At 34.5% G+C, this 57,671-nt stretch carries 62 protein-coding genes (2 of these 62 only partly in view); 31 read left to right on the forward strand and 31 right to left on the reverse strand.

Going from position 1 to position 57,671, the window contains the following annotated elements:
- Nucleotides 1-7 carry the 5' portion of a heme oxygenase gene (locus BW983_RS05730; RefSeq protein ID WP_076550592.1) on the reverse strand. It extends 263 nt beyond the left edge of the window, so only the first 7 of its 270 coding nucleotides appear in the window; the start codon lies at nucleotides 5-7; its stop codon lies off the left edge, out of view.
- A 611-nt stretch (nucleotides 8-618) separates the two neighbouring features.
- Between BW983_RS05730 and BW983_RS05735 the strand changes: the two genes are divergently transcribed.
- Both BW983_RS05735 and BW983_RS05740 read left to right on the forward strand, forming a co-directional pair.
- A complete protein-coding gene (locus tag BW983_RS05735; RefSeq protein WP_076550593.1) occupies nucleotides 619-1,224 on the forward strand; it encodes a hypothetical protein in 606 nt (201 codons plus the stop codon).
- Nucleotides 1,225-1,272: 48 nt separating this feature from the next.
- On the forward strand, nucleotides 1,273-1,536 hold the full coding sequence (locus tag BW983_RS05740) for a heme oxygenase (protein ID WP_076550595.1): 264 nt from the start codon (nucleotides 1,273-1,275) through the stop codon (nucleotides 1,534-1,536).
- A gap of 43 nt (nucleotides 1,537-1,579) precedes the next feature.
- Here the strand turns inward: BW983_RS05740 and BW983_RS05745 are convergent, their stop codons facing one another.
- The 3 genes from BW983_RS05745 to BW983_RS05755 form a co-directional block, all read right to left on the reverse strand.
- The gene (locus BW983_RS05745) at nucleotides 1,580-2,071 is read right to left on the reverse strand and encodes a MaoC family dehydratase (RefSeq protein ID WP_076550871.1); all 492 of its coding nucleotides are present in this window, start codon (nucleotides 2,069-2,071) and stop codon (nucleotides 1,580-1,582) included.
- A gap of 228 nt (nucleotides 2,072-2,299) precedes the next feature.
- A complete protein-coding gene (locus tag BW983_RS05750; RefSeq protein WP_065394328.1) occupies nucleotides 2,300-2,494 on the reverse strand; it encodes a cold-shock protein in 195 nt (64 codons plus the stop codon).
- Nucleotides 2,495-2,756: 262 nt separating this feature from the next.
- The gene (locus BW983_RS05755; RefSeq protein ID WP_228408967.1) at nucleotides 2,757-3,641 is read right to left on the reverse strand and encodes a DEAD/DEAH box helicase; all 885 of its coding nucleotides are present in this window, start codon (nucleotides 3,639-3,641) and stop codon (nucleotides 2,757-2,759) included.
- A 339-nt stretch (nucleotides 3,642-3,980) separates the two neighbouring features.
- On the opposite strand from BW983_RS05755, the gene BW983_RS05760 reads away from it, so the two are divergent.
- Nucleotides 3,981-4,928 (forward strand): beta-1,6-N-acetylglucosaminyltransferase, encoded by a 948-nt coding sequence (locus BW983_RS05760; protein ID WP_076550597.1) that lies wholly within the window; start codon nucleotides 3,981-3,983, stop codon nucleotides 4,926-4,928.
- Between the two features lie 427 nt (nucleotides 4,929-5,355).
- On the opposite strand, the gene BW983_RS05765 is transcribed toward BW983_RS05760, so the two are convergent.
- The 3 genes from BW983_RS05765 to BW983_RS05775 form a co-directional block, all read right to left on the reverse strand.
- The gene (locus tag BW983_RS05765; RefSeq protein ID WP_076550598.1) at nucleotides 5,356-5,850 is read right to left on the reverse strand and encodes a CinA family protein; all 495 of its coding nucleotides are present in this window, start codon (nucleotides 5,848-5,850) and stop codon (nucleotides 5,356-5,358) included.
- Between the two features lie 53 nt (nucleotides 5,851-5,903).
- Entirely contained in the window at nucleotides 5,904-6,173 is a 270-nt protein-coding gene (locus BW983_RS05770) for a hypothetical protein (RefSeq protein ID WP_052187039.1), read from the reverse strand.
- Between the two features lie 508 nt (nucleotides 6,174-6,681).
- Nucleotides 6,682-7,242 (reverse strand): helix-turn-helix domain-containing protein, encoded by a 561-nt coding sequence (locus BW983_RS05775; RefSeq protein WP_076550600.1) that lies wholly within the window; start codon nucleotides 7,240-7,242, stop codon nucleotides 6,682-6,684.
- A 166-nt stretch (nucleotides 7,243-7,408) separates the two neighbouring features.
- On the opposite strand from BW983_RS05775, the gene BW983_RS24480 reads away from it, so the two are divergent.
- From BW983_RS24480 to BW983_RS05785, 3 genes are read left to right on the forward strand one after another with little or no spacing between them, the layout of a single operon-like run.
- On the forward strand, nucleotides 7,409-7,540 hold the full coding sequence (locus BW983_RS24480) for a hypothetical protein (protein ID WP_262484585.1): 132 nt from the start codon (nucleotides 7,409-7,411) through the stop codon (nucleotides 7,538-7,540).
- Nucleotides 7,541-8,569, forward strand: a complete 1,029-nt coding sequence (locus BW983_RS05780) for a glycoside hydrolase family 130 protein (RefSeq protein ID WP_076550602.1) — start codon at nucleotides 7,541-7,543, stop codon at nucleotides 8,567-8,569.
- Nucleotides 8,570-8,613: 44 nt separating this feature from the next.
- Nucleotides 8,614-10,881, forward strand: a complete 2,268-nt coding sequence (locus BW983_RS05785; RefSeq protein WP_084184327.1) for a glycosyltransferase — start codon at nucleotides 8,614-8,616, stop codon at nucleotides 10,879-10,881.
- A gap of 1,833 nt (nucleotides 10,882-12,714) precedes the next feature.
- Here BW983_RS05785 and BW983_RS05790 read toward each other — a convergent pair.
- The gene (locus BW983_RS05790; protein ID WP_076550604.1) at nucleotides 12,715-13,812 is read right to left on the reverse strand and encodes a calcium:cation antiporter; all 1,098 of its coding nucleotides are present in this window, start codon (nucleotides 13,810-13,812) and stop codon (nucleotides 12,715-12,717) included.
- Between the two features lie 467 nt (nucleotides 13,813-14,279).
- On the opposite strand from BW983_RS05790, the gene BW983_RS05795 reads away from it, so the two are divergent.
- The 5 genes from BW983_RS05795 to BW983_RS05815 all read left to right on the forward strand — a co-directional run bounded on the left by BW983_RS05795 (nucleotide 14,280) and on the right by BW983_RS05815 (nucleotide 16,312).
- Complete coding sequence (locus BW983_RS05795; RefSeq protein WP_047430084.1) at nucleotides 14,280-14,498, forward strand: hypothetical protein; 219 nt, start codon at nucleotides 14,280-14,282, stop codon at nucleotides 14,496-14,498.
- Between the two features lie 140 nt (nucleotides 14,499-14,638).
- Nucleotides 14,639-14,977: a cupin domain-containing protein gene (locus BW983_RS05800; RefSeq protein WP_076550874.1), complete on the forward strand. Its 339-nt coding sequence runs from the start codon at nucleotides 14,639-14,641 to the stop codon at nucleotides 14,975-14,977.
- Nucleotides 14,970-15,200, forward strand: a complete 231-nt coding sequence (locus BW983_RS05805; protein ID WP_076550606.1) for a hypothetical protein — start codon at nucleotides 14,970-14,972, stop codon at nucleotides 15,198-15,200. Before BW983_RS05800 ends, BW983_RS05805 begins: the two co-directional genes overlap by 8 nt.
- A gap of 7 nt (nucleotides 15,201-15,207) precedes the next feature.
- Entirely contained in the window at nucleotides 15,208-16,005 is a 798-nt protein-coding gene (locus BW983_RS05810) for a hypothetical protein (protein WP_139329231.1), read from the forward strand.
- Nucleotides 16,006-16,048: 43 nt separating this feature from the next.
- Nucleotides 16,049-16,312: a hypothetical protein gene (locus tag BW983_RS05815; RefSeq protein WP_047430076.1), complete on the forward strand. Its 264-nt coding sequence runs from the start codon at nucleotides 16,049-16,051 to the stop codon at nucleotides 16,310-16,312.
- Between the two features lie 565 nt (nucleotides 16,313-16,877).
- Here the strand turns inward: BW983_RS05815 and BW983_RS05820 are convergent.
- From BW983_RS05820 to ribA, 10 genes are all read right to left on the reverse strand, one after another.
- Nucleotides 16,878-18,023, reverse strand: a complete 1,146-nt coding sequence (locus BW983_RS05820; RefSeq protein WP_076550610.1) for an NADH-dependent flavin oxidoreductase — start codon at nucleotides 18,021-18,023, stop codon at nucleotides 16,878-16,880.
- 28 nt (nucleotides 18,024-18,051) lie between these two features.
- Nucleotides 18,052-18,795, reverse strand: coding sequence for an SDR family oxidoreductase (locus BW983_RS05825; RefSeq protein WP_076350787.1), 744 nt, complete (start codon nucleotides 18,793-18,795; stop codon nucleotides 18,052-18,054).
- A gap of 40 nt (nucleotides 18,796-18,835) precedes the next feature.
- Nucleotides 18,836-19,114, reverse strand: coding sequence for a putative quinol monooxygenase (locus tag BW983_RS05830; RefSeq protein WP_076550612.1), 279 nt, complete (start codon nucleotides 19,112-19,114; stop codon nucleotides 18,836-18,838).
- Between the two features lie 18 nt (nucleotides 19,115-19,132).
- On the reverse strand, nucleotides 19,133-20,203 hold the full coding sequence (locus BW983_RS05835) for an NADH:flavin oxidoreductase/NADH oxidase (protein WP_076550876.1): 1,071 nt from the start codon (nucleotides 20,201-20,203) through the stop codon (nucleotides 19,133-19,135).
- Nucleotides 20,204-20,281: 78 nt separating this feature from the next.
- Complete coding sequence (locus BW983_RS05840) at nucleotides 20,282-20,668, reverse strand: nuclear transport factor 2 family protein (protein ID WP_076550613.1); 387 nt, start codon at nucleotides 20,666-20,668, stop codon at nucleotides 20,282-20,284.
- A complete protein-coding gene (locus BW983_RS05845) occupies nucleotides 20,668-21,228 on the reverse strand; it encodes a nuclear transport factor 2 family protein (RefSeq protein WP_076550615.1) in 561 nt (186 codons plus the stop codon). Before BW983_RS05845 ends, BW983_RS05840 begins: the two co-directional genes overlap by 1 nt.
- 285 nt (nucleotides 21,229-21,513) lie before the next feature.
- Nucleotides 21,514-22,149 carry an SDR family oxidoreductase gene (locus BW983_RS05850; protein ID WP_076550617.1) on the reverse strand — a complete coding sequence of 212 codons (636 nt, stop codon included), beginning with the start codon at nucleotides 22,147-22,149 and terminating at the stop codon, nucleotides 21,514-21,516.
- A gap of 23 nt (nucleotides 22,150-22,172) precedes the next feature.
- Nucleotides 22,173-23,033, reverse strand: coding sequence for an AraC family transcriptional regulator (locus BW983_RS05855; RefSeq protein ID WP_076350779.1), 861 nt, complete (start codon nucleotides 23,031-23,033; stop codon nucleotides 22,173-22,175).
- 807 nt (nucleotides 23,034-23,840) lie between these two features.
- Complete coding sequence (locus BW983_RS05860; RefSeq protein WP_076550618.1) at nucleotides 23,841-25,274, reverse strand: SDR family oxidoreductase; 1,434 nt, start codon at nucleotides 25,272-25,274, stop codon at nucleotides 23,841-23,843.
- A 53-nt stretch (nucleotides 25,275-25,327) separates the two neighbouring features.
- Complete coding sequence (ribA, locus tag BW983_RS05865; RefSeq protein WP_076550621.1) at nucleotides 25,328-25,918, reverse strand: GTP cyclohydrolase II; 591 nt, start codon at nucleotides 25,916-25,918, stop codon at nucleotides 25,328-25,330.
- Between the two features lie 97 nt (nucleotides 25,919-26,015).
- On the opposite strand from ribA, the gene BW983_RS05870 reads away from it, so the two are divergent.
- From BW983_RS05870 to BW983_RS05905, 8 genes are read left to right on the forward strand one after another with little or no spacing between them, the layout of a single operon-like run.
- Nucleotides 26,016-26,672 (forward strand): hypothetical protein, encoded by a 657-nt coding sequence (locus BW983_RS05870; protein ID WP_076550624.1) that lies wholly within the window; start codon nucleotides 26,016-26,018, stop codon nucleotides 26,670-26,672.
- 3 nt (nucleotides 26,673-26,675) lie between these two features.
- On the forward strand, nucleotides 26,676-27,998 hold the full coding sequence (locus BW983_RS05875) for an ABC1 kinase family protein (RefSeq protein WP_076550626.1): 1,323 nt from the start codon (nucleotides 26,676-26,678) through the stop codon (nucleotides 27,996-27,998).
- The gene (locus BW983_RS05880) at nucleotides 27,999-28,154 is read left to right on the forward strand and encodes a DUF2256 domain-containing protein (RefSeq protein WP_076550629.1); all 156 of its coding nucleotides are present in this window, start codon (nucleotides 27,999-28,001) and stop codon (nucleotides 28,152-28,154) included.
- Entirely contained in the window at nucleotides 28,106-29,407 is a 1,302-nt protein-coding gene (locus BW983_RS05885; RefSeq protein ID WP_076550877.1) for a DASH family cryptochrome, read from the forward strand. Before BW983_RS05880 ends, BW983_RS05885 begins: the two co-directional genes overlap by 49 nt.
- A complete protein-coding gene (locus tag BW983_RS05890) occupies nucleotides 29,395-30,873 on the forward strand; it encodes a cryptochrome/photolyase family protein (protein ID WP_076550631.1) in 1,479 nt (492 codons plus the stop codon). Before BW983_RS05885 ends, BW983_RS05890 begins: the two co-directional genes overlap by 13 nt.
- Nucleotides 30,873-31,154: a TIGR03643 family protein gene (locus BW983_RS05895; RefSeq protein ID WP_076550633.1), complete on the forward strand. Its 282-nt coding sequence runs from the start codon at nucleotides 30,873-30,875 to the stop codon at nucleotides 31,152-31,154. The genes BW983_RS05890 and BW983_RS05895 overlap by 1 nt, the downstream gene beginning before the upstream one ends.
- Nucleotides 31,155-31,166: 12 nt before the next feature.
- A complete protein-coding gene (locus tag BW983_RS05900) occupies nucleotides 31,167-31,865 on the forward strand; it encodes an SDR family NAD(P)-dependent oxidoreductase (RefSeq protein ID WP_076550635.1) in 699 nt (232 codons plus the stop codon).
- Between the two features lie 36 nt (nucleotides 31,866-31,901).
- Complete coding sequence (locus BW983_RS05905) at nucleotides 31,902-32,549, forward strand: MarR family winged helix-turn-helix transcriptional regulator (RefSeq protein ID WP_076550638.1); 648 nt, start codon at nucleotides 31,902-31,904, stop codon at nucleotides 32,547-32,549.
- 250 nt (nucleotides 32,550-32,799) lie between these two features.
- Here BW983_RS05905 and BW983_RS05910 read toward each other — a convergent pair whose 3' ends face one another.
- From BW983_RS05910 to dinB, 5 genes are all read right to left on the reverse strand, one after another.
- A complete protein-coding gene (locus tag BW983_RS05910) occupies nucleotides 32,800-33,279 on the reverse strand; it encodes a hypothetical protein (protein WP_076550641.1) in 480 nt (159 codons plus the stop codon).
- A gap of 152 nt (nucleotides 33,280-33,431) precedes the next feature.
- On the reverse strand, nucleotides 33,432-33,815 hold the full coding sequence (locus tag BW983_RS05915; RefSeq protein ID WP_076550644.1) for a hypothetical protein: 384 nt from the start codon (nucleotides 33,813-33,815) through the stop codon (nucleotides 33,432-33,434).
- Between the two features lie 169 nt (nucleotides 33,816-33,984).
- Nucleotides 33,985-34,593 (reverse strand): alpha-ketoglutarate-dependent dioxygenase AlkB family protein, encoded by a 609-nt coding sequence (locus BW983_RS05920; RefSeq protein ID WP_076550647.1) that lies wholly within the window; start codon nucleotides 34,591-34,593, stop codon nucleotides 33,985-33,987.
- A 21-nt stretch (nucleotides 34,594-34,614) separates the two neighbouring features.
- Complete coding sequence (locus BW983_RS05925; protein ID WP_076550649.1) at nucleotides 34,615-37,668, reverse strand: DNA polymerase III subunit alpha; 3,054 nt, start codon at nucleotides 37,666-37,668, stop codon at nucleotides 34,615-34,617.
- 18 nt (nucleotides 37,669-37,686) lie between these two features.
- Nucleotides 37,687-38,835, reverse strand: a complete 1,149-nt coding sequence (dinB, locus tag BW983_RS05930; protein ID WP_076550652.1) for a DNA polymerase IV — start codon at nucleotides 38,833-38,835, stop codon at nucleotides 37,687-37,689.
- A gap of 61 nt (nucleotides 38,836-38,896) precedes the next feature.
- Between dinB and BW983_RS05935 the strand changes: the two genes are divergently transcribed.
- The 4 genes from BW983_RS05935 (at nucleotide 38,897) to BW983_RS05950 (ending at nucleotide 43,654) form a co-directional block, all read left to right on the forward strand.
- Nucleotides 38,897-39,673: an XRE family transcriptional regulator gene (locus tag BW983_RS05935; RefSeq protein WP_076550655.1), complete on the forward strand. Its 777-nt coding sequence runs from the start codon at nucleotides 38,897-38,899 to the stop codon at nucleotides 39,671-39,673.
- Nucleotides 39,674-39,703: 30 nt separating this feature from the next.
- Entirely contained in the window at nucleotides 39,704-39,916 is a 213-nt protein-coding gene (locus BW983_RS05940; RefSeq protein WP_076550658.1) for a hypothetical protein, read from the forward strand.
- A gap of 268 nt (nucleotides 39,917-40,184) precedes the next feature.
- A complete protein-coding gene (locus tag BW983_RS05945; protein ID WP_076550661.1) occupies nucleotides 40,185-41,567 on the forward strand; it encodes a DUF3945 domain-containing protein in 1,383 nt (460 codons plus the stop codon).
- A gap of 23 nt (nucleotides 41,568-41,590) precedes the next feature.
- Nucleotides 41,591-43,654: a type IA DNA topoisomerase gene (locus tag BW983_RS05950; protein ID WP_076550664.1), complete on the forward strand. Its 2,064-nt coding sequence runs from the start codon at nucleotides 41,591-41,593 to the stop codon at nucleotides 43,652-43,654.
- A gap of 84 nt (nucleotides 43,655-43,738) precedes the next feature.
- Here the strand turns inward: BW983_RS05950 and arsB are convergent, their stop codons facing one another.
- From arsB to mobC, 6 genes are all read right to left on the reverse strand, one after another.
- Entirely contained in the window at nucleotides 43,739-44,767 is a 1,029-nt protein-coding gene (gene arsB / locus BW983_RS05955; RefSeq protein WP_076550666.1) for an ACR3 family arsenite efflux transporter, read from the reverse strand.
- A 9-nt stretch (nucleotides 44,768-44,776) separates the two neighbouring features.
- The gene (locus BW983_RS05960) at nucleotides 44,777-45,268 is read right to left on the reverse strand and encodes a GNAT family N-acetyltransferase (protein WP_076550668.1); all 492 of its coding nucleotides are present in this window, start codon (nucleotides 45,266-45,268) and stop codon (nucleotides 44,777-44,779) included.
- A 1-nt stretch (nucleotide 45,269) separates the two neighbouring features.
- The gene (locus BW983_RS05965; RefSeq protein ID WP_076550879.1) at nucleotides 45,270-45,881 is read right to left on the reverse strand and encodes a low molecular weight phosphatase family protein; all 612 of its coding nucleotides are present in this window, start codon (nucleotides 45,879-45,881) and stop codon (nucleotides 45,270-45,272) included.
- Between the two features lie 14 nt (nucleotides 45,882-45,895).
- A complete protein-coding gene (locus BW983_RS05970) occupies nucleotides 45,896-46,369 on the reverse strand; it encodes a DUF6428 family protein (protein ID WP_076550670.1) in 474 nt (157 codons plus the stop codon).
- Nucleotides 46,370-46,426: 57 nt separating this feature from the next.
- The gene (locus BW983_RS05975; protein WP_076550672.1) at nucleotides 46,427-46,753 is read right to left on the reverse strand and encodes an ArsR/SmtB family transcription factor; all 327 of its coding nucleotides are present in this window, start codon (nucleotides 46,751-46,753) and stop codon (nucleotides 46,427-46,429) included.
- A 64-nt stretch (nucleotides 46,754-46,817) separates the two neighbouring features.
- Nucleotides 46,818-48,806, reverse strand: a complete 1,989-nt coding sequence (mobC, locus tag BW983_RS05980; protein ID WP_076550880.1) for a conjugal transfer protein MobC — start codon at nucleotides 48,804-48,806, stop codon at nucleotides 46,818-46,820.
- Nucleotides 48,807-48,985: 179 nt separating this feature from the next.
- On the opposite strand from mobC, the gene BW983_RS05985 reads away from it, so the two are divergent.
- Nucleotides 48,986-49,993 (forward strand): PDDEXK nuclease domain-containing protein, encoded by a 1,008-nt coding sequence (locus BW983_RS05985; RefSeq protein ID WP_076550674.1) that lies wholly within the window; start codon nucleotides 48,986-48,988, stop codon nucleotides 49,991-49,993.
- 18 nt (nucleotides 49,994-50,011) lie between these two features.
- On the opposite strand, the gene mobB is transcribed toward BW983_RS05985, so the two are convergent.
- Nucleotides 50,012-51,295 (reverse strand): conjugal transfer protein MobB, encoded by a 1,284-nt coding sequence (gene mobB / locus BW983_RS05990; protein ID WP_076550676.1) that lies wholly within the window; start codon nucleotides 51,293-51,295, stop codon nucleotides 50,012-50,014.
- Nucleotides 51,296-51,302: 7 nt separating this feature from the next.
- On the reverse strand, nucleotides 51,303-51,734 hold the full coding sequence (gene mobA, locus BW983_RS05995) for a conjugal transfer protein MobA (RefSeq protein ID WP_076550678.1): 432 nt from the start codon (nucleotides 51,732-51,734) through the stop codon (nucleotides 51,303-51,305).
- A gap of 567 nt (nucleotides 51,735-52,301) precedes the next feature.
- Here mobA and BW983_RS06000 point away from each other — a divergent pair.
- The 7 genes from BW983_RS06000 to BW983_RS06030 form a co-directional block, all read left to right on the forward strand.
- On the forward strand, nucleotides 52,302-53,069 hold the full coding sequence (locus BW983_RS06000; protein ID WP_076550680.1) for a ParA family protein: 768 nt from the start codon (nucleotides 52,302-52,304) through the stop codon (nucleotides 53,067-53,069).
- Nucleotides 53,070-53,079: 10 nt separating this feature from the next.
- Entirely contained in the window at nucleotides 53,080-53,478 is a 399-nt protein-coding gene (locus BW983_RS06005) for a DUF3408 domain-containing protein (RefSeq protein WP_076550682.1), read from the forward strand.
- A 3-nt stretch (nucleotides 53,479-53,481) separates the two neighbouring features.
- Nucleotides 53,482-54,111, forward strand: coding sequence for a hypothetical protein (locus BW983_RS06010; RefSeq protein WP_076550684.1), 630 nt, complete (start codon nucleotides 53,482-53,484; stop codon nucleotides 54,109-54,111).
- 236 nt (nucleotides 54,112-54,347) lie between these two features.
- A complete protein-coding gene (locus tag BW983_RS06015) occupies nucleotides 54,348-54,653 on the forward strand; it encodes a DUF4134 domain-containing protein (RefSeq protein WP_076550686.1) in 306 nt (101 codons plus the stop codon).
- 10 nt (nucleotides 54,654-54,663) lie between these two features.
- The gene (locus BW983_RS06020; RefSeq protein ID WP_076550689.1) at nucleotides 54,664-54,996 is read left to right on the forward strand and encodes a DUF4133 domain-containing protein; all 333 of its coding nucleotides are present in this window, start codon (nucleotides 54,664-54,666) and stop codon (nucleotides 54,994-54,996) included.
- Nucleotides 54,993-57,503 (forward strand): TraG family conjugative transposon ATPase, encoded by a 2,511-nt coding sequence (locus tag BW983_RS06025; protein ID WP_076550691.1) that lies wholly within the window; start codon nucleotides 54,993-54,995, stop codon nucleotides 57,501-57,503. Before BW983_RS06020 ends, BW983_RS06025 begins: the two co-directional genes overlap by 4 nt.
- A 21-nt stretch (nucleotides 57,504-57,524) precedes the next feature.
- A protein-coding gene (locus BW983_RS06030; protein ID WP_076550693.1) for a DUF4141 domain-containing protein crosses the window boundary here: on the forward strand, nucleotides 57,525-57,671 show its 5' end (the start). Its footprint extends 486 nt past the window's final position; 147 of the gene's 633 nt are visible here — the first part of the coding sequence; it begins with the start codon at nucleotides 57,525-57,527; its stop codon lies beyond the right edge, outside the window.

A 57,671-nucleotide genomic window follows, 5' to 3' on the forward strand; every position in this document is an offset into this window, starting at 1 on the left:
TTTTCATGACTTCGGGTGTTGAATTAATAATAAAAACAGTCTGTTTTGCAGGTAAAAAAATGGCTTACACTTTTATATCCGGACAGACTCCTTTTTGTAGACACAGTTGATGAAATTCATTATATATCATCCTATCAACATGTATAAAAAGGACAGAAACCATAGGTTCCTATCCTTAATTAATTAAAACCTTCTGAAAACAGATCTACTATTTTATTGGGGTTTTAATATGCTCATTGTTAAAATTGAGAATCCCTAAGCCTATTAATTTTATCATGGTGTCTATTGGCTTTTTCCAGTCTTTTTACTGCGATGATGTTTTCAAATACCGGAGAACAGCATGTCGAATGATAAAAATTTTCAACTGTTCACTATATCTTCCTATGTAAAATTTTACTATCTATAGTCTATAGTCATATAAGCTTTATGGGTTTGATAAATTCCTGATTACTAATACAAAGATGGCCGTTTCATTCTGTACTAAGCTATATATATCCGGAATAAACTTACATATATCACACATTTTTATAAGTCTTCCAGATTTCCAAGACGTCTTTGTTTCAACTGCTTATAAAATGAGAGGGAAAGTCCCGTGATTTTTTTAAACTGATTAGAGAGATGGGATTCAGTACGTACTGTAGCTTAAGTCAGCATAATTTGTGGCAGTCTGTTTTAGAAGACCTCAGCGACAATATAAAAAATATTAGAATACAATTTGAATTTATACTGGAGAATATTATTAAAAAAAATACAATCAATTCACTCATATTCTGGCAACAAAACAAACTATATACAGATGAAATGGAAGTAAGCCATAAAAAAATCACCCAATTGACCATTCAGGTTTTACCGCAAGAAGAAAGATTATCATGGAAGACCAATATTTACAATTTTTATGAAGAAATTTTTTCTTTACTAATCCCACTTATCGGCATGTGTAGGCTAGAATTGGACTTTATAGTAAAACACTCACCAAAAATCTTGAGCCAATCTGCAATGGATATCATTAAAGATATTCCGAAAAACTACACCTTGCAGGAAGCAAAGGAATACGAACATGAGTACTTAAAAGTATTAACAAACCACAGTCATGAATTCTGCAGAAAAAATAATTTCTGGAACAGTTTATTATATATCCTTTCCGGTGGTATGTACCCATTACCATCAGAGCGTACCTTATCTAAAAAAAGGGTCAACAGAAAAATAAAAGATAAGTTTTCTTAATAAAACCCCAACCTAAATTTTTCATCCTATTAAATAAATATTCTTACAATGAAAACAATACATCTATTCCGGTTTAACAATTCTATATTCCGTAAAATCCCTTTCTTCACAGAAGAACACAGGCTTAAAACCGATGTAATAGAAATTGATTTAATGAATATTGAAATAGTAACCGAATATATTGTAAAAACCCATGATGACTTTATTTTCGACAACACATCAGTAAATGATCTTTTATCAATGTGCAAGAAAGCTCAAAAAACAATTGAACATTACTTTGTTTTGGGAGTGAACGGTTATGATGTTATTTGACATTTAGTAATCAAACCTCATGCAGATAAGGAAATAAATGGAATTAATCCAATGTATCATCATTCCTATTATTTTTTTCAAAAAAATGATAGAGAAAGATAACGTTTCCTGTGTAAGCAGGCTTAATCTGATTTCTTATTAGAAGTTTTGCTTCTACCTCTACTTTTATAGTCCCTCTCAGATTGGTAACTGATTTAACAGTTGCCTGGAGCCTTACATCATTATCTACCAATACAGCTTGACCAAATTTAAAATTCTCAATTCCATAATTGATTTCCATTTTCATGTTTCTTACCTCTGTAATTTGCATCCACAGATGAGGGATTAGCGCTAATAACAAATAGTCATGAGCAATAGTGGATTTAAAGGGGCCGTCATTTTTTGCCCTTTCCTCATTAATATGGATCCACTGATCGTCCGAAGTCGCTTCTGCAAATCTATTGATTTGCTGCTGGTCTATTGTGTACCAGCCAGAAAAACCAACCATTTGTCCTTCCAAAGCTTTATATTCAATAAAATTGTTAATAATAATCATGTTCGTATGTTTCACTATTTAAGCTGATGAGAATTATTTCTTGAAAAACCTCTCACATACTGTGAGAGGCAAATGAACATTATGAAAATAAAAAGTAATTAAACTTACACCAATGCTCTTTCAAACAATATACTCAAACTCCAAAGGTTACTGGACTTTGAATTGTAAAAAAAATATAATACTGAAATTGAAAATAATATCTATTTCAAACACATGATTAGAGATTAATTACGCCAATTTTACATTCACCGCATTTAACCCTTTATCACTCTTTTGTACATCAAAAACGACTTTATCATTTTCACGGATTGCGCTTGTGCTTAATCCTGATGAATGTACAAATATATCCTTACTCCCATCTATAGGAGAAATAAATCCGAAGCCTTTCGCTTCATTGAAAAATTTTACTGTGCCTTGTTGCATTGTAATTATTATTAAAAAAAATTATTTATTATTTTTCTGTAAACGCTACAGATTTTATTTATAAAATGATCTGACCTTTCATCTGCATCACAAAATGAAATAGCAATACCTTTCATTGCTGCCCTTCCGATCCGGTGGACATAAAAATTTCCGGAATATTAGGAAACTCTTAGTTTACTGCATGAGGAAGAGCATGAAGTTCATCCTGTCTTGCCATGTAAGATTTGTATCCATTAATTGCTATGATAAAAATTCCTACCCCTTACAATTCCGGTACAAACTTATTGGCAGCATGTTTAGTACGGCTAAAAATTAGTGAACGCCTTATATTTTCATTTTGTAATAAATCAATTAGTAAACCTGTCTGATCTCTATTTTCCGCAAAATAAACGGGTTCTTTCATAGTTTGTAACGTTGAAGATAAAGAAGTGATAGTAATCTCTATAGGGTTATTCAGAATTGATTCTGCAAATTTCTTCACACTTTTAGGTAATGTAGCAGAAAAAAACAATGTCTGTCTTTTCTGAGGAATTAGTTTTAAAATTTTTTTGACATCATTGACAAACCCCATATTCAATATTCTGTCTGCTTCATCCAAAACAAGTATTTCTATTTTAGAAAGATCAATATGTCTTTTATTGTCCAAATACAGCAATCTGTCAGGGGTAGCCACCAGAATATCTACTCTTTTTCTAAGGGCGGCAAGCTGACCACCTGCTAAAACTCCTCCATAAATAGAAAGCTGTGATAAGGGTAAGTATTTGCTGTAAACATCAAAATTCTCTTCAATCTGCATCGCCCCCTTATGAGTCGGGGTAAGTATTAATGTTCTTATTTCTTTATGTTCAGGAGTATATTTTTTTAACAGCTGCAGGATAGGCATTACAAAAGCTGTCGTCTTACCAGTCCCTGTCTGAGCACATCCTATAATATCTTTCCCTGCAAAAATATGTGGTATAGCCGAATACTGTATTTCAGTTGGTTTGGAATATCCTAATTCTGTAACAGCACGGATAATTGGATTAATTAAATTTAAACTTTTAAAACTCATCATAATTTTCGGATTTCCCGATATTTTGTAGGCAAATTCACTTTCCAGAATTTGAATTGGTGTATGGTAGGATAAGTAAATAACTTCTTTCCTCATTACTTTCACTTGCTCAACTTAATCTAAATCAAATAATTATTATTGATAAGCCAGCAATAACGTATCATTCTAATATGAAAAAATTCATATATCATTTCATATTAGAAACCCGATCGATAATTGGGCGGCTGAAAAAGCAAAGACTGAAATAAAAAATTGTGAGTTTAAACTATTACAGAATAGCAAAGGCAGAAGCCTGTTTTATAAATACTTTGCAAATGTACAATAAAATAACTGGGCTACAGTTGATTTAATTAATTGATTATCAAAAATGTATTCGTAGCTTACGCACATAAACTGAATTGTTTGCCTGTGCGGATGATTTTAAATTTCACTCCCATGCAAACGTCAAATCCTACACCTCAACCTTATTCTCAAACTTTAGATCTACATTCTGCTTTGCAGGTAAGGATTGCGTATTTTATTATGATTCATCATAAACCTGATGCATTTAAAGAAATGTTTCAGAAGATTTATACCAGGGACCAATTTTATCTCATTCATATTGACCGGTATGCAAAAGCAGAATTTACAGAAGAAATACAATTATATTTAATACACTTTCCCAATGTATATATTTTGGAAAGCATGAATATTGTAGCTGGGGGCTTTAGTATGATTCAGGCTGAACTTAATGCAATGGAATATCTTTTGAATGTTAGCAATGACTGGGATTATTTTATCAATCTAAGTGGTGAAGATTCCCCCCTTAAGTCACAAAATATTATACGTAAATTTCTAACTATTAATATTGGAAGAAATTATATTTTTTATTACGATCAGAAGTTTTACAGGCCAGATACACTTCAAAGAATACAAAATCACTTTACGGAGCTTACCCACAAAATCTCTTCATTAATATATAAAAGAGAGTTTATGAAGGACGTTATCCCTTATATTGGTGGAAAATGGTTTATTTTTACAAGAGACACCTGTGTTTTCCTGACCAATAATAAGAGGGTAATGGATTTTGAAGACTATTATTTACATACTCTTTTACCGGCCGAATCTTTTTTCCAGACAGTTCTTCTCAATACAGACTATAATGACATTATTGTGAATGATGACAAAAGAGCTGTCATCGAAAAAACTTTTTTTAATAAAGAGCAATATGTTGATAATTTCATCGAAACTCTAAAATCTTCCAATTATCTTTTTATCAGAAAAGTAAATAATAAAACAAGTAAAAATATTCTAAAATATATAAGTGAAAGTTATCAGCTTCCTTTATTGGAAATTGATGAGATAGAACGAGAACTTAGGAGGAATAGTAGTCAGAATAATTAATTAAAATTATCACAATAGGAATATTTATTTCGGTGAATCTTTCCAAATCCTCCAACAAATATTTCGATATTACTTCGGTCATGGTTACAAAACAAGTACACCCAGCTAAAGATTTATTATTCAAATGCTAGTTGTTTTAATTTTTTAAATTAAATTGAATTGAATTAGAAGTAACTAAAAGAATTCTTTTTATAAAAACAAGCTTTGCAATTCTTGTTTAATTTGGCTCAAACGAACCAAATCATCTATAAAAGTGTTTGAAGATACGCTCGTCAAGGTCACCAAAAGCCAAACGGCGCCAACTGAAGACAGTTGGCGCTATTTTTATTATTATCAATAATTAAATTTGTAATTATTAAAAAAATTATATCTAAATAATTTGGATCAGGTGCAAAAGTTGGGGCTAGGCAAAAAATAAATGACAAGTTTAAATTAATATTTGATTCAATGCACTTTTATAACACCCTAAAATAAATTCGGTATAATACAACTGTGCATCCAGTGCCTGAGTCTTATCATGAAGCTCTATGCGTTTGGAAAGTACAATCTCTCCTTTGTAACTGAATGAACAGAATGAATACACTTTAAATCCCGAATTTCTTACAGATGCAGCATATCCAGTAGAAGCAATTCCCCAATCTGTTCCAAATGATTCAGCGACCTTTACAGCCATTGTATCAGCCATTTTTTTGGTTTCAAAACCATTTTCCTTAACTTCAATTTGATTTATATCTAAAAATTGAACTTTTTCAGGTAATGTAAAAGTCGTTATTCCTCCTTTGTAAAACAGTTTTGCATTAGCCATTTGGGAAAAAGCCAGCTGTATTAATCCCGAGGTTACGCTTTCTGCTATAGAAACCGTTTCATTCATTGTAATGAGTGAAGTACTGATATAATCAAGTAAACTTTGCTGAAATTTCATGGGTCTATTATTTATGTTGATCAAAAAAACTTTTATGCTGCTGAAATCAATATTCAGATAACGTCATAATCATTCATGGTTGTAACAAAATAATGCTCAATCATTTCTCTGGCATTTCTGCACATTGACAAAAGATCTTCTCTGGTCATATCTTCAAAAATAAAATCATCATGAACTTCAATAATGAACTCAGTCACTTTTTCGGTGTTCATCAGATCATAGGCCATTAAATCATTTAAATTATCTAATCTACATTCTTCCTTAAAAAAAGGAAGTTTCCGGGTAATGGAATTCTTAAACTGAAAAAGGTGTATTGTTTTCATGACTTTTGACGTTAAAGTGATAATAAGAAAGTCTGTTTTGTATTTAAACATGTTGTTTACTCATGAATGTTCAAACAGTTTTATGGACTCAGTAGATGAAAATTTTTTATATCTATCAATTCCTATAATATGGATGAAAAGGACAGAAACCATGGGTCTCCATCCTTGATTAATTAAATCCATTCGAAAACAGATCTACTATTTTATCGGGATTTAATATGCTCATTGTCAAAATTGAGAATCCTTAAGCCTACTAATTTTATATGTCGTATATTCGCTTTTTCACATCTTTCTTTATTACTACAATGTTTTCAAATACGGGAGAACGGCCTGTTGTTTGATAAATATTTTCAACTGTTCACTATATTTCCTATCTAAAATTGCACTATTTATAGTGATATAAGCTTTATGGATTTTGTGAATTCCTGATTATTATACTACAAAGATGGCCGTTTAAGTGTTATACTAAGCTATATATATCCGGTATAATTTTACATATATCACACATTTATAAGTCTTCCAGATTTCCAAGACGTCTTTGTTTCAGCTGTTTATAAAATGAAGGGGAAAGTCCTGTAATTTTTTTAAACTGATTGGAGAGGTGGGCCACGCTGCTGTAATTGAGTTTATAAGAGATTTCTGTAAGATTAAGTTCATCATATAACAGCAGTTCTTTTACCTTTTCTACTTTATTAATAATAATAAAATGCTGGAGTGTCATTCCTTTCACTTCTGAAAAGGTATTAGCCAGATAGGTATAATCATAGCCTAATTTTTCACTTACATAGTCTGAGAAATTTTCTTTTGGGAGTTCATCTGAATAATGAATCATTTCTATCACTACATTCTTTATTTTCTCTATCAGGATACTTTTTTTATCATCAAATACTTCAAGTCCTGTTTTAAGTAAATTTTCTTTAAGAATCTGTCTTTGTTCTGAGCTAATATCATCCAATAATTCTACTGTCCCTAAATCAACGACAGCATTTTTAATGCCCAATCTTTCCAGTTCCTGATGGACAACCATTTTGCAGCGCAAACTTACCATATATTTTACATACAACTTCATCTCCCTTACTGTTTACATCTGTCAATTATTTCATTAACAGTCATTTATCCAAAGTTAGTCTATTAAATCGGCAATATCTATGATTTATACAACAAATTAAAAGACAATTGCAAAGCTTTCCTTTTTTAATGATTGAAATTTACAGGTAACAAAAAAATATTTCACAATGTCAAAAGAAAAAGACGGAAAAAAGAAATCAGATAAAACTCCACCCGCAAAATCTGCAAAAGAGAAACGGGAGGATAAAATGAGTAAACGAAGAGAAAGGGAACAAGAAGCCCGAAATACCGGCAACTAAATGGTATCCTTGAAAAAAGATGGAATTATACTCAGAAAAACAACATTAGACTTTGAGAGTGAAGGAGTTCTAAATCCTGCAGTCATTCAGGATAACGGAAAAATACATTTATTATACAGGGCTCTTGCCAGGAATAACTTCTCGAGTATCGGATACTGTATATTATCGGATTATAAGACTCCTGAAATACGGCTCAGCAATCCGGTTATTATCCCTGAATTTGAATACGAAAAACATGGTGTTGAAGATCCAAGAATTGTCAAAATCGATCACTTATTTTACCTTACTTATACCAGTTATGACGGGGTTAATGCATTGGGTGCACTTGCCGTATCTAAGGATCTAATATCATGGCAAAAGCTAGGAATCATTGTGCCAAAAATTCCATACAAAAAGTTTAAGCTTTTAGCAGAATCTCAAGGTGAAATAGGAGAAAAGTACAGACGTTTCAACAAACTCCCGCATACTCATATAAAGGATAAAGAGGTCTTCCTTTGGGATAAAAATGTGATATTTTTTCCAAGAAGAATTAATGGTAAGCTTTATTTTCTACATCGCATAAGGCCTGATATCCAAATTGTAAGGATAGAAAATATTGAAGATCTGAATCCTGATTTCTGGAAAGACTACTTCCTTCATTTTAAAGAACATATTGTATTATCTCCCAAATATGAGCATGAAGTAAGCTATATTGGCGGTGGATGCCCCCCTATAGAAACTGAACATGGATGGCTTTTAATCTACCATGGTGTACATGATACCATTGAAGGATATGTTTACAGCGCATGTGCTGCTTTACTAGACCTTGATACTCCTGAAAAAGAAATTTCAAGACTTCCTTATCCTCTTTTCAAGCCCGATGAAGAATGGGAACAGAAGGGAGAAGTGAACAATGTCTGCTTCCCTACCGGAGCCATCGTAGAAGGACATACACTCCATATTTACTATGGCGCTGCAGACAAAAGAGTAGCTATTGCTTCTTTAAGCATCCCTGAATTACTGAAGGAATTACTACAGTACACATCATAATTGACTATTCTATACAGAATGTCAGGTTTAAAATAAATATCAATATGAATAAAAATATAAAATCAGACGTGGAGGAAAAGACGAAAAGACAACCTTTACAAAGTAATAAAAACACAATTTATCATATACCTGAAATTATCTTTATAAGCACTTTTCCTCCCAAGGTATGCGGTATTGCAACATACTGCCAGGACTTGGTACAATCCCTTAAATTAAAATTCAGAGAATCATTTAGCATCAGTATCTGCCCAATGGAAACTGAGGATGAGCATTATCAATATGAAGATGATCCAGAATATCGCTTAAATACATCCGATGCCGTATCTTATCTGGAGCTGGCTGATAAAATCAATAAGAATAACAATATTCAACTGGTTATGCTCCAGCATGAATTTGGATTTTTCAACGAAACCCCCAACGGATTACTGCTTTTTCTTCAAAATACAGAAAAAGATATCATCATTACTTTTCACACCGTTCTACCAAAACCGGATCGGGAATTAAAAGAAAAGGTAAAAGAAATCAGTAGTTTCGTAAAATCTATTATTGTAATGACCAGTATTTCTGCGGATATACTGAACAATGATTATGATATACCACCTGATAAAATTGAAGTGATACCCCACGGCACCCATTTACTGCCATTTATCGATAAAATTTCACTGAAAGCGAAATACGGATTTAAAGATAAAAAAGTTCTTTCAACCTTTGGTTTACTGGGTTCGGGGAAAAATATTGAAACTACCTTAGAAGCTCTGCCTGAAATCATTTCTAAAAACCCGGATGTAATGTTTCTGATTATTGGAAAAACGCACCCCGGCATCATTAAGTATGAAGGTGAGAAATATCGTGATTTTTTGAAGGATACTGTTAAGAGGCTCCATCTGGAAAATCATACTTATTTTATCAATCAGTACCTGCCTCTAGATAAGTTGTTGGACTATCTTCAGCTTACCAATATCTATCTTTTCACTTCAAAAGACAGAAATCAGGCAGTAAGCGGTACTTTTTCGTATGCCATCAGTTGCGGATGTCCGATTATTTCCACGCCTATTCCTCATGCTTTGGAAGTACTGAATGAAGACCTGGGAATTATTATTGATTTTGAAGCTCCGAAGCAGCTTTCTGTTGCCGTAAATACATTACTAAAAAATGAAACTGTACAGGAAAAATTACGATCAAATAGTCTGGAAAAAATGGCTCCCACAGCCTGGGAAAATTCTTCTATTTCGCACGCCCTATTATTTCAACAATACAGCAAAGATAAAATGACATTACATTATACATTCCCCAACATTAATCTAAGCCATGTCAAAAATATGACAACGGATTTTGGGATGATCCAGTTTTCTAAAATCAACAAACCTGATATCAATTCCGGGTATACTTTGGACGATAATGCCCGGGCTATGATTGTAGCCTGCAGACATTATGAGCTGAGCAGAGATGAATCTGATCTTGATTTAATCTCAACTTATCTGAAACTTATTAAGTTTTGTCAACAACCGGATGGAAGTTTTCTCAATTATATAAATCAGTACAAGGAATTTGTGCAACAGAATTATGAAACCAATCTTGAAGATTCCAATGGAAGAGCTATCTGGGCACTGGGATATCTTCTTTCAATAAAAGCAATCTTACCGCAGCAGTTTTCTGATGAAGCAGAATCAATCATTGAAAAAAGTATTTCATCTATTGAGAATATCCATTCTACCCGGGCAATGGCTTTTATCATCAAGGGATTGCATTATCAAAACTCTGAAAACAATATTCCATTATTGAAAAAACTCGCCAATCGTCTGGTGAAAATGTATCAGCATGAAAAACATAAAGACTGGCATTGGTTTGAAAACTATCTCACTTACGGAAACGGTGTGCTCCCTGAAGCTTTATTGTGTGCGTGGATTACCATCAAGGATGAAATGTATAAACAGGTTGCCGATGAATCATTCAAGTTTTTGCTTTCTAAAATATTTAATAAGGGCGGCATCAAAGTAATCTCCAATAAAGGATGGCTACAGAAAGAAACGGTTAAAAGTCCTGAATCAATTGGCGGGGAACAGCCCATAGATGTTGCTTACACCATACTTGCATTATCTACATTCTACAAGGTTTTTAAGGATGAAAAATATTTGCAGATGATGAGGAGTGCTTTTAGTTGGTTTTTAGGAAAAAATTATTTACATCAGATTATTTATAACCCTGCAACAGGTGGATGTTATGATGGGCTTGAAGAGAAAAATGTCAATCTCAATCAGGGAGCGGAATCAACAGTCACCTATCTCATGGCAAGGCTCTGTTTTACTAAATAATTAGTTTACTTGTTTTTCAACCAGCAGCCAACCCTATGATCAAAACTCTGATATCAGTCATTTATCTGCAACTCTGTAATAAGACCTTAGGTTTATGATCTTTAAGATTTCTTCTTTTTCCAGCTCCAAATTTATACAATTATGGGCATAATCACAGATTTTTTCCCTTTTATAAAAACATCACTCTCTCAGTAAGAAAAAGACTCCGGATACTAACAATGTGTGATAACTGCAATATAAAAAACAAGCTGTAATACATAGGTTATAAAAACACCACCTTGTACTGCAGCAATTAAGTTATATTAAATTCCACGTCATGAACACAAATCATCATAAAGGTGACAAATCTTTCAAATTCCTGAAAACTGGAATTTACAGTCAAAATAAATTTATAACTTTCTTGCAAAGAAAATTAAATATTACCACAGAATTGACGCATTAAAAAGTTATGCTTAAAAAATACCCTAAGAGCGTTAAAAATAAATGTATTATTTCTACTCCATATACGATAATAATAAATATAATCACATGACTTGCAGAATATTAATGTAATTTATTTAGATATACATTTACTGCTCATAATAGTTGTACATTCTCATTAGTACAATTGACTCTCCCCTAAAAAGGAGGGTTTTGTTATATACTCTTCTCCTAAGCATTAGAAAGGTTAATATCTGTAGGATATTAAATCGGACTGTAAAATTTACTATATAGTGTTTCCAGGATATAAGTGTGATTATACCTCTACAGAAATCTACTCATAATAGCGGGGATTTTTTATTTACACAGTTTTCGATTTTGCAAAATGTAATGACTTTTGTATGGGAAATTGTAATTGCTATGCGAAGCCGAAAGTGAAAATTCTAATTTTCATCATCATAGTGCCGTTGACCACTCCTTTAAAGATGTTATCGTTTTAGTAAGAGTAACAAATACTATATAGCTTTCAGAAACCATCAAAACGAAATAAGATAAAGCATCAATATTCCAAACAAATTTGAATTCTAACATTAAGCTATGATCGGAGGAATGATAGAGTATAGTAATGTTATGTTTTCTGAATAGCGTAATTATATATTGTATCTTCACTAAGATATAAATACAATCTTGTCTTAAAAATTCCTAAAAATGTTTTTTCAAAATATAAACACGCTCTATTGTATGTAGCTTTTCTAGCTGATAATCAGTTAGAAAACATTCTATAGCATCTATATTTTCTCCAATTAATTGATCTTCTGATATAATATTCTGACTTTTATCGTGGAAGTAATATTTTTTACTAGTCATATCGATAAATAATTTTTATTTGTAAAATCTTTTTTTCTGTTCAGAGTACTTTTCAAACTTTTAAAGTATTGACTTAACCCAAGTTGTGAACCAATTTCTGTGTTATCTCATTAGTTTTTATTTGAAATTTCAATATTTGGGCAACATCTTTATAATCATATGATTTGTACTCATTACTTGTTGCACAGTCATAAAACAAAATATGGTTTACTGCAATAATTCCTAATAAGTAATAACTTTTAATTTCCAAGATCATGTTTATGGATTTCCATGATTTTATAGGTATAAGTATCTCATCTTTGATTTATATTTTCCATTTATTCTGTTATAATCGAAATTTTAGCTTTCTCTCCGTTTTAATGATTTCCGATAGTGAGAAATTATAAAAAAGGTCGGTTTGGTAAGGAAAAAAATTCTTTTCATGAGCCTTCAAACGTTTTTTTGGATTCATGATGAAATATATTCTATATCAACCATCATATCATATAAACTAAAGATGGCCGTTTCACTATATATCAAGCTATATAATGCATAACTTAAATAGGTTTATGGTACAATTGTAATAAAAAGATAAATTAAAAAAATAGCGATCAATACAATTCCCTGCATGATATTAGTTCTGCCTGTTGCCAGTGAAACAGTAATAATAAAAAGAGCCAGCCCTAAAAGTATTGTTGATTTGATATCTATCCCCAATGTCATTCTTATACCGGTTATTAGAGATATAATGGCAATCGCAGGAATACTTAGTCCGATACTCGCTAAAGCTGAACCAAAAGCCAGATTTAATGAAGTTTGAATCTGATCACTTTTTGCAGCTCTGAATGCAGCCAGACCTTCCGGAAGCAGAACAATACCAGCAATAATGATACCTACAAGAGATTTGGGGGCACCCACAGAAACAACTATATGTTCAACATCCTTTGAAAGAAGTTTTGCCAGCAAAACGACTATTCCCAGGGATAAAATTAACAATATACAATTGATATACAATTGTTTTGTGGAAATTATTTTATTATTGCTTTCTACAGGCAGATTCTCGGATAATTTGTTTTGTGGAGAAATGAAAAAGCTTCGATGTCTAAAAGTTTGGATCATGGTAAATCCAAGATAAAGCCCTAAAGAAATCAAGGCGATAAAAAGAAGTTGGAGGGACGTGTATTCGCCTCCGAGGTGACTTACCGTATAATTGGGCAGAATAAGCACAAAAATAATAACAGAGGTCAGTGTAATCAGTGCCGTACTTACCCCCTGTAAGGTAAAGCTCTGTTCTCTATATCGTAAGGATCCTATCACAATACAGCTTCCAATGATTCCCGTAAGGATTATCATCACTGCAGCAAAAACCGTATCTCTGGCAAGAGTAATGGTTTCTAAACCTTTTGCTCCCATCATAATGGAAATAATAAGCCCTACTTCTATGACCGTAATGGCAAATGCCAAAAGCAAAGTTCCAAATGGTTCCCCCAAACGATGCGCAATAACTTCGGAATGGTACACCGCAGCTAAAACACTTCCTATTAAAAATAAAGTAAGAATCACAGAGTAATACCCTGAAGAAAAAACAGAATTTCCAACATAAGAGAACCATGCCAGGATAGGAATCAAAAATGTCCACATCCTTAAATATTTTTTTATATACATAAAAACATTAATAATTTTTTTACCATTGAATTCTCTTTTGGAGAGAATCAGCAGATTTATATTCTCCTTTTCAAAAACAGTTTTATAAATGATTTAAAGTGGAACAGAGAGGTATGCCGGAAGTATTAAATAATGAAAGGAAAAGAAGTGAATACACTGGTTCTTAGAGTCCAGATTGTCAGCTCAATGCAATTATTCAGCAAGATACAAATAATCAATCACTTATTTGGAATTATTGAGCAGTATTTTAAGTTTGTAATCATTTCTTAGACTTAACCACCTCCATTACTTTATAAGGAGTCATCAAACACTGCTTTTATGATCAACCACATTTCAGATGTTCAAAATAAGCTGGAATTTTGTAAAAGTGTGATATGTGCAACATAAAAGAAACAATCTGTAATACAATAGATTAATAAATACCCAACTTTGTATTGTAGCAATGAAGTTACACTAAAACCTACCTTATGGACACAAACCACAACAAAGGCAACCAATCTTTCAAAATTCCAGGAGACTGGGATGTGCAATCAAAACAATTGAAAGAAAAATTTTCAACATTAACGGACCACGACCTGAAGCTTGAAGAAGGTAAAGAAAAGGAAATGCTGGAAAGAATCGGAAACAGATTAAGAAAAAACCGTGAAGAAGTTCTCAATATTATCAAAGAAATCAATCTTTCATAAATTGTTTTCAAGGACAGTTAAAGCCAATGAAAAGATATATTTATCAAACGCTTTCACTGGAAAAAGGGGTGGAATATTAGACAGTTCTGTCCCTTTTATTTACAATACCATCTGCTCTTTTTATGTTTAAACCCACAGTGATGAATCATAGAGAACTTGAAAAATCGAAAGTATATATTACAAGCCAGATTGTAGATTACATTCCAAATTCTGTAGTCAGTAAAAATATACTTGAAAAACTGACCGGTAATATCAGTGTTTTATCTTTTGATGACAAAGAAGGGTTATCTGAAAAGATATCTCCTTTCGATACTGTTGCACAGATCATTGAAGGTAAAGCTGAAATCATTATAGACGGAGCTTCTTACTTTATGGAAGAAGGTGAATGCATTATCATTCCTGCCCATAAACGTCATTCAATAAAAGGAAATAAACGCTTTAAGATGATATTAACAATAATAAAAAGCGGATATGAATAATCTAAACACTATATCTATTTTAACGAAAAAGATATTTAAAAAAACAGTTGAAATCCAAAAAGAATTTCCTGAACTGTATGAACTTCTAGATGAAACTCCATTATTTTTTTCTGAGAAAGAAAAAAATATTACGATAAAAGATTTAAGACAATATCTTGTTTCCCTTATCATACAACAAAAATCCTTTGAAAAAGGAACTATGAAGAAAAATGATCTACAATAAAATTCTAATGAAAAAGTTAATCAAGCATCCAAAGAGCAAATCGGGTCTCAGAAATAAAAAAAATATTTCAAGAAGAGCCTATTATTCCCAGTTTACCTCTCTGTTCTATCTGCGAAATACCAACATCACCTTAGAAAGAGACGCTAAAGAAATTCTTAGAATGTTAAAAGAATTACAGCAGCTTATTAACAAATCAAGATTGATATTTAGCACATATTGCAGCTTAAGCCAGCATAACCTGTGGCAGTCTGTTTTAGAAGACCTGAGTGAGAACATAAAGAATATTAGAATCCAGTTTGAATATATACTGGGAAATATTATTAAAAAAAATAAAATCAATTCACTCATATTCTGGCAGCAAAACAAACTCTACACAGATGAAATGGAAGTAATCCATAAAAAACTTATTCTGTTGACTATTCAGATTTTACCGGAAGAAGAAAGATTATCTTGGAGGGTAAATATTTATAATTTTTATGATGAAATTTTTTCTTTACTTACTCCACTTATCGGGATGTGCAGGCTTGAATTAGACTTTATAGAAAAATATTCACCTAAAACCTTTAACCAAAATGTTATGGATATTATTAAAGATATTCCAGAAAATTACACATTACAGGAAGCAAAGGAATATGAACACGAATACATAAAAATATTAACTAACTACAGTCATGAATTATGTAGGAAAAATAATTTTTGGGACAGCTTATTATATATCCTTTCAGGCGGCTTGTACCCATTACCATCAGAACGTACCTTAACTAAAAAAAGGATCTACAGAAAAATAAAAGATAAGCTTTCTTGACAAAGCCTCAACCTAAATTTTCCATCCTATTAAATAGTTTATAATGAAAACAATACATCTCTTTCGGTTTAACGATTCTATTTTCCGTAAAATTCCTTTCTTCAAAGAAGAAAATAGGCTGAAAACCGATGTAACAGAAATTGATTTAATGAATATTGAAATAGTAACTGAATATATTGTGAAAACCCATGATGACTTTAGTTTCGACAACACATCAGTAAATGATCTTTTATCGATGTGCAAGAAAGCTCAAAGAATAATTGAACATTACTTTATTTTGGGAGTGAATGGTTATGATGTTATTTGACAATTACTAATCAAACCTTATTCAGATAAGGAATTAAATGGAATTAATCCAATATACCGTCATTACTATTATTTTTTTGGTAGTGTCTCACTAACTGTGTAAGTTAAAAGTTATTCTGGAAAATTTTGAGCCCCTTAGAGCTCAAAAAATTTTACGGAAATAACTTTTTATTATTTTTTAACCATTACATAGTTATGATAGACAAAGAAGACTTATTAAACGATAAGGATTTCTATAGGTCCTTTCCAAATTTCCCACCAAATGTTTTGAGATCTCTTCGTTTATGGGTACAAGAACGAACAACCAAATAAACAGTTATTATTCCAACAGTAATTTCTACAAGTGTTGAAAACTTAATTGCATTAAACAAAAGTCTAATAGAATTTGTATGATAAATTGGGGGGACATAATTCATTTTTAATTTTGCTTAATCTAACCAAATCATCAATAAAAGTGTTTGAAGATACACTCGTTAAGGTCACTAAAAAGCCAAAAGGCGCCAACTTAAGACAGTTGGCGTCATTTTTTATTACTTTGATAACAGAATAAGGCAGATTAATGTTTTTTAAAGTGTTTTAGACTCCAATGGAACCCAACCTTCTAATGCTTCAAATATTGTCATCATTTTCAAGGGAATTTTTTTGTCTTCCACCGTATCAAGTTTAAGGTTTGAAACAATTTTTTCTTCTTCCCCACTTTCAACCAATTCCACCCAATCCGGATTGATAACCAAGGTTCTGCCTATTGCCAACATAGAAACACCATATTCTAAAACCTGATTTGCCATTGCAGGTGTTGTAATACCTCCGGCAACAAGAACAGGAACTCTGTTGTTTACATAATTGTTGAGTACAACTGATATTGGCTCATCTGAAAATTCTGAATCAATTGGTTTTTGATTGACAGCATCCAGCAAAGAGAAATGTAGATAATCAATCTTTTCTTCAATCAACTTATCAATTAAGATGAAAGTATCTTGAAGTCCATAGGTTTGTTGAGGTATCTCTTCAGGCGAGATTCTGTAACCAATTAAGAACGGACGATCAACATATTCTAAAACTACTTTTTTAACTTCTCGAACAATTTCAAGGCTAAGTCTCAAACGATTTTCAAGAGAACCTCCCCATTGGTCATTTCTTTTATTGAAAAAAGGGGATATGAAATTCTGAAGTAAAAACCCGTGAGCTCCGTGAATCTCAACACCATCAAAACCTGCTTCGATCGCTCTTTTGGTAGTTTCTCCAAATGCTTTGATGATTTCCAGAATCTCATTTTCATTCAATTCTTTCGGAAGATTTTCTTTATCAGAAAGCAGTATTGGCCCACTTGAAACAGCACTTGCACTTACCACTTCGCCATTGGGAATCAGACCAGGAATTGCTTTATTTCCTGCGTGAAACATCTGTAGAATTGCGGAAGCTCCACCACTTTGGGCTGCTTTGGCCAGCTTCTTCAGACTTGGAAGAAAAGTATCGTCGTATCCTGCAAATTCATGCGTAAAACCGATGCCGTTTGCTGTAACGTGGGTACATCCTGTAATCACCAATCCTACCCCATTAACTCTTTTATGATAGTATTCGACTTCTTCATTGGAAATGGTAAAATCTTCATTCGATGCCCAAGTGGTCATGGGTGCCATTACCAATCGATTTTTTAAACTAATTCCTTTGTCAAATGCTAAGGGAGAAAATAGCTTATTATATTTATTCATTACTTAAAAATTCTTTTTTTATTAAATATTACCAGTCTTGCAAAGTTGGGCTGATAACAATATCATTCACGTTGACATTATCAGGTTGATCAAATGCAAATAACACAGCATTAGCAATGTCTTCAGGTTCAATAGCCTGCTTGTTCAGCTCTGCCGCGATTTCCGCCCCTTCCTTATTGGTCACTTTATCTGCCCATCCAGTGTTAATCACTCCCGGACTTATCAAGCTTATCTTAATTCCTTTATGAACAGAAACTTCTTTTCTTAAACTTTCTGTAATTGCCCGAACGAAAAATTTAGTCCCGTGATAGATACCTGCACCGACGTCGATATTAATTCCTGCCACAGAGCCCATATTGACAATATGACCGGATTTCTGCTCCAACATTTTAGGAAGAACTGCTGCAATTGCATTCAGATAACCTTTGATATTGGTATCAATCATTGCATTCCACTCATCAATCGCGACGTCCTTCCATTGTGAAAATAACATCAGACCAGCATTGTTAACCAAGTTATCTATCCTTCCAAATTTCTCAATGGCAAAATCAACCATCGTTTTCATTTGCTCAATATCTGTTACATCGGCAACAAAGATCTCAGCTTTACCCCCTCCATCTTGAATCTGTTGTTTAACTTTCCCTATTTTATCATCAGCTCTGGATACCAAAACAATACTGGTTCCGGCTTTGGCTAATTTTAATGCTGTTGCAGCACCAATTCCTGAAGATGCCCCAGTAATAATGGTGACCGACTCTTTTAATTTTTTCATATTTCTAAATTTTATAAACGATTATAAATTCGACTCAGAATTATTTGGATCGATAAATAATCGGTTGCTCTTGTAATTTATCAAATGATGCAAAAAACTCCTTTGAATATGATTGCTCATTATGGAGATCTAAGCCATCTACACTTTCCCATTTTTCATTAAGGATAAAAGTATTTTCTTCATCAATACTCTGGTGGACATCATATTCGATGCAGGCCTCTTCTTTCTTAGATAATTCCGGGAGACTGTATAGAAGGTCTTTTATCTCTTGCACATGCTCAGGCTTTGCCTTTACGACAACGGTTAAATAAATATTCATAAAATTTGTTTTTTGATGTTAAAAGGCAAGCTCGTAAGGTTTCGGAACAGGAACTTCCGAACGAAGCTGTTTTGCAGCGTCTAAAGGAAAATAAGGATTTCGTAAAAGTTCTCGACCTATGAAAATAAGATCAGCATCTCCATTGGTCAAGATCGTTTCGGCTTGATGTGCGCTGGTTATCATACCGACTGTTCCTACTAATAATTGGTTTTTCAACTCACGTTTAATCTTACTTGCAAATGGTAATTGATAACCTGAGCCTACTGTAATTTTAGCATTCGGAACGGTGCCTCCGGAAGAAACATCAACAATGTCAATTCCCTTCCCTGCTAATTTTTTGCTTAACCAAACTGAATCATCAATGTTCCAGCCATCTTCCATCCAGTCTGTAGCCGAAATACGAACAGCAATTGGAAGTTCAGAAGGCCATACTGCTTTTACTTTATCTATGATTTCAAATAAAAATCTTGTTCTGTTTTCAATACTTCCGCCATAGTGATCGGTTCTTTTGTTTGGAATGGGCGATAAAAACTCATTGATCATATAACCGTGCGCACTGTGAATTTCGACCATTTCAAAACCAGCCTTTAACGCTCTCGCAGCAGCATCCGCAAAGGCTTGTTGAAGTTCTTCAATATCTTCCAAAGTCATTTCGCGGGGTGTTTGCATTGTTGGAGAAAATGCAATAGCAGAAGGTGCAATCACTTCCCACCCATTTTCTTCGTCGGGCATTAACGGGCGGCTCTCACGTCCTGAAGTCCACGTACTTCCTTTTCTACCGGCATGCGCCAATTGAATTGCAGGAACAGATCCGGTACTTTTTATAAATGACGTGATCTTGGTAAGCATTTCAATATGTTCGTCTTTCCAGATTCCCAAATCTCCAACACCAATACGTCCGTCAGCTCTAATAGCTGTTGCTTCCAGCATTACTGCACCTGCGCCTCCCATTGCTCTCGACCCATAATGAACCAAGTGCCAATCACTTGTAAAGCCATCTTCGGCCATGTACATACACATTGGAGAAGTGATAATCCTATTTCTAAACGTAACTGATTTAACCGCTAACGGACTGAATAATTTTGACATTTTATTTTTTTTGACAAAAAAGTTCCCACTGGAAGCCATATGAAGCTCCCAGTAAAACTTTTACAGAATGATTTTTAATTATTTATCGTAGAGATGAAAAAGTTTTGCAACAACTTTCCAAGCTCCATCAATTTTGATCAATGAATGGAAATCTGTAAAATTTTCATCGGCAGCATCGTGTTCCATTTCGATACGAACAACTGCTGTAGTGGGTGTTTTGTGTAAAACCGTAAGATTGGTTTTGACATTGGGAGCCGCGCCAAATTTCTCCACATAGGTGTACAGATTATCTATACTTCCTTGCGACAGATCACTTCCTAAATGACCATACATGATCGCATCCTTGTGAAAGGTCTTTTTTAATTCTGCTACGTTTCCTGTTTTTAATCCGTGAACATAGCCTTCCATTGCCGCTAAGACATCTTCATAATCCTGAACGCTGTTGATATTTTTATTTGCTGACATTATTTTATGGTTTGATAAATTTTACTGATAATTTTCCAATCGTTACCGTCTTTTACCAGTGTAAACATATCGGCATATTTGTTGGCTCCAAACTGAGATTCGATTCTCACGATTGCTACATCTCCCTCTGCATCTAAAGTTGTCAGTTTGTAATTTGCTTCCATTGGCTCTACTGCGGAAAATCCGTCAAAAAGCACCTGTATTGGTACACTTTTCAATGCTCCGGCTTCAGACCATGACATAGTTGCAGTCGATGCGAATGCCGGTTTAGCAATATTGCCATCGCCTTTTCTTCCTGCTTCCACATATAAATCTATTGGCTTTAGGATAGCTTCTTTTTGTTCTTGATTGTTTTGCATAACTTCTGTTTTATTATTTTGATTGTTTTTACCTTGACATGAAATTAATAATCCTCCAACGGTAAAGGCTGAGATAATTGCTACCGTTGGTATTGAAGAAAATATCATTTTCGATATTTTTCCGATGTTTTGCCTTAACCCATCTGGATTAGAATTTGCGGAACCAGAATTCATATTTTTTTGTTCTTGAATGTTTTTCATAAATCATCTTGTTTACCCGAATGTTATAATTTTTATAAGCATATATTACTGTCTTGTCAGACAGAATAATTAAGCTCTTTTTCTATAACAAAGGTACGATGACGAAAATGTGACAGCTTTTCTAATTAGCTCAAATATTTTGACTAATTAGTCCTTTTCAGAAGTGAAAAATTGAGAAGTATAATGTTGAAGTTTCTCCATTAATAAGATTCAAAAATTAATGGGAAAAGTGAAGATTAAGTAAGATAGGAAGCCAATATATTCAGTTAATTGAATACAGCCTTTTTATCCAAGTTGATTAAGTGCTTCATCAATCGGTGTATTTCCATCATGCATCAAAATAACCTTACCAATTGTTGAATTATTTTCCAATACTGCGACAAGGGTATCAACAACATTAGCAATAGAATTAGTTCCCGGGCTAGTAACATTGGTCTCTATTTTTCCTGTTCCTTGCTCTTCTTTAAGTCCTCCGGGTTGCAAAATAGTATAATCGAGATCAGTTTGGGTTGTGAGGTAGCGATCAGCGTAATGTTTAGCAATATTATAATCTGTAAGATCACTGAGGAAAGATTCATTCCAGCGTTCGGGTTGCAATGCAAAAACTGAGCTCAGCATAATATAACGTTTAACCCCAGCTTTTTCTGCGGCTTGCATGGTTTTAATTGCTCCATGTAAATCTATCAGTAAAAGATTTTTCCCACGCGATCCAGAAACAAAATAAACCGCATCAGCACCGCTCATACTATCTGCAAGCATATCTACATCGCTGAGCAAATCAATATAAACCTGCTCAATATTATATGCGTTATTTGCTGAATTTGGATTTCTTGAGCCTGCCAAAACCTGATGTTGAGTAGCTAGCTTATTTACTAAAAGAGAACCGACTTTACCATTTGCTCCAATAACCAATACTTTCATACATTTAATTTTAAAATGATTTGTTAACGGGATATGCTTGGTGCCTGTCCATGAAATTCTTTATATATTCTTGAAAAATGAGAGACATTTTCAAATCCTAAGGAATAACAAATATCTGAGACCGACAAAGATGTTGTTTCCAGCATTTCTTTTGCCTTCTCCAATCTCTTTTCTCTGATCCAGGTTGCTGGCGCAACATTGTAGATATTCTGAAAATCTCTCTTAAAACTTGACAAGCTTCTGCCTGAAAGATAAGCCAGTTCAGCAACGGAAACCGGTGAAGCATAATGCTGTTCCACCACGTTACGGATATCGGTTCGTATAGGCTCATGTAATTGTAGGATTTGTAAAAACATATTCCGGTTACATTCCGCAACATCGTATAATAATTCCATAATCTTTAAGCGAAGCTGTCCTGGATGAACCACAGAATGATCAAAAAAATAGGGCTTCATGGAATGGGCAAATGCAACCAAACATTCATTCATTGGATATGGTCGTGTTTTGATCTCACCTTCAGGTTTAGAAACCTTGATCTCTGAAGTTGACAGAAATGATTTCAAAAGATCATCCTTGATGCTAAACATTAAGCTATCGTAGATATTATCATTTTCAGTATTTCCAAATTTATGATACTTTACTGCAGTAGCTTTCTTTAGCAAAATCATATCATTTTTGCCCACTGTATATTCCTGCTTTCCATATGTAAGAACAACCGTTCCCTCAAGAACAATAAGAAGTAAATGCTGTTCCAGATACATAGTACCTCTAACTTCTGTACTATGTATACATTGCTCAATTAAAGTACAACCATCAAGTTCTAAGGTATTCTGAGGTGTATCAAGACCTATCAGAGAAGTCGGGAACTTTATCATTTTTTTCATTTACTTACTTTTTAAATATCTACTTTAATTATTTTATGACTAAATGGTAAGTTACCTAATGAGCATGAATTCTAAGATAATGAATTCTATAAAAGTAGCCACATATTCAAATTTACAGTATACAAATTTATGTATTCTGTAAAAAACGAACTATCCTTTTTAGTTCAAAAAACTTTACTAATTAGTTCAGATCATATGATATATTGTAGAAAGTGAATCACAATATTTCAACTCTTTTCTCATCTAATATTTTGATCACCAACCGATATTTTATCAATCGTTAAGATATAAAACAATTATTCTAGCAAATCAAACTGACTTATAAGACAAAATCTTCCGGAAATGTGTTTGAATAGCATCTTTTTAAGAATATACGTAAAGATAATATTCATATACTGCTTATTTTCAACCACATAACTCTACGATATTTTCTATATCAGTAAAAAAGGAGTTTGGATAGCGCCCTGTCAATTTCACAAACAACCAAACGGCTCAACTTAATCCAAATTGAGCCATTTTTTTTATTCCAAAATAAGCCAGATTAAGATTTTTATTGTTTTAGTGAATCTATTGTAAGAAAATAAGAAATGGCAGTAATATGTGGACAGAAAAAAAATAAAATCCGTTTCATTTAAGTATATCATAACTAAAGAATAGGAACTATACACTTTTCTGCACCAATTAGATGATATTCTTAAAAGTCTTTATTTAATTCGGGATGTTAATTTACCTTCAATAACACTATCATATAGGACTTTGCTAAAAGCTACGTTTCCTGTTCAAAAGATTTTTCATGAATTAAACTCATTAATGGCCAGCAGCCAATTTTATCACCATTCCTTTAAAAATAAATCCGTGAAAAGGCAATACAGAATACCAATATAATCTTCCCCACAATCCTTTTGGTCGGAAAACTGCTTTCTGCCAGAGCTTTCCTTTGTATAATTTGAACATCAGCCACGCCTCTCCAGGCAGTTTCATTTCAGCAATAAGAATCAATTTCCCTTCTTCCCTATCAGCATAAAGTACGCGCCAAAAATCCAGAGCATCTCCTTCGTGAAGCTCTACCGGGTGCGTTCTTCCTCTTCTGAGCCCCGGACCGCCAACCAATACATCCATATAACCCCGGATTTTCCAAAGGTTTTGTCCGTACCATCCATTTTTGCCGCCCAAACCAAAAACACGGTCGAGACATTTTTCACGGTCGTCATATTTTTCACTTCGAACGTCTTTAAAACAGCCAAAATGCGGAACTTCAATAAATTCCTTCAGGGAAGAATCATTTCTGCTGCTTATAAAGCTGTCTTTCCAACTGGAAAGTATTTCGTTGGCCTGAATCTTTGCCATCGTTCTCTCCAAAGCCTGCTCGTAAGAAAATGGTTGAACTCCAGTTATTTTTTTAATCTCTGATAAACTTTCATTGTTACAAACCACCTCAATTTTCATACTTCCAACGAGCGAACTTGCCAGACTGTAAGTGGTTGAAGTGATGAAATATAACCAATACGAAGACAGTTTCGGAGTCATTACCGGCAATGTGATAATAGTTCTTTTCAAACCTCTAATTTTCGCAAAACCCAGCAATATTTCTTTGTAAGTCAAGACATCTTCACAACCGATGTCAAAACTTTTACGGTAAGTTTCTTTTTTGAATAAAGTAAAAATTAGAAAATCCAAAACATTTGCAATTCCTATGGGCTGACATTTCGTATTGAGCCATTTTGGCGTAATCATGATCGGTAATTTTTCAACCAAATCTCTAATGATCTCAAATGATGCGCTTCCAGAACCGATGATGATCCCAGCTCGTAAAACCGTTGTTGGAATTTTAGACTCAATTAAAATCTTTTCTACATTAAATCTTGAATTCAAATGCTTTGATAATTCTTTCTGATTGACTAATCCTGACAGATAGATAATATGTTTGCACTCCGTTTTTTCAATTGCTGAAACAAAATTCTGAGCACAGATTTTCTCGGATTCTTCGTAATCACCATTCGCACTCATAGAATGCATCAGATAATATGCCCCTGAAATATCCTCCGGAATATTCTTCAAAGTTTCCTCTCTCAGGAAATCAACTTCGATGACTTCTATCAAATCATCATTGATCCCGGCAGGTCTGGAAAATCGGCAGACATCTCGGCAGCAGCACACCACTTTGTAGCCTTGCTCTGTAATCACACTCATCATCCTTTTACCAATGTAACCTGTTGCTCCCGTTAATAAAATCTTTTTCATAAGAATTAATTTTGAATCAGTTAAAGAATTTTTCTTTGAATTTTCAATGTAACTTAAAGTTTTTCGAAGAGATGCCCAAAATAATCCTTCTTTGTTGTAAGATACGACGCATTGACTGAATTAGATTCAATTTCCAAAGGAATTCTTTTATTGAGCAAAATCCCGCTGTTGTTGAAAGCTTTCAATTTTTCAGGATTATTGGTCAATAAATTAACTTTAGAAATTTCCAGCATTTTCAGCATCCCGATTGCAACATCAAAACTTCTACCATCTGCTGGCAAACCTAATCTCAAATTTGCTTCTACCGTATCAAAACCTTGTTCCTGAAGAGCATAAGCCTTTAATTTATTGATGATTCCAATATTTCTGCCTTCCTGTCTGAGATAAATAATCATTCCTCCGTTTTCCGACATAAATTTCATTGCCGCATCCAGTTGTTGTCCACATTCACATTTCCTCGAATGGAAAACTTCTCCGGTAATGCACTCCGAATGGAAACGAACATTAACAACTTCATTAAAATCTGTTTTTTCAGCCACCCAAACCAAATGTGGACACCAGTCATTTTCATTTTCAGAAAATGCATAGACGGTAAACATTCCAAAATCGGTCGGTACATTAGATTGAGCCTGTATTGTAAGCATTAGTTATATTTTGAATTATTGTTATAGTACAAATTTATACTTAATTTATTTAATTAGTAAAATTAATTACTAAATTTGTTGATAAATAAAATCAATAATGGAACCAAAAAATATAATTACAGAAGATAAAATATTTGAATTGTACGGTGACTACCTTTTGAATCACGGCGAAAGACCAAAAAACATTTACCGTTTCGCAAAAGACAATGAATTCGAAGAAAAAGACTTTTACGATTACTTCTCAAGCTTTGAACAGATAGAAAAATCAATGTTGGTCAATCTTTTTGATAAATCTGTAGAGTCAGCTTCGGAAATTAACAATTCTGATGAAATTACTTCAAAAGAAAAACTGTTAAATGTCTATTTTATCTTTTTTGAAAATATGACGATGAACCGTTCTTTGTTTCTGATGATCTTGGGAAATGACAAATTACACTTGGCAAAAATTTCAAATCAGCTTAAGGAAACGCATCGACAATTCGTCAAAACTCTTGATTTTAATGATTGGGAAATGATTCAAAAAGCGAAAGATGATTTGAAAAATTTCCACGAAAAAGCTCGTGAAGAAGTGTTGTGGATTCATTTGGTTTCGACCATCGAATTTTGGAAAAAAGATACATCTCCATCATTCGAAAAGACGGATATTTTCATCGAAAAAACAATTGACACAGGATTTGAACTGATGGAAAACGAACCTTTGAGAAAAATAGTTGACCTCGGAAAGTTTTTATTTAAAGAAAAATTAAAAAAATAGCAGATGAAAACACTCAATAAAATACCAACAGGAAAGCTGGAACGAACGAGCAGCTTGCTGAAAGCAGGAGCAAAAGTCGGTGTTAATTACATTAAATATTACGGAAATAAAATCACAAAAAATAAAGATGAGGGCGAAGCGAAAAAAGCTTTGAATGAAAACAACGCAACCGACATTTACGATTCTCTGAAAGAACTGAAAGGCTCAGCCTTGAAAGTTGCCCAAATGTTAAGTATGGAGAAAAACATTCTTCCGCAGGCTTATGTTGAAAAATTTTCTTTGTCGCAATTTTCTGTTCCGCCGCTTTCGGGAGCTTTGGTAAAGAAAACTTTTAGAAAATATTTCGGAAAAAATCCGGAGGATCTATTTGATGAATTCACGAATGAATCAGTTAACGCGGCAAGTATCGGACAGGTTCATAAAGCGAAAAAAGATGGTCAAAATTTTGCTGTAAAAATTCAGTATCCCGGTGTGAGAGAAAGCATTTCAAGTGATTTGAAAATGGTAAAACCTATTGCGATGAAAATGTTTAATATCCAGAAAAAAGGTTCAGAATCTTATTTTCAGGAAGTAGAAAATAAATTGTTTGAGGAAACAGATTATGATCTTGAACTGAAAAGAAGTCAGGAAATTTCTAGAAAATGCAGTCATCTTGCGAATTTGGATTTTCCCAAATATTATCCTGAATTATCTTGCGAAAGAATCATCACAATGGATTGGATGAACGGAAAACATTTCTCGGAATTCACAAAATTGAAAAATTCTCAGGAAGATTTGAACAAAATCGGACAGACACTCTGGGATTTCTATATGTACCAAATGCACGTCCTAAAACAAGTTCACGCAGACCCACATCCAGGCAATTTCCTGGTTTCAGAAGATAAAAAACTGCTCGTGATTGATTTCGGATGTATCAAAGAAATCCCGAATGATTTTTATAAACCCTATTTTGAGTTGGCTCAACTTGAGAATCTGAATAATCCTGAAATTTACAAAGAAAAATTATACGATCTGGAGATTTTGAGTTCTAATGATTCTGCTAAAGAACAGGAATTTTTCACCAAATTATTCTACGAATTACTGGAATTGTTCACAAGACCTTTTAACGCAGAAATTTTTGATTTTTCTGATGAATCGTTTTTTCAGGAAATTGCAGATCTGGGTCAGAAATACGCTAAAATAAGCGATATGAAAGGAATGAATACCAACAGAGGTTCGAAACATTTTATTTATCTGAACCGTACATTTTTTGGTTTGTATAATATGATGCACGATTTGAAAGCCAAAAATGTCGTAATCAATCAGTACAAAAATTTTAACCAATAAATGCCTGCCAACTTACCTTCAAAGATTTGTGAAGTCTGCGGACTGCCCTTCAACTGGCGGAAAAAGTGGAGGAAAAACTGGAACGAAGTAAAATATTGCAGCGAAAAATGCCGGAAAAACAAAAAATCAACCTCCTCTGGTTCGGAAATAATTTAAGAATCAGAGACAATGAATCGCTTTTCAACGTTATGCAAGAACATTTACCTTTTCTTGCAGTGTATATTTTTGACAAAACTTTTTTCCATTCGACACAACTTAGTTTTAAGAAAATTGGAAAATTTCGGGCTCAATTTTTGTTGCAAACTGTTTCGGATTTGGAAAATAATTTAAAAGAAAAGAAGATTCCGTTTCTTAAAAAATTGGGTAAGACCAAAGATGTTTTTAAGCAGATTTCTAAAGGTTTTGAGGTTGAAAAAATATTCTGTCAGAGAGAATGGACAAAGGAAGAAATTGAATTGGAAAATCAAATCAAAACCATTTTTCCTGATGTACAATGGGTAAAATCTTATTCTCAACTTTTGTTTGAACCAGATTTCATAAAAGAACGATTAGATAAAATTCCTTTACTGTTTACTACATTCAGACAAAAAATAGAGGAAGATTTTAAAATCAGAAATGAATTTAATGATGAACATCTGGTTTACAATAAATCCATTTTAAATTTAAAAATAAACAGCGACGATATTACATTAAAGACTTTAGGCTTTGACGATTTTGAAATGCATCAATTTTCTGCTTTTCCATTTTCGGGTGGTGAAACTGAAGGATTGCAACGATTGAATCATTACTTTTTTAAAACTAGAAATCTAGGTTGTTATAAAGAAACAAGAAATGGGTTAATTGATAAAGACTACAGCAGCAAATTTTCTGCGTGGCTTGCCAATGGAAGTCTTTCTGCAGTAACTATTTTCCACGAAATCAAGAAATATGAGGATGAATTTGGAAGTAACGAATCGACGTATTGGCTTATTTTTGAATTGCTTTGGAGAGACTTTTTCAAATTTACTTCAATGCAGTTTCGGGATAAAATATTTCAGCAAAATGGAATTTCAGAACGGAAATACGAATGGAAATATGATCAAAATTTAATTAACCGATGGATCAAGGGCGAGACAGATTCTGATTTTATTAACGCCAATATGCTGGAAATTAAAAACACTGGCTGGATGAGCAACCGCGGACGACAAAATGTAGCTTCTTATTTCTGCAAAATCCTGAAGCAGGATTGGAGAATGGGTGCAGCTTATTTTGAGGAAATGCTCATCGATTACGATGTTCACAGCAATTATGGAAACTGGATGTATCTCGCCGGCGTTGGAAATGACCCGAGAAGCAGAACTTTCAATGTTGAAAAACAGGCTAAGCAGTATGATTCGGATCGAAAATTCAGAAATTTATGGCTAAAGTAGCATCTTCAACGGCGCAATTGATATTTCCGCATCAGCTTTTTAAAGACACGGATCATCTGGATAAAAATCACCCTGTTTTTCTGGTGGAAGAGTTTCTGTTTTTTAAACAATATAAATTTCACAAACAGAAAATTGCCTTTCATAGGGCGAGTATGAAGTTTTATGAGGAATTTTTGACCAAAGAAAAATTCAAGGTGGAATATATTGAAAGTACTTCCCCACTTTCTGATGTTCGAAATTTAGTGAAGCATTTAGAAAAACTAAATTTTGACAAAATTCTCATCACAGATGTTTGTGACAATTGGCTTGAAAAGAGAATTAAGGAAACTATATTGGAATTAGAGATTATTGAAAGTCCTTTGTTTATCAATACTAAGGAAGATTTGAAAGACTATTTTGAAGATAAAAAATCGTATCATCAAACCGATTTTTACAAACAACAGAGAATTTCCCGAAATCTTCTAATGAAAGCCGGAAAACCCATCGGTGGAAAATGGACTTTCGATACAGAAAACCGTAAAAAATATCCAAAGAACAAAAAAGCTCCACCCATTCACTTCCCGGAAAACAGCGCATATTTTGAGGAAGCGAGAATTTATACCGGGAAAAATTTTCATGAAAATTATGGCAATTTAACGTCGTATCAACTCTATCCCGTCACTTTTGAGGAAGCTGAAAATTGGTTGAATCAGTTTCTGGAACTGCGGTTTGCCGATTTTGGGGTTTATGAAGACAGTATCGTAGAGCGTGAACATTTTCTGCATCACAGCGTGCTTTCGCCATTGTTAAACATTGGACTTTTAACTGCAGAAAACGTTTTGAGAGAAGCCATTGAATATGCGAACGAATATAAAATCCCCATCAATTCTCTTGAAGGATTTGTGCGGCAGATTTTGGGCTGGAGAGAATTTGTGAGAGGGATTTACCTTTATGAGGGAACTTATCAGCGAAATAAAAACTATTGGAAACATCAAAATCCGCTTCCGGAATCTTTTTATACAGGAAGGACTGAAATTAAACCGATTGACAGCACAATTTTGAAGGTCCTGGAAACTGGTTATGCACATCACATCGAACGATTAATGATTTTCGCCAACTTTATGAATCTGTTGAAACTTAATCCAGATGACGTTTACCAATGGTTTATGGAAATGTTCATCGATTCTTACGATTGGGTAATGGTTCCTAATGTTTATGGGATGAGCAGCTTTTCTGACGGCGGAAAAATGAGTACAAAACCGTACATCAGCGGAAGCAATTACATCAAAAAGATGAGCGATTACTATGATGACGACTGGACGGAAAAATGGGATGCCCTCTTTTGGAATTTTGTAAATGATAACAAAGAATTTTTCAAAACAAATCCGAGATTGGGAATGATGTTGCGAACTTTGGATAAAATGACGGATGAGAAAAAATCTGAACACTTTAAAATCGCAAGGCACACGATTAAAAATTTAAAATAATGGTGAAAGAATTTAATGTAATACAGGCAGACCGCATCATTGAAATGGCCTGGGAAGACAGAACGCCGTTTGAAGCGATAGCATTTCAGTTTGGAATTTCAGAATCTGGAGTGATTGAATTGATGAGAAGAGAACTGAAACCATCAAGTTTTCGGCTTTGGAGAAAAAGAGTGAATTCTGGAGTAAGCCAGAAGCATCTGATGAAAAGAAATCCTGAAATTGACAGGTTTAAATGTAAAAGACAGCGTACAATAAGTCATAATAAAATTTCGAAACGATAAAAACAGAATAAAATGAAAAACATAGTCATTATCGGTTGCGGGCAGGGAATTGGATTTGCTGCTGCAAAAATATTATCAGAAAATCATTACGTTATTGGTCTTTCAAGAACCGAAAATCCTGAAATTGAAAATTTAAATATTGAATTTCATCCAATAGATATTCTTTCGGGGAATCTGGATGAAATTATATTCCCTGAAGTTATTGACGGTTTGGTTTATGCGCCGGGAAGTATTAATTTAAAACCATTTAACCGTTTTTCGATTGAAGATTTCAGGAATGATTTTGAAATCAATGTTTTGGGTGCTGTGAAAACGATTCAGAAACTGTTGCCTAATTTGAAGAAGTCGGAAACTGCTTCTGTTGTGTTGTTCAGTTCGGTGGCGGCAAAGCTGGGAATGCCTTTTCACTCCTCAATTTCTGCAAGTAAAAGTGCTGTTGAAGGTTTGACGAAAAGTATGGCCGCAGAATTTTCTACTCAGAAAATCAGAGTGAATGCCATCGCTCCCTCTTTAACGGATACTAATTTAGCTTCACCACTTCTTTCAACACCTGAAAAACGGGAAGCTTCAGGAAGAAGACATCCATTGCAAAGAGTCGGAAGAGCCGACGAAATCGCAAGAATGGTTGCGTTTCTACTATCTGATCATTCAGCGTGGATCACAGGGCAGATCATTGGGATTGACGGAGGAATGAGTAACATCAAATTGTAATCATTCCCAAAAACTAATATCTTTACCAAAATTATTATGCAAACCGACTTTTTCATAGACCTGCTCCATCACGTGAAAGAATTTGAACATTCTGACGCCTGCAAATCCAACTCCACCGTTGATGATTTCCGCGTGTGGATGAATGATAAAAAATATGCTGATGAAAGCCCTACCAAGCTTTTTAAAAATGAAAATCATCAGGTTTCATTTACCGAAAATGAAATTTGCAAACAGGTTCTCTTATTAGGACGATATTCTAAATTACTGATCAGAAAAGGGTTGGGAGATTTTCCTGAATTAGCGAATGAAGAATTTACCTACCTGTACCGCTTAAAAGACGAACCTTTTTTAACGAAAATTCTATTGATCGAAAAAAACGGTCACGAGAAACAAACCGGAACTCAAATCATCAAAAGACTTTTGGAAGCGGGATTTTTGGAGGAGAAAAATGATAAAGATGATAAGCGCAGCAAACGATTAAATTTGACTAAAAAAGGCGAAGAAATTTTCCACGACTCGGTTTCTAATGTCAACTTAATCTCAAAAATTTTATCCGGAAAGCTTAATAAAGTTGAGAAGAATGAATTTCTTAGGATTTTGAAAAAACTTAATGAATTTCATTATCATATTTATGTTGATTATAAGAATGCCAACATCAATCAGATATCAGATTTTTTTCAATAAAAACATACATCAAATCTTATTAACGGATTTAGAAATTCCATTTTAATTGACTTAAACGAACCAAATCATCAACAAAAGTGTTTGAAGATACGCTCGTCTTGGTCACTGGTAGCCCAAAAGTATCACTTTAAATTGTCATGTCTAAGCCACAGACCTCGATGAACCATTAGATAGGATTACTGCGTTATCGTTGCCTAATCACCATTATCTTCCACTCCACAGACATCTTTTTAATATCTTATAAAAAAGATTATCTGTTGAGAATAATTTTACGATTATATACTTTTTCACTTCTGGTTTTAATAAATATAACACACACTCCTGCACGTTGATAAGAAGGAATATTAAAAGATTTTGAAATCAGTTTAATACGGTATACTTCTTTTCTTAAGAGATTACTGATGAAAACTTCTGACTTCTCCAAATCCACATTCCCCTCTAAACTGACAATACCTGTGGTAGGATTAGGAGAAACTTTTACTATTATATCCTCTTTAAAATCAGTTTTGGATGTTGCACCCGGGGCTACTGATAGACCACTGAGGTTCCAGTTATAAGAATCATACAACATCTTTATTTCTTCCCATGTCAAGGCTTTATCATATATGATCAATTCATCAATCAGTGCCCGATCCAAGGTAAAAATATTGGAGATATTATTTCCAACCAGATTGATAATAGCCTCAAAAGGATTCAGGTCAAAATAAAAATTAGCTACTCCATTGACCACTACGAATTATAAAAGCGATCCGAATTAATTAATGGAAATAGATAAATTTTATTCTCAATATGAAAAGTACTGATAACGCTCTTCAACATAAGTCAGCTGATATCATTGATGAACATTAACATGATCATAACCATCATATGTCCAAGTAACATTTAAAATCTGACACTTTTTTCTTTTAAAAAGTATAACTCTCTGAATAGTACTTTTTCGGTTAAGTATTCACTTTTTACTAGACTCCAAACACATTCTAAATAATCAAATATATCTGGATCAATTAAAGCAGGTGAGAATACATATAACTCTATTTGATCTCTATTCTCAGAATATTCACTATCAAAAGTAATTTCGTGATTAAATTCTTTCTCTCTCTTTTTTTGGAAAGAGTCGTTGAATTCTATTTTCTTTTCTATGGCTTCATATTGAATGACTCCTAAGGAAGAGATATAGAAGTCTTCTGGATCTTCAACTAATTCGTTCAAAAGATTGGTAAAAAATTCCTTAATAGAAAATTTTTCATTCTCTACTCTATTGTACATGATTATTTTTTTTACCTAAATACAAATTTCACTCAATAAACGCCATGTAAAAGGATTAACATTAGAATTTGACATAATATATTTCTTACTAAGCCATTTTAAAATTTTCATAGACAAAGTAAACCTGAATAGCGACAGAACTTGATGTGTTAAAAATCATGGAATGAATCTACCTTACAATCAAACGAAAAGTAAGATTAATACGCTCCTTCATTGGCACGATGGATTTAGCAATCCTATGTTCCCAATTTTCCTGTAAATCCCCTTTCATAATAAGCAGTGAACCATGTGGAAGTGGTAAACTATATTTACTGGCATGGTGGTCTTTTTTCCTGAAATCAAAATTTCTGGTCTGTCCTAAACTTATGGATGCAATAACAGGCCGCTTACCATAGCGGCTTTCCTTATCCCTGTGCCATGCTATGGAATCATTATGATTTCTGTAAAGATTTAATAAAACTCCATTAAATTGACATCCAAACTCTTTCTCAATCCTTTCCTTTATAGCAAAAAGTTCAGGCGTCCATGGATTTGTCGGCTTCTTCTCTTCTTCAGACCTATCATATTTGGGGTCTCCATACCAAGCTGTCAGCCGTGGAGTCAGAACTGTTTTATCATACATCTTCTGTGTACGCTGCTCCCATGGAGCGGTATTAAGCAGCTTATCTTTTAACTGATCGGCTTCTGCCTTACTTAAAAAATGCTCTCTGTATTCCAAAAGATCTTTCGGAAATTCATAGAACTCTTCTGTATCAAATAAACTCAACTGATTCATCATTCTTTCAATATTCTATAATTATTACTTCATTTTATGCCTTGGCAATCCGATTTCATGAGACTGCGGATAAGGTTTTCTATAGGTCATGCTTACATCTTCTTTGATTTGCCTGTGGATATCATACTGTTTTTCTTTATCATAAGCATACCTTGGATCAGGGATCATGGGCATTTTTGCCATTTTATGAATGGTAACGGTAGGAAAATGAAAATCGACTTCTACAGTCCCCAGAAGCAAATAGCACCCGCCCCCCTGAAAATCATATTGTTTCAGGCTATCCGGAAAATGGGCCGTGTCGAAATAATCTCCGTTCACATCAATCCAGGTTCCGAAATACATGGTCCCTTTCTTTGTAGGAACATGCTTCCTTGAAATCAGGTAAGCCAGCATTTTAACCTGCTGTTTGTGAAACTTCAATAAATCTTTTACAAAAACAGAACCTCTATATGGGGTCTTTAAAAGATCAAAAGGAGTGCATGAAACAGGAAAACCTATGAGTTCAATTTCATCAAAGGCATCTTCAAAGTGTTCCCGTTTTAATTCAGGCAGTTTAAACTCCTGAACGGGTTCTTCAATCAGCATAAGTTCTCTGTTTTCAGGCTTAAAATTGATCAGTAGAACTCTTGCCTCTACAAGCAGTTCATTTTTAGGTTTTCCTGTAAATCGGAATGCTCCTATAAAAATCAGGATCTGTACAGTTTCAATACCAATGGGAACGCGTCTTATAAAGTTCTCCAATGAAGTATATATTCCGTTGGTTTCCCTTTCCTCAACAATACCGTGAGCGATTCTTGTTTCTAACCCTTCAAGAAGCATTAAACCAAGGTAAATATCCGCTCCTTTCAAGGTTGTTTGATACTCACTGCTATTAATACAGGGAACCTGGATATTTCCACCTGACATTTTTGCTTCATGAATATAGACTTCAGTCCGGTAAAATCCGCCCTGGTTATTGATCACGGAAACCATAAACTCCAAAGGATAGTATACCTTTAAATACAGGCTCTGATAACTTTCTACCGCATATGATGCTGAATGGGCCTTGCAAAAAGAATATCCTGCGAAAGATTCAATCTGCCGGTATGCTTCAGCTGTCATTATTTCTGAATGCCCTTTTTCTTTACAGGATGTAAAAAAATTGGTTTTAACTTCCTGAAGCTTTTTAATGGATCTTCCTTTCCCACTCATCGCTCTTCGTAAAATATCACCATCAGCCAGAGATAGTCCTCCAAAATGCTGGGCAATCTTCAGAACATCTTCTTGATACACCATAATGCCATAAGTTTCTTTTAGATGTTCTTCAAATACCGGATGAAAATATTCAAACTGGTCGGGATGATTATGCCTGAAAATATATTCCCGCATCATTCCGCTTTGTGCCACCCCGGGCCGGATGATAGAGGAAGCAGCGACCAGAGTTCTGTAATTATCACATTTCAATCTTCTTAAAAGACCGCGCATGGCGGGAGATTCGATATAGAAACATCCGATAGTTCTTCCTACGGCCAGATATTCATTGGTCTTTTCTTCATCTTTTGACAAAGACGTATCCCGGATATCCACTGCAATTCCTGAGGTTTTCTTAATAAGAGCTACTGTATCATTAATAGTTCCTAAACCTCTTTGGGAAAGAATATCAAACTTTTCCAGCCCAATATCTTCCGCCACATTCATATCAAACTGAACAATCGGAAATCCTTTGGGGGGCATTTCAAGTGCTGTATAATTCGTAATAGGTTCTTCAGAAATCAAAATCCCACACGAATGCATACTTCTCTGATTGGGAAATTTTTCCAAGAGCATTCCATATTTATGTACCCATTGTACCACTTCATTTTGGTCATGCTGTATCATAGGTTTTTTGGCAAGCTCATCCAACTCTTCCTTAGGCAGTCCAAACACTTTTCCCACTTCCCGGAAAATTGACTTGTATTTAAATTCCACATTGGTTCCGCAGAAAGCAACATGTTCTTTGCCATATCTGTCAAAAATATATTCCAATATAGCATCTCTGTTCTGCCAGCTCCAGTCGATATCAAAATCAGGTGGAGATTTTCGGTTAAGATTTAAAAAACGTTCAAAATACAGGTCAAGCTCCAATGGACAGATATCGGTTATTCCCAGACAATAGCTTACAATAGAATTGGCTCCACTCCCTCTTCCTACATGCATAAACCCCATGCTGTTGCTGTAGCGGATAATATCCCAGGTTATTAGAAAATAGGAGCAGAAATTAAGTTCATCAATTACCTTCAGTTCTTTTTCAACCCTTTTTCTGGCCACTTCATGATCGTTTCCATATCTTTTTTCCAATCCTGAATACGCCAATCTCTTAAGTAATTTTACATCATTGGCTTTTGATTTTGTATAAAACTGCTTATTCTTTACCTTTTTAAAGTCAAATTCAAAACGGCATTCTGCTAAAATTTCCTTTGTGTTTTTAAGGATCTGAGGATATCTTTCAAATGCGTCTGCTATAGACTGTTCATTAATAAAATATTCTGATTTTCTGCAAATTTCTCTTTTGGTCAGTTTTGACAATAAGGTATTATGGTCAATGGCTCTGAGAATTTTGTGCAGTTCATATTCTTCTTTCGTTCTGAAGGTAACAGGATGCATTACAACCATTTTGCAAATCAGTTTTTGATATTCAGGTCTTATTAGAAAGTTCAATTCTTCTATTCTGACTCCTATCCACTCATTTTCCTTCAACTCAGCAGGAATATTACTCATAGGATAGATTACCAATACATTTTCAAATCCCGGCGCAACTTCTGAGAGTTCTTTCCCCTCACAGTTATGCTCAGTAATAACAATATTCACTTCACCTATCCCTGAAAACTCTTTAGCAATAGCAATATAAAGGAGTTTACCTTCATTTCGAACCTCAATTCCTGCAATAGGTTTAATACCAACCCTTTCACATTCTTTTTTAAAATCATAAATTCCGGTAATAGTGTTGATATCTGTCAGCACCAGTTCTGTAATATCTAACTCATGAGCCTGTTTCACCAATTCTTCTATGGATAAGGTTCCATAGCGAAGACTGTGAAAAGAATGACAATTTAAAAACATTGTTGAAAGTTTAAAGTTCTATTTTTCAAAATCAAAACCTGAAGCTCTACCCAGGGCTCCCATGCCAAAGCGATTCTTCAGGTAATCCATGGTCTGATATAAATTCATCTGCTGTTCTGTATCTTCAAACAGATTCATCTGATGGTTCCCATGAACAAGCCCTGTAAATCGTAATCCTACGAGGCGAAGCCGCATTCTTCTGGTATATGCTTTATTAAATAATTCCAAAGCCACTCTTGATAGAGTATGATCTGCAGAAGTGTAAGAAACCTTGCATTGTTTGGTTTCCGTATCAAAATTGGCATAACGGATTTTTACAACCACTGTTGAGGTCAGCCATTTTTCCTGTCTTAGCTGATAAGCCAGCTGTTCCGCCATTCCCGATATCAACCTTTTCAGTTCTACCACATCCATCGTATCATTGGTAAAGGTCCTTTCCGTAGAAATGGACTTTCTTTCCGAATAAGGTACTACAGGGTTCTCATCAATACCGTTGGCTTTTTTCCACAGTTCTTTTCCGTTTACACCGATCATTTGCTGTAAAACCAGCACGGGCATTTCAGATAGGGTATGTATGGTACGAATTCCAATTCTTGATAGTAACTGAAACGTTTTGTCCCCCACCATCGGAATCTTTTTAATAGATAGCGGATTTAAAAAAGGTCTGATATCCAAATCTTTGATTTCCAGCCTACCCACCGGTTTTGATTCTCCCGTCCCTATTTTTGAAACGGTCTTATTGGCTGACAAAGCAAAACTTATAGGAAGTCCTGCTTCCTTAGTAACAGCGGATGCAATTTCTTTTGTCCACTGATAACAGCCGAAAAATTTGTCCATTCCTGAAAGATCCAGATAAAATTCATCAATGCTCGCCTTTTCCATTACCGGAACTCTTTCCTGAATAATTTCGGTCACCGTATGAGATAAATTGGAATACAGTTCATGGTCTCCCCGAATGACTTTTGCATCCGGACATAATCTGAGTGCCATTCGAATGGGCATAGCAGATCGCACTCCGAATTTTCTAGCTTCATAGGAGCATGACGCTACTACTCCACGGTCACCACCTCCTATAATAAGAGGAATTCCGTTAAGCTTGGAGTTATTACGCCTCTCACAGGATACAAAGAATGTATCCAGATCCATATGTACAATCGAACGGTTCATGTTACAAAATTAGATACATATTGTATCTTTTTAACTATATTTGCAGATACAATTTGTATCAATGTCAATTTTTTCAGATAATATCAGGTTTTTAAGAACTCAGAAAAAAATTTCCCAGCAGGAACTTGCGGATAAAATTATGCTGAGCAGAGTCCGGTATTCCAAATACGAGGATGGACGTTCAGAAGCTCCTTATGAAATATTGATCAGAATTTCAAAGTATTTCAATTTGAGTATTGATCTGCTCCTCACCGTTGATATCCGAAAGTATCCATTGGAGGATATCTTGAAACTTCCGGATAATAGAATTGTCCTACCTGTTGTTGTGGATCAGTTAGGAAACAACAGCATTGAAATCATCCCACAAAAAGCATCAATGGGCTATTTATCCGGCTACAGTGATCCAGAATATATTGAAGGGCTGCAAAGAATCTCACTTCCTTTTTTAACGAATGGAAAATACCGGGCTTTTCCAGCCCATGGAGATTCCATGCCCCCTTTTAAGGATGGATCTTACATTATCGGCAAATATGTTGAAAATATAGACGATCTGAAACCTGATAAAAGCTACATATTTGTGACCCTCAATGATGGGATTTCTTACAAGAGATTCACTGCCCGGCAAAGTAAATCTATTACTGTAGCGGCAGATAATCCATTCTATGAACCTTATGATATTCCCTTAGAAGAAATTGTTGAAGTCTGGCAGTATGCTTCAGGAATATTTTCGGAGGATTTTGAACCAGAGCATCTTGAAAATTATAATATAAAAGAAATGTTCCTTGAGATTCGAAAAAACATTCAGATACTCGATGAAAAGTTTTCAAAGGCTAATTAAAAAATTGACTCTATACCATCTATTATCAACATGATCATTTCTTATTACGATTTTCAAAACCTGCCCGATCGTCAGGCACAATATAATTTTGTTCTTACTCATGGACGTATCATCTCTGTAAGAGAAGTTAACCAATCAAAATATGTTTTGTATAAAGTTTCAACCTTTTCAGTGGAGCTTATCTATGACACTGCCCGTGATAAAATTATTGGTATGAATCTTTTTGAGAATAATTCTTTCTGAACATCTATTAAAAGCTTCAGCCATGAATAAAAATCCTGTTTTATATAATAAAACAGGATAAAAACACAAATGATGAAAAAAAATGTCTCCAGATAGAGACTTTTTAAAATTACTTATTTTTCGCCTCATTATAACAAAAGTCTGTTGAAAAATTCAAAATTTCCAAAGGAGTAACAGACACTCTACGCCAAATTCCCTCATTTACTGCCATCTTTAGCCAGTCTGATTATACCCTGCTACCTTCGATGTTAAATAAATATTTAGCATCATGGAAGACATTCAAAACACTCAAAATCAAGATCCTTCTTTAATCAACATTCTATTGGTTTTAAATCCCAAAACTAACAAGATTGAAGCTGTAAAAACCGTAGATGAGAACGGAGATCTGAAAACAGTACCTAACACTCAAAAGAATCAGAATCAATTTCTAAAGATTGATAGACAGGGCGATTTATTCTCCAACTTCTTCTCCAATTTTTTGAGTCAACTCAAAGATCCTACTTTGTTCAACTTTTTTAAATCGCCACTCAAAGAATCAGAAAAAATTGGAAAACAGATCCAACATCACCTTACCCATCCCAGTACTGAGGGTGAAGAATTTCTAAATACCTACAAAATATTAACTCCAAAAACCAATACGATGAGTACAAACCCTTTATCAGAAAAAGAATATCAGTATTCCGCTGATCAAATCGACTGGAATATGATGTCAAAATTCGGCTTAACTCAAGAAAAATTAGAAAAAGCAAATGCTTTAGATCCTATGTTAAAAGGATTTAAAACCAATGGACTCGTTCCTGTCACCATCAATCTCGGAACAGCCCTTACAAGAATGGATGCCCGGCTTTCACTGAATACCAATGATGAGGGTGATGTGGTCATCAATATTCATGGAATAAGAAAAGAACCTAATTTCAATTTTAAGTTTCTGGGTCATGAGTTTACCGCAGAAGACAAAAAAAATTTAATGGAAAATGGCAATATGGGACGCGTTGTGGATCTTATCAATCCAAAAAACGATGAAATTATTCCTTCCGTTATCAGCAGAGATCGTCTGACAAATGAACTGGTTGCTTACAAAGTTGAGAATATAAAAATTCCCAATGAAATTAAAGGCATCAAATTAAATGAAGAACAAAAGCAAACGCTGATAGAAGGCCAGGCATTATATCTTGAAGGCATGATCTCTACCAAAGGAGAGCCTTTTAATGCACATGTTCAGTTTAATGCTGATAAAAAATACGTGGAATTTCTATTTGATCATAAAGAGCGCCAGCAACAATCTCATTCGGAAGTCCCAAGAACATTCAGAGGTAAGGACTTAAACGAGGAACAGTATGAGAAATTTAAAGGAGGACAAACCATCTATCTGGATGAACTGCTGGATAAAAAAGGTCAGCCTTATCAGGGCTATATTACCCTTAATCAGGAAACAGGAAAAGTTGATTTCTCCTTTCAAAACCCAAACAAAGTGAGAGAGCAGGCAAAACCTACGGAGGGATACAAAATCCAAACTGCGGTTAATTCAGAAGGTAAAACCAATGAAGTCACTAAGAATGTGAAAGAACCGTTACAGAAAGGACAACAATCCCCTAGGGATAACAGTCAGCAGGATAAACCTCAGTCTCGCACAAAAAGACGAACCATCTAATATAAACTTCAATAATAATCAATATGAAAGTAATATTAGCAGAAAAGCCCAGTGTTGCCAGAGAAATAGCAATGGTTCTAGGAGTAACTGAAAAGAATAATGGATATTTAACAGGTAATGGCTATGCCGTTACCTGGTCTTTTGGTCATTTATTGGCATTGGCGATGCCTGAAGATTACGGCATTTCAAGCTTTAGTCAACAAGCATTACCTATTCTACCCGCCCCTTTCAAATTAACCATCAGAAAAGTAAAAAAAGGTAGACAGTTTATAGTGGATCCGGAAGCATCCAAACAACTGAAAATCATTGAAAGACTATTTGCTGTATGCGACAGTATTATTGTGGCAACAGATGCAGGAAGAGAAGGAGAACTTATCTTTCGGTATATCTATGAATACCTGCATTGCAAAAAACCATTTGAAAGGCTATGGATAAGTTCCTTAACGGAAAAAGCCATTAAAAACGGATTTCAAAATTTAAAACCGGGAGGTCAATATGAGGGATTGTTCCATGCGGGTCAGTGCAGAAGCAGAGCTGACTGGTTACTAGGGATTAATACCACTCAGGCCTTGACTATAGCCGCAGGGAATGGATTATATTCATTGGGAAGAGTTCAGACTCCGACACTGGGTTTAATCTGCAAACGTTATCAGGCACACAAAGACTTCATGAGCCAGAAATACTGGCAGATTGAACTTCGGCATCAAAAGGACTTTATTGAATTCAATAGTCTTGGAACACTAAAATTTACAGAAAGAAAACAAGCTGAAGATGTTGTAAAATCATTAGAAAGAAACCCAACAACAGCAAAAATTACTGCCATAGATATAAAGACGGTAAAAGAGCAGGCTCCTCTCCTATTTGATTTGACAGGATTGCAGAAAGAGGCAAACAAGAGATTAAATTTCAGTGCAGAGGAAACGCTAAATATTACTCAAAGTCTCTATGAGAATAAGTTTATTACCTATCCCCGAACGGGAAGTCAATACATCCCGGAAGATCTGTGGTCAGAAATACCTAATCTTATAAGGATTCTTCAGGAAAAAGAATCTTATAAAAATGCAACAGGTTCACTTCCTTGGGGAAACTTTAATAAAAGAATTGTCAATGATGTGAAAGTTACCGATCATCATGGACTGCTTACTACTGAAAAAATTCCTTCAGCACTAACGGCAAAAGAAAATGCTATTTATGAGTTGATAGCTTTCCGATTATTGGAGGCTGTTTCACAACCTTGCATTAAAGAAATTACAGACATTAATTTACAGGTGCTTCATTTCAATTTTGTAGCTCAAGGATGTAAATTCTTACAAAAGGGTTGGCGTAATATCACCCCTATTTCTTCAAATGATTTTGAGAATGTTCAGGAGTTTCCAGAGTTCAGAGAAGGTGAAGAGCTCAAAATTAAAGAGATTATTATTTTTGAAAAGAAAACCCAAGCTCCCCGTCTTTATACTGAAGGAAGCCTATTGTCTGCAATGGAAAATGCAGGGAAAGATGTTGAAGAAGCAGAACAGCGAAAAATATTAAAAAATATAGGTATTGGTACACCTGCCACACGGGCATCTATTATTGAAACATTGATTCATCGGGATTATATCAAAAGAGAAAATAAATCACTTATCCCAACGGATAAAGGATTAAAAGTATATGATCTGATAAAAGATAAAAAAATAGCCGATGCTTCCTTGACTGCAGATTGGGAATTAAAAATGCAGCGTATAGAAAATAATGAATGTAATGCATCCGAATTTCAAAAGCAAATCGAAAATTACACAACATCTGTCACCAAGGAATTACTGCAGATTCACATTGAACAGCCACATATTCCCAAGATTATATGCCCTAAATGCAAAACGCAGCATTTGGTTATTCATGACCATATTGTTAAGTGTCCTGATATTCGTTGCCGTTGGTTGCAGTTTAGAAATATCTGCGGTATCCAAATCTCATTACAAGATATTGAAAGCCTTGTTAATACAGGTAAAACTTCATTAATACATGGAATGAAGAGCAGATCAGGAAAAGAGTTTGATGGGTATATCGTATTGGATGATAATCACCGGACATCATTTAAATTTTTCTAATAAAACACAGTAAGGATGAGTTACTTATACTAAAGGACAACTTAGGTTGTCCTTTAGTATATTAATAGTTTACTTATTGTTGTGTCAATAATATTTCTTTTGTAGTTTTTGACTTACCTTTACTAATAAGATTAAAACAGGTACTTCTACCAATGGTCCTATTACACCAACAAATGCCTGTTGAGAATGAATTCCAAAAACAGCAATTGCTACGGCAATCGCTAATTCAAAATTATTTCCTGTTGCGGTAAAAGCTATTGAAGCATTTTTGTCATAAGGAATATTAAAGGACTTATTAATAAAAAAACTTACAAAGAACATCAGCACAAAATATACTACTAGCGGCACAGCTACCTTTAAAACATCTAATGGTAATTCCAGTATCTTGTCACCTTTAAGACTGAACATAAGAATAATAGTAAATAAAAGTGCATATAAAGTCAGTGGTGATATTTTAGGAATAAATTTCCTATTGTACCATTCTAATCCTTTTGATTTAATTAAAAAATAACGGCTCAAAAAACCTGCTAGAAAAGGAATTCCTAAATATATCAAAACACTTTCGGTAACCTCTCTCATTGATACAGTTACATTAAAATTAGCCAAACCTAATTTTTCAGGTAAGACGTTGATAAAAAGCCAAACCATTAAACTATAACTCAATACTTGAAATATACTGTTCAAGGCCACTAACAATGCTCCATACTCACGATTACCTTTTGCTAAATCATTCCACACAAGTACCATTGCAATACATCTTGCTAAACCAATAAGAATTAAACCAATCATATAATTAGGTTCTTCTCTCAGGAAAATAATTGCTAACAAGAACATTAAAACCGGACCGATAATCCAATTCAATAATAAAGAAATTCCAATTGCCTTTTTGTCTTGAAAAACTTTAGGTAATAATGAATAATCAACCTTTGCTAAAGGCGGATACATCATAATTATTAAGCCAATTGCCAATGGAATATTTGTAGTTCCTATTGATAACGAATTGGTAACATCAGAAATATTAGGAAAGAAATATCCTAAACCTATTCCTAAAAACATTGCCAAGAATATCCATAAAGTAAGGAATCTATCAAGAAATTTTAATTTTGGTTGCATTTTATTTTTTTAATCTATTCCAACAACTTTACTTCTTCTTTCCATAATCACATTATCTTTCCATACCCCTGCGAGTTTACCTATCTTTTCTCGATAACCGATAATTCTAAATCCAACTATTTTATGCAATGCTATGGTTGCTTCATTTTCCGCAAACATTCCTGATTGCAAAGTCCAAATGCCATTAGTTTCGCTTTCCTTAATGACATTTTCCATTAAAATTTTACCAACTCCTTTTCCTCTGTGATTTTCAGCAATATAAATACTTACTTCTGCTACTCCTTCATATACACAACGGTCACTAACTTTTGATAAAGCAACCCATCCTAATACATCATTATTATCAACAGCTACAAATCTGCTATGTAATAGTTTAATTTCATTCCAAGTTTCCCATGTTGGCACTGTCGTTTCAAACGTAGCAATGCCTGTTTCAATGCCTTGTTTGTATATATTGGCGATATCTTGATAATGATGTTTTGTGATTGAAATTATTTCCATTTTATTTTTTTATTTGTGAAAAGACATAGAACATTTCGGCACCAATCTGCAAGCTTCTTTCATCGTAAACTTTTGTTTGTTCAGACGTATTATCAGAAATTTTAGGGTCTTCAAAAGTTATTGGAATTCGTTTATCTGCGCCTGCAATAAAAGGACAGCCTCCATCCGCCTGGGAACAGGTCATAATTGCAACAAACCCTTTATTAGCATTAAATAAACTATCATATCTTTTAGAAAAACCAATAATTGGATGCTTATCTTCATTATACTTAATAGCATATACAGGATTTTCTGTATCAGAAATTTTATTGATAAAAAGTCCCTGTTCTTGCAAAGTCTCTACAACCTTGGGAAACATTGCAGTTTCTTCTGTCCCACCTGAATAGCAAGTTACATTCGAAATATCATAATAAGCACTCGCAACCTGCGCCCAAACTTGTGACAAATGGCTTCTTCTTGAATTATGAGTGCAAATAAAATTAAGGGTTATTTCTTTTTTCTCCTCCAATCTTTTCTGAATAAAATCAACCAATGGTGCTAAAGTAGCTTTCCTATCTTCGCTGATTTCCTGATTTTTCAGTAACTCTATTGTTTTTAATAGTTTTGGATACATAGCTTTATTTGAATTTAACAACACCCTGAATTTGGAATACAACAAGAAGTTTGATTATTAGAAAGTTCAGATAAGTTTACTCTTTGTTTTTCCGTTGGAATTCCACAAGCATCTTGAGCTAAACACGCTGTTGTTTTATTTTTAAGAACAAAGTTTTTCCCATTAAATTCCAAATCAAATTTTCCTATTGTCGTATTTTGGTACTCAACTTCAATTTCGTCATCTTCAATACCAAGTTTTTCTTCTGATAACTTAATAATATCTAAAAGTTTTGCAGGTTTTAAACGGTGTTCAAAATCAGCAGCATTCCATAATTGAAAGTTTACTACTTTTTCATTTCTAACAGTTCCGCCACAATCGATAAAATGTTTTGTTACAGTTCCTACTTCTGTTACATGGAAATGCTCAGGAACAAATGTTCCATTTTCCAATTGAAATTCAACGTTATCCAATGTTGGTAGGATTTCTTTAATTTCAGACAGTTTCATAAATTTTTATTTATTGGTTAAATGCAATATTGCGATATATTTATTAAAAAAAATGCTTTAACAGCATTTCTGATTTGTAGTCGTCAGAATTATATTTGAAAAATAATTTTTTAACACTTCAAAAGTATTTTCATCAATACAATAGCAAATCGCAGTTCCTTCAATATTACCTTTTATAAGCCCCGCATTCTTTAATTCTTTTAAGTGTTGAGAAACGGTTGCCTGAGCCAATGGTAATTCGTTAACAATATCACCACAAATACAGGTATTTACTTTCAAAAGGTACTCAATAATAGCAATTCTTGCGGGATGCCCCAAGGCTTTCGCTATTACAGCAATTTTATTTTGTTCATCTGTAAAATGATCGGTTTTGGTTGCTCCCATAATTTTAAACAATTAATATATTGCAATATTACGATTAATAAATCAAATACAAAAATAAATTTATTTATATGAGATATTCCAGGTCAGGATCATCCTTTATTCTCTCCAGTTCAACCTCAATAATATTTAATACATCTGACTTGATCTGCTTATAATTGATATTAATCTCTTGTTTCAAAATATCTTTTCCATTATCATCGACAAAAGAGCGTATATGGGGAATAGATTGATATTTTTTTGTCTCTTCCAATACATTCTCATTATCCACTACAATTTCTGCATGAAACATCTTCTGCTCAATTCTTTCATCAAAATTATCAGATACAGCTCCTACAAACATTCCCTGGCTTAATGTTGAAATTTTAGAAGCCGGTATCAGACTATCCAGCTGGGTAGATATAGAAGTGGACGTATCATTTCTGTTAATGGTCATACTTTGCCTTTTCTGCAAGACTTTTCCAAAACGTTCCGAAAGATTTTTAGCTGTGTCTCCCACCACCTGACCACTGAATATATTCCCCACTGTATTCTGAATCACTTTACTTTCTTTATCTCCGTAGTCTCTTGCCAGCTGAGAAAAATCCTGAAAACCCAGACATACTGCTACTTTATTACTTCTAGCAGTTGCAATCAGATTATCCAATCCCCGGAAATAAATCGTGGGTAATTCATCAATAATTACTGAACTTTTGAGTTGCCCTTTTTTATTGATAAGTTTTACGATTCTTGAATTATAGAGACCCAACGCTGCTGAATAAATATTCTGCCGATCCGGGTTATTACCCACACATAATATCTTCGGTTCTTTCGGGTTGTTGATATCCAAAGAAAAATCATCGCCGGTCATCACCCAGTATAGCTGAGGAGATATCATTCGTGACAAAGGAATCTTAGCTGAAGCGATTTGCCCCTGAAGCTGGTCCTGTGCACCACCTTGCCATGCATCCATGAAAGGAGAAAGATAATTCTCAAGATCAGAATAAGAAGTTAGAATCGTGAAAACCTCAGAGTATTTTTTATTGAGCAGTTCAATGGCATGAGGAAAAGTACAGTATTTACCATTTTCATATATTTTCAGGAACCAGATAATAGCAGCTAAAAGAATAATGGGAGATTCCACGAAGAAGTCCCCTTGCTTTTGAATCCAGGTTCTGTTTAAATTGAGCATGATGGTATAGGCAGCTTCATAGGCATCTGAAATATCCGTCATAAAATCAGGATTTAAAGGATTGCACCGATGGCTTCTTCGGGGATCATCAAAATTGATAACATAAAATTTCGGTTTTACTTTGTATTTATCCTGATGTTTTAAGACATGATTATAAGCAATCGTGGAAAGATCATCAAACTTAAAGTCATAGATATACATGGAGAAACCCTTCTCGATATGTTGCTTAATATAATTATTGACAATAGCATATGACTTTCCTGATCCTGGAGTTCCAAGTACAATGGTTGCTCTGAATGGATTGACAATGTTAATCCAACCTTGATTCCATTTGCCTTTATAATAGAATTTAGTGGGAAGATTGACAGAGTATTCATTTTCCATCAACTGTGTTTCCTGCATAAAACTTTCATTCTCATTATTGAATACATCATCCATCAGATTATGCTTTAACAAGCGGCTCATCCATACCCCTGCCATCATGAGGAGTATATATCCTACCGACATTGAAAGCATATATAAAAGAATGCCTGCCCCATTCCATCTCAGCAAAATAGTATTGAAAAAAAACAGTACAATGCCGGCTGCCAGAAACCCCATAATCCGAGACCAGGTTATCTTCTCGTCTTTTACTCCTTTTGTTCCCAGGCAACTTAAAGAGAGTAATACAATGGTAAAAACTTTTGTATAGAGATTGTTAGAGAACAAGCCTGCCGTTCTTTGGAAATTCAGCAGTATTCTGTTAATGATATCCAGTGTCCATCCTTTTTCATTAAAAAAGGGATAACAATACCAGTAATAGTGCATCAGTACCATTAAAATACTGACAGCACGCATAAATGCCATAATTTTAGCTAAGCCTCTTAGATCATCTTCCCCTTGCATATCATTTATTTTTAGAGTTAGGATGATGAATTTATCGGGTAACAGAAGTCTGCTTTCTACACTGGCAGTGTCAGGCATTATAAGGAAGCATTTGGCACAGGACTGAAACTTATTTTCTCATGGATCATAGCAGTTGTTGACCAAGGAATTTTTTACATTTGTTCTATAACAAAAGATCAATGAAACCTGTACAATCAACATACACTGAATTACTGGATAGCATAGGGTCCGCTATTGAGGTTGCAAGACAAAATGCGGTTAAGGCAGTTAATACTGAGCTGGTTAAAGCCAACTGGGAAATTGGCAGGCATATCGTGGAATATGAGCAGCACGGTGAGGAACGTGCAGAATATGGAAGTAACTTACTGGCAACACTTTCCAAAGACCTTAGGCAGCGTTACGGTAAAGGATTTGGCAGGCGTAATATTTTAGATATGCGCAGATTTTATCTGACTTATCAAAAATGGCAGGCAGTGCCTGCCAAATTAAGCTGGACTCACCTGGTTACTTTGCTCGGTATTTCTGATAATACAGCAAGGAAGTTTTATGAAAAACAGGCCGTACTTGAAAACTGGGGCTATCGCGAACTGGAAAGGCAGATCAACTCTTCCCTTTTTGAAAGACTGGCATTGAGCAAAGACAAAAAAGGCGTACTACAACTGGCAGAGAAAGGTCATATCGTAACCGATTCCACAGAGGCTATAAAAGATCCTTATATACTGGACTTTCTAAAATTACCTCAAAGTCAACAAGTTACAAAGAAGGCACTGGAGCAGAAGATTATTGACAACCTGCAGATGTTTCTTCTAGAACTGGGAAAAGGCTTTACATTTGTAGGAAGACAGTATAAGATATCACTTCGCAACAGGCATTTTTATATTGATCTCGTATTCTATCATCGTATCTTAAAGTGTTTTATATTGATCGATTTAAAAATAAAACAGGTCGAGCACAATGATATAGGACAAATGAATTTATATCTAAACTATTTTAAGTCTGAAGAAAATGTAGTGGATGATAATGAACCTATAGGAATTATCCTTTCTGCAGAAAAAGATGAAGTATTGGTGGAATATGCAACAGGTGATATTTCTAATAAAATATTTGTTTCCAAATATCAGTTGTATTTACCTGACAAAAAAGAATTACAGCAAAAAGTACAGGCAATTATGCAAAAAGAAGGTTAGGTGCAAGAGACCATCAGACTATCTTTTTCTTCTTTTTTTCCGCTTCCGCATTTGCTCTGAAAAAACCTGTTCTTCATAGTCTTCTCCCTGCACCGTTGGCAGCAATCCGGGAAATGAGTCCATTGATTCAATATCATGTATATTATCATTGTTATCATTTAAAAATTCAAATAGAGGATGTAGCTGACTGGGTAAAAATTGATTTGTTGGAGGCGATTTAGGTTCTGCTTGCTTTGTATCAGAAGTTTTTTTCAAATGCTCGTGATCCTTCCACAAATCATTAAAAACAGCAGCCGAATATTGTTTTCCCAAATTTGAACCATTCCATACTGTTTTGGAATTATGATCGATAAATGTAATCCCATACATACGTCCAGCTTCATTTCTGCGGATTACTGTATTGATACCTATGGAATTTAAGTTTTCAACAAAATATTTTTCATTTTGTCCTCCTTTCAATGCATTATCAACCATAACTTTTAGCTCGGATTTAGCTGATTGAAGAACAGATTCTTTGTTTTTTAAAAAGTGTGATTCCACTGCTGCCAGCTGTGCTTCTCTTCCAATCCTTGAAGCTTTTAATGGGTTTCCAGTTTTATGTTTTTTTGTATCCAATGCAAAATACACCAACCCCCGCTGTGGCTTTCCATGCAATTCACCTTCAATTTTTTCAACCGCTATATTGAATATTGAAAGCAGAGCACTGTACTCTCCAAATGTTTTAAAGGAATATACATCAGCTATATTCCGGATGACGGAGCCGATCTGATGTTTAATATTTCCTATCTGATAATCAACTGGTTTGAAAACCAGGTTGCTTTTCACATTCTGGCTTTCTGCAGCTCGCCATAAATTATAGGTATTTTCGAGTTGTCTGCACATATTCATCGACCGCCTTTTCTCAAATCGATCTGATATTTTCTTGCCATTTTCATCAACACATACAGACACAATATGAATATGGGTACGGTCGATATCAGTGTGTTTAAAAACCATGTAAGGCTGTTCACCGTACCCCATTCCATTCATATACTCTTCTGCCATCTTCACAAAGTCCTTATCACTGACCTTATCATTCGGATCTGGATTAAGCGATATATGTAAAGTATGTTTTTCCGTCTTTTGATTGGCAGTCAGATAAGGATCGAAAGATCTCATGAGTTGGGGTATAGTATATTTCCCATCTGTGGATTCCACCATTTTATTCATCAACAAAATTTGTCCTTGTCTCTTTTCCACCTTATGATGATTATAGGCTAAGGCACCATATAAATTACTGCTTCTGCCAATTTTTGCAATCATTGAACCATCATTTTTCTATATTCCCGTTAGTAAATTCATTAGCCAATTCGATAATTTTCCGGCATAACACTGAAAGTTCAGCAGTGTGTCTCTCCAGCTTATACAAAAATGCAGCAGCTTTTTTCTCGGTAAAATGGGTGTATAATAATTTAACTACCTGATTGTAATTCACACCAACTGCTCTAAACTGGGAGTAGAAGGAAGTGAGCCTCATATAGAAATCAACTGTTCCTTTATCTATTTTTACTGTTTTTATTTCTTTTGAAAACAATACTGACGTTATAAATTTAGCTTTATTGTCCATCCCGGAGACTTCAAACAGAGACAAAAATTTACTATTGTCTTCTTCATTCAACCGAAAAACATAACGGTGAACACATGGGGCTGCTTTTGGTTTTCGCCCTCCTTTATTTCTATAATAATTTTTATGATCATTCATTAGGTATCCATTTAAAATTATAAACCTCGACTTCGGAGAGTGTTTCAAAGCTCCCGGCAGGGCAAGTTGTTTTGAGGCACAAAAAAAGTTATGAGGCACTCAAAACACAACTTGCCTTGTTCAGGTGAACACCCTATTTACTGCATTATAAAAACTTTCGTAACAAGCGACAAAATATTTCAGATGTTGTACTAAACAGCCTACTCTCTCTAAAAAATCAATACAACAATGTAAACAGAAACAACCAGATATATACAATACTAACCCCTTCCAATTTCCGCCAAATAACACCAGCAATTACCTGAAAATCCACACTCGTTTTGAAAATTATTCCCTTTACAGCAACATATAAAGTTGATGATGAAACGGGTAAATCATAAAAAAGTAAAGTTTTAAAACTATAAAAGCGTAAAAGCAGAAAAGCAGTTACAGATATGCCCTGTAAAAATGATGTAAATGTATACATCTTTAGATATTTAAGATAATATAGGAGTACCCCGATATATAAATCAACCTATACAGATTCTTATCATTCAAAATTATAAAACAACAATAAATACATGAATCATGAAAGCAACAAAAAAAACTTTAAAAGTTAGTTTCTCCACTCAAAAAGGAGGTGTGGGAAAATCGACGATTACAACATTAATTGCCAGCGTATTGCATTACCGATTGGGATATAATGTTTTAATCATGGATTGTGATTTTCCACAATACAGTGTAAGCAATATGAGGGAACGTGATAAAAAAGCAATCATGTTGAATGAGTATCATAAAAAGGCTGCTATGAAACAATTCCAACTGCTTAGCAAAAAAGCATATCCGATCATACGCTGTAAGGCTGAAAATGCAATAGAGGAATCAGTCCAATATAGTAACCAAACTACCATAGTCCCGGACATTATCTTTTTTGATTTGCCTGGTACCGCCAATACCAAAGGGGTTCTGACAACCTTGAAATCCATGGATTTTATTTTTGCCCCAATGACTGCTGACCGTTTAGTTGTAGAAAGTACATTAGGATTTACAAAGGCTTTTATGGCTCTTCCTTCCGGTGAGCACGATCTTACAAAACAAGCGTTGTGGCTATTCTGGAATCAGATTGATGGTCGGGAAAAGACAGGGTTATACGAAATCTACGAAAAAGCGATTGCGACTCTTCAGATGAATATAATGGATACGCGAATCATGGACAGTAAGCGATTTCGTAAGGAATCCGATCACATCGGAAACAGTATTTTCAGATCGACACTGTTACCAGCAGAACATCTGCTTTTAAAAGCGACAAGAATGGATCTGTTTGTTGAAGAATTTCTAAGAATCACAAATCTATAAAACCAGAAATATGGCTACAAACGATGATAATAAAGATTTAGAAAAGCCTACTATTGATGAAGAATATTTAATGCAGGTAATCAGTGGTGAACAAAATGTTCTTGATAAACAAACTCATGCAGCCCAGCAATCCATCCATAAGTCTAAAGAAAAAACAAAAATGAATACTTCTAAAAAGCTACACTATGAAGACACCTTTTTAACCAATCGCTTTCCTTCAGGACGTAATGGTAAAGTGGTTTATATACGTCCAGAGTACCATGAAAGATTATTAAGATTAGTACAACTTTCCAGAGAAGAAAGGACAACTCTATATTCCTATATCGACAATATACTTGAACAGCATTTTCAGGAATACGGAAACGAGATTACTGAATACTTTAACAATCACTTTAAACCAATCCTATAAACTATGGAAAATCTCATTATTATATGTCTCCTGATTATAATCTTGTTATTATTTCATGACAAAATTATCCAAAAACAAGTTCCTTATCATAAAATTGAGAAACAAGCAGCTAATAAAAGACAAGCAAATATTATGGGAGAAGCAAAAACCTCATTCTATTCTATGACAATCACTTCCTCCGAAAGACAAGAAAATGAACTTGATTTTAATCCCTCTAATTTAGAGATAGAATATGACATCAGCGAAAATGTCAATCTATCAAATCCGCAGGAAGAACCGGGTGGTTTTAATAATATCCCTGATTTTATTGACGAGGAAGAAGAATGGAAAAAATATAGAATCATTGGTGAGGATAACAGTTTTGCCCAAGGGGTTACCTTTGAAGAACTAAGCACTGTGGAGATGTTTGCGAAACAAAATAGTTTTACCCCATCTCAAAAGGAAACAGCAGCAGCGATCGTTCAGAAAACATATGGAACTGAATTATATATCTTACTTGAAAATTCTATGGAAAATGCTTCCTATGAAATCACACAACTATTAGATAAGAGTTTTGATCATGCAGAAAATACTGGTTCTTCCATTACGCGGAAAAGCAATCTCAGCGATTTAGAAATAGAGGATTTTACATAAAATCCTCTATTCTTTTTTATAATGTACCAAACTTTTAGTATTTGATGACCTCTTTTTGATTGCTCTTTCAAGCTTAATTATTTTTTTTTGGAAAGTAATAAAAATATTCTCTCTAAAGCATAACAGAGCCAAACAATTCCTGAAAACGCCCAATTTAAGGAAAGCACGCTCCTTCTCTACACCTTTGTCTCGAAGCCCGTAAAGCGCAGGTTTTCATCATTAAAAATCTATTCATTATGAAAAGACAAAGAAAAAAAATCGCATTAACAGCATTGCTTCTTTTAATCGGGTTGACTACGAATGCCCAGGGTAATGGTTCCGCCGGAATCACTGAAGCTACGCAGATGGTCACCTCGTACTTTGATCCTGCTACTAAGCTTATTTACGCCATCGGAGCCGTTGTAGGTCTTATTGGAGGGGTTAAAGTGTACAACAAGTTCAGCAGTGGAGATCCTGATACCAGTAAAACCGCAGCCAGCTGGTTTGGGGCATGTATCTTCTTAATTGTTGCCGCAACAATCCTGCGTTCATTCTTCCTTTAAAGCATCAGTTATGGTTACGTATCATATCAACAAAGGAATCGGAAGAACGGTAGAGTTCAAAGGATTGAAAGCACAGTACCTGTTCATATTTGCAGGCGGGCTGTTGGGAATATTGGTATTCATAATGATCATGTATATGGCAGGAGTCAATACCTATCTCTGCTTATTTTGTGGTGGGTCAGGGTCAGGTCTTCTAATCTGGCTGACCTTCTCATTGAACAACAAATATGGTGAGCATGGACTGATGAAACTAGGTGCCAGAAAAAAGCATCCTAAATATATCATCAGTAGAAAGTCAATCTATAGGTATCTAAAATCGAACGTCAAAAATGCTGTATCATGAGAAATCAATCAAAAGCAGCAACATTGGAAAGCAAGTTTCCACTAATTAGCGTTGAAGAGAACTGTATTATTTCCAAAGATGCAGATGTTACTGTTTGCTTTAAGGTAAGGCTTCCCGAACTGTTTACCGTTGCATCTGCAGAATATGATGCCATTCATTCGGCATGGTTCAAAGCAATTAAAACGCTGCCGGATTACAGCATCGTTCACAAACAGGATTGGTTTATCAAGGAAAATTACAGTCCTGATTTATTGAAAGAAGACCAAAGTTTTCTGTCCAAGTCTTTTGAAAGGCACTTTAACGAAAGACCTTTCTTGAATCACTACTGCTATCTGTTTCTTACCAAAACTACGAAGGAAAGGATGAGGATGCAGAGTAATTTCTCATCACTATGTAAAGGAGTTTTGATTCCCAAGGAGATCAGGGATAAAGAATTGATCAGCAGATTCATGGAAGCTGTTGATCAGTTTGAAATGATTATAAACGACAGTGGATATGTTTTCTTAGAAAAAATGACTTCTGATGAGATTACGGGGACAGCAGAACAGTCGGGATTATTAGAGCAGTATCTTACTTTGTCCAAAGAAACCAATCCATCTCTACAGGATCTAAACTTAGGAGAAGAGGAAATGCGTATTGGTAACAACCGCATCAGCATGCATACCTTGTCAGATACGGATGATCTTCCGGGCACAGTTTCTTCACACAGCAGATACGAAAAGTTAAGCACCGACAGAAGCGACTGCCTGCTTTCATTTGCATCTCCTGTTGGATTGCTGCTAAGCTGCAATCACATTTACAATCAATACCTGTTTATCGACAATAGTGACGATAACCTTACTAAGTTTGAAAAATCAGCCAAGAATATGCATTCTTTGGCGAGATACAGTCGAGCCAATCAAATCAATAAAGAATGGATTGAGAAATATCTCAATGAAGCACATTCTTTCGGACTGCAGTCGATTCGTGCCCATTTCAATGTGATGTGTTGGTCTGACAATCCTGCTGAACTTAAACAAATAAAAAATGATACAGGGAGTGCCCTGGCATTGATGGAATGCAGACCACGTCATAACACAACAGATACAGCAACATTATATTGGGCAGGAATTCCCGGGAATGCAGGAGATTTTCCAAGTGAAGAAAGTTTCTATACGTTTATAGAGCCGGCATTATGTTTTTTCACTGAAGAAACCAATTACCAGAACTCAGCATCTCCCTTTGGAATCAAGATGGCAGACCGATTGACTGGAAAACCTATCCATTTGGATATTTCCGATCTTCCGATGAAACAAGGTATTATTACCAACCGAAATAAGTTTATCCTCGGTCCATCAGGAAGCGGCAAATCTTTTTTCACCAATCATATGGTGAGGCAGTATTACGAACAGGGAGCTCATGTTTTACTGGTTGATACCGGAAATTCCTACCAGGGGTTATGTGAACTGATTAAAGGCAATACTAAAGGTCAGGATGGAGTCTACTTCACATACACTGAAGATAATCCGATTGCATTCAATCCTTTCTATACTGATGACGGCATCTTTGATATAGAAAAAAGAGAAAGCATTAAAACACTCATTCTCACACTTTGGAAAAGAGATGATGAGCCCCCGACCCGCTCCGAGGAAGTTGCTTTATCGAATGCAGTCAGTGGGTATATTGAGGAGATCAAAAATAATAATCAAAATCCATCTTTCAATGGCTTTTATCAATATGTAAAAAAAGATTACCAAAAAGTATTGGAGCAGAAAAAAGTCAGGGAAAAAGACTTTGACATTGCCAATTTTCTCAATGTACTGGAACCTTACTACAAAGGGGGTGAATATGATTACCTGCTCAATTCTGATCAGCAGCTTGATCTTTTATCCAAGAGGTTTATTGTTTTCGAGATTGACGCAATCAAGGATCATAAAATCCTTTTCCCCATTGTAACCATTATCATCATGGAAGTATTCATTAACAAAATGCGAAGACTGAAAGGAATCAGAAAGCTTATTCTGATCGAAGAAGCCTGGAAGGCGATTGCCAAAGAAGGAATGGCTGAATACATCAAGTATCTTTTCAAGACGGTAAGGAAATTCTTTGGAGAAGCAATCGTGGTTACTCAGGAAGTGGATGACATTATTCAGTCTCCAATTGTTAAAGAGAGTATTATCAATAATTCGGATTGTAAGATTCTTTTGGATCAGAGAAAGTATATGAACAAATTCGATGATATCCAGACCATGTTAGGTCTTACCGATAAAGAAAAAACACAGATACTGTCCATCAACATGAACAACAATCTTAAGAGACTGTACAAAGAAGTCTGGATTGGACTTGGCGGAACGCACTCTGCAGTGTATGCCACAGAAGTTTCAACTCAAGAATATCTCGCTTATACAACTGAAGAAACTGAAAAAATGGAAGTCATGAATCTGGCTTCAGAACTTGACGGCAATGTTGAACATGCCATTAAGAGGATATCTCTTAGGAGAATCAAACCGAACAATAAAGAAGATTAAATCAATTAAAATTTTACAATAATGAAAAATTCAATCATTACAACAGTTATGGTTATTGTACTGGCTGTGACATCATTTTCAAAAGCACAATTTGTGGTAACAGACCCTGCAAATCTGGCATCGGGTATTCTTAATTCTGCCAATGAGATTGTGCAAACCTCAAATACG

It is taken from the genome of Chryseobacterium ureilyticum (assembly GCF_900156735.1).
In the GTDB taxonomy this organism is placed as follows: domain Bacteria; phylum Bacteroidota; class Bacteroidia; order Flavobacteriales; family Weeksellaceae; genus Chryseobacterium; species Chryseobacterium ureilyticum.

Excerpts from the sequence above, each read along its gene's own strand:
- BW983_RS05735 (WP_076550593.1), top strand. The coding sequence starts at position 619 with ATGGGATTCAGTACGTACTGTAGCTTAAGTCAGCATAATTTGTGGCAG.
- BW983_RS05740 (WP_076550595.1), top strand. The coding sequence starts at position 1,273 with ATGAAAACAATACATCTATTCCGGTTTAACAATTCTATATTCCGTAAA.
- BW983_RS05745 (WP_076550871.1), bottom strand. The coding sequence starts at position 2,071 with ATGATTATTATTAACAATTTTATTGAATATAAAGCTTTGGAAGGACAA.
- BW983_RS05750 (WP_065394328.1), bottom strand. The coding sequence starts at position 2,494 with ATGCAACAAGGCACAGTAAAATTTTTCAATGAAGCGAAAGGCTTCGGA.
- BW983_RS05755 (WP_228408967.1), bottom strand. The coding sequence starts at position 3,641 with ATGAGGAAAGAAGTTATTTACTTATCCTACCATACACCAATTCAAATT.
- BW983_RS05760 (WP_076550597.1), top strand. The coding sequence starts at position 3,981 with ATGCAAACGTCAAATCCTACACCTCAACCTTATTCTCAAACTTTAGAT.
- BW983_RS05765 (WP_076550598.1), bottom strand. The coding sequence starts at position 5,850 with ATGAAATTTCAGCAAAGTTTACTTGATTATATCAGTACTTCACTCATT.
- BW983_RS05770 (WP_052187039.1), bottom strand. The coding sequence starts at position 6,173 with ATGAAAACAATACACCTTTTTCAGTTTAAGAATTCCATTACCCGGAAA.
- BW983_RS05775 (WP_076550600.1), bottom strand. The coding sequence starts at position 7,242 with ATGAAGTTGTATGTAAAATATATGGTAAGTTTGCGCTGCAAAATGGTT.
- BW983_RS24480 (WP_262484585.1), top strand. The coding sequence starts at position 7,409 with ATGTCAAAAGAAAAAGACGGAAAAAAGAAATCAGATAAAACTCCACCC.
- BW983_RS05780 (WP_076550602.1), top strand. The coding sequence starts at position 7,541 with ATGGTATCCTTGAAAAAAGATGGAATTATACTCAGAAAAACAACATTA.
- BW983_RS05785 (WP_084184327.1), top strand. The coding sequence starts at position 8,614 with ATGAATAAAAATATAAAATCAGACGTGGAGGAAAAGACGAAAAGACAA.
- BW983_RS05790 (WP_076550604.1), bottom strand. The coding sequence starts at position 13,812 with ATGTATATAAAAAAATATTTAAGGATGTGGACATTTTTGATTCCTATC.
- BW983_RS05795 (WP_047430084.1), top strand. The coding sequence starts at position 14,280 with ATGGACACAAACCACAACAAAGGCAACCAATCTTTCAAAATTCCAGGA.
- BW983_RS05800 (WP_076550874.1), top strand. The coding sequence starts at position 14,639 with ATGAATCATAGAGAACTTGAAAAATCGAAAGTATATATTACAAGCCAG.
- BW983_RS05805 (WP_076550606.1), top strand. The coding sequence starts at position 14,970 with ATGAATAATCTAAACACTATATCTATTTTAACGAAAAAGATATTTAAA.
- BW983_RS05810 (WP_139329231.1), top strand. The coding sequence starts at position 15,208 with ATGAAAAAGTTAATCAAGCATCCAAAGAGCAAATCGGGTCTCAGAAAT.
- BW983_RS05815 (WP_047430076.1), top strand. The coding sequence starts at position 16,049 with ATGAAAACAATACATCTCTTTCGGTTTAACGATTCTATTTTCCGTAAA.
- BW983_RS05820 (WP_076550610.1), bottom strand. The coding sequence starts at position 18,023 with ATGAATAAATATAATAAGCTATTTTCTCCCTTAGCATTTGACAAAGGA.
- BW983_RS05825 (WP_076350787.1), bottom strand. The coding sequence starts at position 18,795 with ATGAAAAAATTAAAAGAGTCGGTCACCATTATTACTGGGGCATCTTCA.
- BW983_RS05830 (WP_076550612.1), bottom strand. The coding sequence starts at position 19,114 with ATGAATATTTATTTAACCGTTGTCGTAAAGGCAAAGCCTGAGCATGTG.
- BW983_RS05835 (WP_076550876.1), bottom strand. The coding sequence starts at position 20,203 with ATGTCAAAATTATTCAGTCCGTTAGCGGTTAAATCAGTTACGTTTAGA.
- BW983_RS05840 (WP_076550613.1), bottom strand. The coding sequence starts at position 20,668 with ATGTCAGCAAATAAAAATATCAACAGCGTTCAGGATTATGAAGATGTC.
- BW983_RS05845 (WP_076550615.1), bottom strand. The coding sequence starts at position 21,228 with ATGAAAAACATTCAAGAACAAAAAAATATGAATTCTGGTTCCGCAAAT.
- BW983_RS05850 (WP_076550617.1), bottom strand. The coding sequence starts at position 22,149 with ATGAAAGTATTGGTTATTGGAGCAAATGGTAAAGTCGGTTCTCTTTTA.
- BW983_RS05855 (WP_076350779.1), bottom strand. The coding sequence starts at position 23,033 with ATGAAAAAAATGATAAAGTTCCCGACTTCTCTGATAGGTCTTGATACA.
- BW983_RS05860 (WP_076550618.1), bottom strand. The coding sequence starts at position 25,274 with ATGAAAAAGATTTTATTAACGGGAGCAACAGGTTACATTGGTAAAAGG.
- ribA (WP_076550621.1), bottom strand. The coding sequence starts at position 25,918 with ATGCTTACAATACAGGCTCAATCTAATGTACCGACCGATTTTGGAATG.
- BW983_RS05870 (WP_076550624.1), top strand. The coding sequence starts at position 26,016 with ATGGAACCAAAAAATATAATTACAGAAGATAAAATATTTGAATTGTAC.
- BW983_RS05875 (WP_076550626.1), top strand. The coding sequence starts at position 26,676 with ATGAAAACACTCAATAAAATACCAACAGGAAAGCTGGAACGAACGAGC.
- BW983_RS05880 (WP_076550629.1), top strand. The coding sequence starts at position 27,999 with ATGCCTGCCAACTTACCTTCAAAGATTTGTGAAGTCTGCGGACTGCCC.
- BW983_RS05885 (WP_076550877.1), top strand. The coding sequence starts at position 28,106 with ATGCCGGAAAAACAAAAAATCAACCTCCTCTGGTTCGGAAATAATTTA.
- BW983_RS05890 (WP_076550631.1), top strand. The coding sequence starts at position 29,395 with ATGGCTAAAGTAGCATCTTCAACGGCGCAATTGATATTTCCGCATCAG.
- BW983_RS05895 (WP_076550633.1), top strand. The coding sequence starts at position 30,873 with ATGGTGAAAGAATTTAATGTAATACAGGCAGACCGCATCATTGAAATG.
- BW983_RS05900 (WP_076550635.1), top strand. The coding sequence starts at position 31,167 with ATGAAAAACATAGTCATTATCGGTTGCGGGCAGGGAATTGGATTTGCT.
- BW983_RS05905 (WP_076550638.1), top strand. The coding sequence starts at position 31,902 with ATGCAAACCGACTTTTTCATAGACCTGCTCCATCACGTGAAAGAATTT.
- BW983_RS05915 (WP_076550644.1), bottom strand. The coding sequence starts at position 33,815 with ATGTACAATAGAGTAGAGAATGAAAAATTTTCTATTAAGGAATTTTTT.
- BW983_RS05920 (WP_076550647.1), bottom strand. The coding sequence starts at position 34,593 with ATGATGAATCAGTTGAGTTTATTTGATACAGAAGAGTTCTATGAATTT.
- BW983_RS05925 (WP_076550649.1), bottom strand. The coding sequence starts at position 37,668 with ATGTTTTTAAATTGTCATTCTTTTCACAGTCTTCGCTATGGAACCTTA.
- dinB (WP_076550652.1), bottom strand. The coding sequence starts at position 38,835 with ATGAACCGTTCGATTGTACATATGGATCTGGATACATTCTTTGTATCC.
- BW983_RS05935 (WP_076550655.1), top strand. The coding sequence starts at position 38,897 with ATGTCAATTTTTTCAGATAATATCAGGTTTTTAAGAACTCAGAAAAAA.
- BW983_RS05940 (WP_076550658.1), top strand. The coding sequence starts at position 39,704 with ATGATCATTTCTTATTACGATTTTCAAAACCTGCCCGATCGTCAGGCA.
- BW983_RS05945 (WP_076550661.1), top strand. The coding sequence starts at position 40,185 with ATGGAAGACATTCAAAACACTCAAAATCAAGATCCTTCTTTAATCAAC.
- BW983_RS05950 (WP_076550664.1), top strand. The coding sequence starts at position 41,591 with ATGAAAGTAATATTAGCAGAAAAGCCCAGTGTTGCCAGAGAAATAGCA.
- arsB (WP_076550666.1), bottom strand. The coding sequence starts at position 44,767 with ATGCAACCAAAATTAAAATTTCTTGATAGATTCCTTACTTTATGGATA.
- BW983_RS05960 (WP_076550668.1), bottom strand. The coding sequence starts at position 45,268 with ATGGAAATAATTTCAATCACAAAACATCATTATCAAGATATCGCCAAT.
- BW983_RS05965 (WP_076550879.1), bottom strand. The coding sequence starts at position 45,881 with ATGTATCCAAAACTATTAAAAACAATAGAGTTACTGAAAAATCAGGAA.
- BW983_RS05970 (WP_076550670.1), bottom strand. The coding sequence starts at position 46,369 with ATGAAACTGTCTGAAATTAAAGAAATCCTACCAACATTGGATAACGTT.
- BW983_RS05975 (WP_076550672.1), bottom strand. The coding sequence starts at position 46,753 with ATGGGAGCAACCAAAACCGATCATTTTACAGATGAACAAAATAAAATT.
- mobC (WP_076550880.1), bottom strand. The coding sequence starts at position 48,806 with ATGCAAGGGGAAGATGATCTAAGAGGCTTAGCTAAAATTATGGCATTT.
- BW983_RS05985 (WP_076550674.1), top strand. The coding sequence starts at position 48,986 with ATGAAACCTGTACAATCAACATACACTGAATTACTGGATAGCATAGGG.
- mobB (WP_076550676.1), bottom strand. The coding sequence starts at position 51,295 with ATGATTGCAAAAATTGGCAGAAGCAGTAATTTATATGGTGCCTTAGCC.
- mobA (WP_076550678.1), bottom strand. The coding sequence starts at position 51,734 with ATGAATGATCATAAAAATTATTATAGAAATAAAGGAGGGCGAAAACCA.
- BW983_RS06000 (WP_076550680.1), top strand. The coding sequence starts at position 52,302 with ATGAAAGCAACAAAAAAAACTTTAAAAGTTAGTTTCTCCACTCAAAAA.
- BW983_RS06005 (WP_076550682.1), top strand. The coding sequence starts at position 53,080 with ATGGCTACAAACGATGATAATAAAGATTTAGAAAAGCCTACTATTGAT.
- BW983_RS06010 (WP_076550684.1), top strand. The coding sequence starts at position 53,482 with ATGGAAAATCTCATTATTATATGTCTCCTGATTATAATCTTGTTATTA.
- BW983_RS06015 (WP_076550686.1), top strand. The coding sequence starts at position 54,348 with ATGAAAAGACAAAGAAAAAAAATCGCATTAACAGCATTGCTTCTTTTA.
- BW983_RS06020 (WP_076550689.1), top strand. The coding sequence starts at position 54,664 with ATGGTTACGTATCATATCAACAAAGGAATCGGAAGAACGGTAGAGTTC.
- BW983_RS06025 (WP_076550691.1), top strand. The coding sequence starts at position 54,993 with ATGAGAAATCAATCAAAAGCAGCAACATTGGAAAGCAAGTTTCCACTA.